This window comes from Salmonella sp. SAL04213, assembly GCF_046550535.1.
Classification (GTDB): domain Bacteria; phylum Pseudomonadota; class Gammaproteobacteria; order Enterobacterales; family Enterobacteriaceae; genus Salmonella; species Salmonella enterica.
Map to the genome: position 1 here is coordinate 113,938 of NZ_JBGDXS010000007.1, position 57,671 is coordinate 171,608.

The following is a 57,671-nucleotide window of genomic DNA, read 5'->3' on the forward strand; positions in this document are numbered from 1 at the left end:
CGGTTTAGCAACATTCGTTAATTGATCATTCTGCACGCCAGTATCATTAAGCAATACGATATTGTTAATGGTTGTCGTGGTATCAATACGCACCTCTAACGGTGCAGATTCTTTTACATTCCCCGCCAGATCTTCCACCACAACGGCTAACTGATATGAGCCATCAGCCCAGCTCGCAGAAGGCGTAAAGCGCCATTGACCATTGGTGAATACCGCCGCTTCCTCGTGCGTTTTACCGTTGTAAGTTACTTTGACCATCACGCGCGTAACGTCAGAATCAACCTGGCGTATGTCGAACACAGGCCGATCGTGTTTGGTGAGGCGATCGCCAACAGTACCGCTATCTTCGCCGGCCGCCAGCTCAATCACCGGCGTAGTCAACGAACCGTCTATCGTCACCTTTAAAGGCGCGGATGTTTGCTGGTTGCCTGCCACATCTGTTACCGTCACGGTGAATGTGTAGCTACCGTCCGCCAAAGCAGAATCCGGTCAATAGCGCCAGCCGTCGGCTGATTCGGTGAGTACCACCGTTTTAAACGTGCCGTTATGCTCAATACTCAATTCCACGTGTCGAACATCTTTATCGATACTCCCCAACACAAATACTGGTTGAGTGACGCTGGTCAGATTATCGTTCTTATTCTGTCCGGTATCCTGATCGGGCGCCAGCTCAATGGTTGGCGTCAACAACGTGATGTCGATAGTGAAATTGAGCGTCTCCGTCATCTTATTACCCGCACCGTCAGTCACTTCCACGGTCAGGGTATGCTGTCCCTCTGGCATATCCGTCGGCCAGGTGTAATCCCAAATGCCAGCCGTCGAACTCTTGATTGCAGTAACCCAGGTCGTGCCGCCGTCAATACTCAGAAGAACCTTTTCCACATCATCCGGTACCGAGATCTGGAACTGCGGACGCACATGTTTTGTCACATTATCGCCAGGGACGCCGCTATCGTTGACTAATTCAATACGATCAATGGCTATTTGCGTATCCACTGTCACCGTCAGCGGCGTAGACGGACGCGTATTTCCCGCCCGATCCTCCACTGTCACCGTCAGCGTATAATCACCGTCGCCCCACGGCGCTGGCGGTGTAAAGCTCCATCCTCCAGCCCCCTGTGTCGCGGTAAACGAGGTTGTCGTTCCATTATGCGTGACGCTGACTGTAACGTTGATAACATCCGAATCAATATTCTGCAGAATAAAGGTCGGTCGGGTGCGATTGGTCATATCATCGCCAGGCGTACCGGTATCATCCGTGCTATCCAGCGCAATGGTCGGCGTCGACAACCGGGTGTCGATGAAAAATTCAAGCGTTTGCGTCGCCGTATTGCCCGCTCTGTCGGTGACCATGACGGTTAGGGTGTGTTTTCCATCGCCCATATCCGTTGGCCAGGTATAGCCCCAGACGCCTTCGATACCCTGCGCCGCGCTCACCCAGTTTGCGCCCCCATCAATGCTCAGTTGCACAGAATTCACATCCGCCGGCACCGTGATCTCAAACTGCGGACGGGTACTGTTAGTTAGATTGTCATCAGGCACGCCATGATCATTGACCAATGTAATATCAGTAATGCTGGTTTGCGTATCTACCGTCACTATCAGCGGCGTGGACTGGCGGACATTCCCCGCGTTATCCTGGACTTCTACCGTTAGCGTATAGCTACCGTCCGCCCAGTCAGCATCTGGCGTAAAGCGCCACTGTCCTCCAACCTGGGTTAGTGTCACTTCCTGGCTATTGCCGCCCTGTGTGATCCGCAAAATGACCGAGTGCGCATCGGCGTCAATATTGCCAATGGTAAAGCCCGGTCTTTTGACGCTCGTAATATGATCGCCAATGGCACCTGTATCGTCCCTGCTATCCATAGCGATGGTAGGCGTTGACAGCCGGGTATCAATGGTAAAATCGAGCGTCTGCGTCGTCTGGTTTCCCGCCTTATCGGTCGCTTCTACCGTCAGGGTATGTAGCCCGTCGGTCACATCTTTCGGCCAGGTGTAATCCCAGATCCCTGCCGTGCCCTGTGTTGCACGAACCCACGTATTACCGCCGTCGATACTCAGACGTACCTCGTTGACATCCCCTGGCACCGTGACGCGGAAGTGTGGACGAACGTCATTGGTCAGGTTGTCGCCGGGAATACCGTTATCATTAACCAGTTCAATATCATCAATGGCAATATGGGTATCGACCGTAACCGTCAGCGGCGCTGAGTATTTTACGTTACCCGCATCATCCTCCACCCTCACCGTCAGCGTATGACTGCCATCCGCCCACATACCGGTCGGTGTCACGCTCCAGATGCCGGTCGCGCCTTTGGTGGCCGTCAGCACCTCTTTCGTGCCGCCATGCTGTACCTCAACCGTGACATACCGTGCGTCCGCGTCAATATTGCCCAGTATAAACGTCGGCTTATTCACGCTGGTCAGGTTATCGCCTTTTGTTCCGCTGTCGTCCGTGCTGTCCAGAGCGATAGTCGGTTCTGACAGTAGGGTATCGATGATGAAGTCCAGTTTCTGCGTCGTCTGGTTTCCCGCCTTGTCGGTCGCCTCCACTGTCAGGGTATGCTTACCCTCTCCCACATCAGCCAGCCAGGTATAATCCCAGACGCCCGGCGTCGAGCTCTGGGTAGCGTTGAACCACGTCTTGCCGCCGTCAATGCTCAGGCGTACCTCGTTAACATCCGTCGGTACCTTCACCTGGAACTGCGGACGCACGTTATTAGTCAGATTATCGTCGGGAATACCGCTGTCATTGACCAGTTCAATGTTATTAATGGCGATTTGCGTGTCCACCGTCACCGTCAGCGATGCAGAATGGCTGGTGTTCCCCGCTTTATCTTCGACTGACACACTCAGGGTATAATCACCCGCCCCCCATGATGTCGGCGGCGTAAAGGTCCATCCTCCTGCGTCTTTAGTCACGTCAAATGTGGTGGTGACGCCGCCATGCTCCACGCTGACCGTAACGCGAACGGCATCATCATCAATATGTTGCAGGTTAAATGTCGGCTGGGTGCGATTGGTCATGTTATCGCCCTGGACACCGGTATCGTCCGCACTATCCAGTACAATAACCGGCGTCGACAGCGTGGTATCAATAGTGAAGTCGAGCGTCCTGGTCACCGTATTGCCTGCGTTATCAGTCGCTTTCACCGTTAACGTGTAGTCATCATCTGCCAATGTCTTTGGCCAGGTATAATTCCAGACGCCCGACGTCGAGCTTTGCATCGCCTTAACCCAGGTTACACCGCCGTCAATACTCAGACTGACTTCGTTGACATCCCCTGGCACCGTGATGCGGAAATGTGGATTGGCGTCGTTAGTTAGATTGTCGCCCTTAGTACCACTGTCATTAACCAGTTCAATATCATCAATGGTGATTTGGGTATCGACCGTAATCGTCAGCGGCACTGAGTATTTTACGTTACCCGCTTCATCCTCCACCCTCACCGTCAGCGTATGACTGCCATCCGCCCACATACCGGTCGGTGTCACGCTCCAGATGCCGGTCGCGCCTTTGGTGGCCGTCAGCACCTCTTTCGTGCCGCCATGCTGCACCTCAACCGTGACATACCGTGCGTCCGCGTCAATATTGCCCAGTATAAATGTCGGCTTATTCACGTTGGTCAGGTTATCGCCTTTTGTTCCGCTGTCGTCCGTGCTGTCCAGAGCGATAGTCGGCTCTGACAGTAGGGTATCGATGTTGAACTCCAGGTTCTGTGTTGCCTTGTTTCCCGCCGCGTCGGTCGCTTCCACCGTCAGAGTGTGAGAACCGTTAGCCACATCGGTCAGCCAGGTGTAATCCCAGACGCCCGGCGTCGCGCTCTGTGTGGCGTTAAACCACGTTTTGCCGCCGTCAATGCTCAGGCGCACCACGTTGACATCCGTCGGTACCGTCACCTGGAACTGCGGGCGCACGTTGTTGGTCAGATTGTCATTGGGGATACCACTGTCGTTAACCAGTTCAATATTGTCGATGCCGATTTGGGTATCGACAGTGACCTTCAGCGGCGCTGAGTGGCGAATATTACCCGCCTCATCTTTCACCGTTACCGTCAGCGTATAGTCGCCATCAGTCCACGCGCTGCCGGGTACAAAACGCCACTGCCCGTTAGTCTGCGTCAGCTCCACCTCCTCGCTGTGACCATCGCGCATCACCTGCACGACGACCTGAGTCACGTCAGAATCAATACCGCCGATAATAAAACCCGGCGTTTTAACGTTAGTCTTATTATCGTTGGCGGTGCCGCTATCATCTGCGCTATCCAGCGTGATGGTCGGTGTCGACAATGTGGTATCAATGATAAAATTGAGCGTTTCCGTCGCCGTGTTGCCTGCAACATCGGTTGCTTTCACTGTCAGGGTATACGTATTTTCGACCAGATCTGTCGGCCATATATACTCCCAAACGCCGTCAGACGTCAGCGTTGCGTTAACCCAGTTGATGCCGCCATCAAGACTCAGTTGCACAGAGTTCACGTCCGTCGGTACCGTAATATGAAACTGTGGACGTGCTTCATTGGTCAGGTTATCCCCGACAATACCCGTGTCATTAAGAAGCTCAATGCGATCAATAGACGTTTGCGTATCGATAGTCACCGTCAGCGGCGCAGAATAATTTGTATTACCCGCCTTATCTTCTACCTTTACCGTCAACGTATAGTCGCCATCGGTCCAGGCTGCGCCCGGCGTAAAGCGCCACACACCGCCGTTCTTAATCAACTCTATCTGTTGGTTCTTACCATCATGCGCCACCGTCACCACCACTTTGGTCACGTCGGCGTCGATATTACCGAGGGTAAAGCCTGGCATCTTAACGTTGGTGATGTTATCGCCAGCGGCGCTATCATCCGCACTGTCCAGGATAATCGTCGGTTCTGACAGCAGGGTATCGATGATGAAGTCCAGTTTCTGCGTCGTTTTGTTTCCCGCCTTGTCGGACGCTTCCACCATCAGGGTGTGAGGGCCGTTAGCCACATTCGTCAGCCAGGTATAATCCCAGACGCCCGACGTCGCGCTCTGCGTGGCGTCAAACCACGTTTTGCCGCCATCAATACTCAGTCTTACACCGTTAACATCCGCCGGTACTGTCACCTGAAAGTGCGGGCGCGCTTCATTGGTCAGATTATCGCCGGGGATACCGCTGTCGTTAACCAGTTCAATACGGTCAATGGCGATATGCGTGTCCACTGTCACCGTCAACGGCGCGGACTGCTTCACATTTCCGGCCCTATCTTCTACCTTCACCGTCAGGATATAGTCGCCGTCCCCCCAGTCGCTGGTCGGCGCAAAGCGCCACTGTCCGCCGGTCTGAACCAGTGGTACCTCCTGTTTAATACCATTGTGCATTACCTCCACTATCACCCTGCTGACATCGGTATCAATATTGTTGAGGGTAAAGCCCGGCGTTTTAACATTGGTGATATTATCGCCCGCGATGCCGCTGTCATCTGCGCTGTCCAGCGAGAGGGTCGGCACAGACAGAGTGGTATCGATGGTGAAATCAAGTTCCTGCGTCGTCTGGTTTCCCGCCTTGTCGGTCGCTTCTACCGTCAGGGTATAGCCTCCGTCGGCCACATCATCCGGCCAGATATAATCCCAGGCGCCCGGCGTCGCGCCCTGAGTAGCGTTGAACCACGTCTTGCCGCCGTCAATGCTCAGGCGCACCACGTTGACATCCGTCGGTACCGTCACCTGGAACTGCGGACGCACGTTATTAGTCAGATTATCGTTGGGAATACCGCTGTCATTGACCAGTTCAATGTTATTAATGGCGATTTGCGTGTCCACCGTCACCGTCAGCGATGCAGAATGGCTGGTGTTCCCCGCTTTATCTTCGACTGACACACTCAGGGTATAATCACCATCCGCCCATAATGCCGGCGGCGTAAAGGTCCATCCGCCTGTGCCTTTCGTGGCGTCAAATGTAGTGGTAACGCCGCCATGCTCCACGCTGACCGTAACGCGAACGGCATCATCATCAATATGCTGCAGGGCAAATGTCGGCTGGGTGCTATTCGTCATGTTATCGCCCTGGACACCGGTATCGTCCGCGCTATTCAGTACGATGACCGGCACTGACAGCGTGGTATCCACCGCGAAATCGATGGTCTTCGTCACTGTATTGCCTGCTTTATCAGTCGCTTCCACCGTTAGCGTGTATTGACCATCTGCCAGGTCTGTCGGCCAGATATACTCCCAGCTTCCTGCCACGCCCGGAGTTGCCTGAACCCACGAATTACCACCGTCAATGCTCAGACGGACTTCATTGACATCCGTAGGTACCGTCACACGAAAGTGGGGACGGTCGTCGTTGGTCATATTATCGCCTTTCACGCCGCTATCGTTGACCAGTTCCACCCCATCAATGGCGATTTGGGTATCGATAACGACCGTCAGCGGCGCTGAGTAGTTGGTATTTCCTGCCTTATCTTCTACTTTCACCGTTAACGTGTAGCTGCCATCCGCCCACGTATTCCCTGGTGTAAATAACCAACTACCATTGAGGTGAGAAAGTTCGATCTCTTCGCTCACGCCATTGTGCATCACCTGTACGACGACCCGATGCGCATCGGCATCAACACCGGAAATAGCAAAACCTGGCTTATTGATGTTGGTCAGGTTATCGCCTGTCACCCCCGTATCATCCTTAGAAAGCAGGGAAATCACCGGCGTTGATACTGTGGTATCGATAGTAAAATCGAATACCGCGCTGTTCGCTTTATTACCCGCAATGTCCTCAACCTTGACATAAACCTGATGCAAGCCTTCCGTTAAATCTGAAGTAAAGGTATAGGCCCATGAACCATCAGGTTGTTGCGTGGCAACACCGATCTGCGTATCAGACGCGGCATCCCATACCTGAACACTGATAATGTCCGGATCAATATCTTTTAGGTGCAAGGTAGGTTTAACGATATTCGTTAAATTATCATCTGCAATTCCCGAATCTGAATCCGGGCTCAATGAAACTATCGGTATTGAAATAGCAGTATCGACGCTAATTAAGAAAGGATCCGAATGGGCAATGTTGCCAGCGATATCTTCAACTGAAGCGGTTATTCTATGATCGCCATCAACCAAACCTTGATCGGCTTTCAGGGTATACTCCCATCTGCCATCTTTATTTGTTCTGACCTCAGCGATCAGTGCGCCATCAACATAGAGTTTAACCGTTGAATAGGGTGCAGCGGTCCCTGTCAGTGCAGGATTCTTTTCATTAATAATATGGTCTGTATTATCAACCCCCGTATCGTTGACCAACTCTATTGTTGGTTTTTGCGTTTGCGTTACGATTTGGAAATTATACGCTGATGAGGAGGCAGTATTACCGGCAATATCTTCTACCTTTACCGTTACGTCATGCGAGCCATCGGATAACGCTGTGGTAAATTGAAAATTCCATACACCATCATCGCCAGCAATAGCCTCGCCACTTAACACACCGTCAACATAGATGGAAACCTTAGCATTAGCTTCAGCCATCCCGGTAAACAACGGCGTATTAATTTTAGTAATCATATCGCCTTTAACGCCAGAGTCAGCGCTATCATGCAACATAACAGTAGGGATCGGCGTAAAGCTATCAATGGTAAGCTGATAATCTACAGATGACGTTCTTCCTAAAGGATCGATGGATTCAACCGTAATCTTATAAACATTGTCAGACAGATTTCGGGAAATATCAAAATTCCAGTTACCGTCTGCATCCGCAGTCGTCACGCCTATCGTTTTACCATCGATAAGGATATTTACGGTAGCAAACCTATCCGCTGTTCCCAGTAATGTCAGAGCATTATGTTTATTGGTAATCCAGTCGCCTTTTGCACCGGAATCATCACTGGCATCGAGTTCCGCTTTTGGAGGTACAACTTCAGTTTGAATAGTAAAAGAATATTTAACAGTAGAGGATTTATTGCCGGCGGCATCCTGAGAAATGATTTCAATATCATAGGCGCCCTGAAGAAATTTATTACTAAACTGATAATTCCAGGTCCCGTTTGAATCAACCTCAATGCTGTCATATAATTTACCATCTCGCATCAATAAGATGGTAGACTTTGGCTCTGCCGTACCGACTAAAGCCGGTAAATCATTCCCTGATAAAATTATACCATTCGGCAAAACAACATAATCTTCCAAAGAAACCGTCGGAGGTAGAGGGGCAATAGTATCAATAACGTAACTAAAGGAAAAATCCTTTTTGTTGCCAGCGACATCTTCAACAGTGAACGTAAGATTGTTAATCCCTTCCACTGAGTCTGAAGTGAAATTGAACGTCCATTCACCCTGGTCATTCGCTTTAAAAACAACCTCTTCGCCAGTCTCACTATTTATGACACTGATAATAGCATTTGGCTCAGTTTTACCTGTAAAGGTTGGGCGAGTATTGTTAGTAACGTTATCACCGACAATACCGCTATCATCAGTCGTTTCAATCTCAGCGCTGAAATAGCTGATACGTGTATCAATAGTAAAAGGCAGATTTGCCGTCGCTGAGGTATGCCCGGCAATATCAGTAGCAGTTGCTGTTATATTGTATTCGCCATCCTTGAGCGGCGTAGTAAGCGTATAGCTCCATGTCCCATCTTTAGCAACAATGACCTCACCAAGATGTTTAAGTCCAAGATAAATAGAGACTGTAGAACCGGGTTCCGCCACACCAATAAATGTTGGCAGGGTGCTATTTGTAATGTTGTCATTTTTAATGCCGGAATCACTACTATCATCCAGCTCAATCGTCGGCTTTTCCGGAGGAATGGTGTCGGTTATGATACTATCCGTCGTTTCGTTTTTATTACCTGCTTTATCTACAGCAACGACTTTTATACTATTTTCGCCCTCAGATAATTCATTATCCTTAAATTCATAACTCCAGTTTCCATCTTTATCGACATCAACGCTGGCAACCAGTTTATTATCTACATAAATGTCAACCTTAGCATTCTCTTCCGCCGTACCAACAATTGAAGGCGTCAAGGTCGGCGTTAAGCCCTTATGACCGGACACACTACTTTCAGGCGAAAGTTCAAATGTTGGCTTATCGGTAACGGAATCGATAGTAATGACAAGTTTGGCGCTACCGCTCCCATCAGCAGTCTTGGCCTCTGCCTCCAGATTGTATGTTCCATCAGTCAATGTTTCAGGCGCAGTGAAGGTGAAGTTACCCAAACTATCCGCTACAGCCTGGCCGACAGCAATACCATTAATTTTAATAATGACCGTGGCATTGGGAGCAGTGCTACCTACAAACTGAGGTTTGGTAAAATTAGTTATACTATCATCTTTGCTACCGCTGTTACTTTCGGCCGCAAGCGCTAATGTGACTTTAAGCGGCTCTTTAACAGACTCGGCATCGAGCTTATTTTCCTCATTTTTACTGCTATTACTTTTGCCAGTGCTGGTATTTTTATTAATAGGTTGAGGAAGAACTTTTTCAGCATCGTTCTGTTTAGAAGCCTGCGTTGCTTTAGCCTGTGTATTTTGCTGGGAAGCATCGCTTTGCTGAGCCAGATTGTCTTTTGCTACATTGTCAGCCAAAAATTCCTGCAGCATTTCTTCCATTTGCTTTGACGAGTTCTGTACTTCAAACGCTTCATTGAGCGCTTTTTCTGCAGCCTCCTTAGCTTTCTCTGCTTCTTCCTTCGCCTTATCAGCTTCTTTCTTTGCGTTTTCAGCATCGTCAAGCTGCTTTTTTAATTCCTCTTCTTCCTTCTTATTTCGTCGTTTGCCATTACCTTTCTTTTCTACCTGAGCAGAATCAACCAATGAGCTGTCAATTCTCTCCAGTTGAATATCTTTTAAATCTACGCTGCCCAGAATTTTAGCGCCGGTAATAGTCTTATCTTTAAATTTAACAGCGAGGTTATTGCCTTTGATACTTGAATAAAGAGCGCCATTGACAATGATCACTGAACCACGCGGCGTGGTAATGTTCATGTCTGGCCCGGAAAGAGAAACTTTTGCGCCTTTGGCATTACCCAAAGAAGATAAATCAATTACAGAATTTTGATCGGCAAAAAACTTTTGTATGCTTTTATTTCCCATAATATTATATTCACTCTCAAGGTGTATCTAATCGTTTAGTATTAACTGGTTCTGAAAAGGCTTTGTCCACGCCTTTCATCAAGGGAGATAACAGGTATTCCATAATGCTGTGTTTTCCGGTAATTACACTAGCGTCAACAGTCATACCTGGTTTTAACCACCGTAAATCATCTTCATTAACATCGAATGCAATAATTACTTTATAATAACGCTGAATTGTTCCTCCGGTATTTTCCTCATAGGAATCAGGGCTAATATTATCGATAGTCGCATTATACGATTTTATCTTTGGTTGGATAATTGACTGCACATCCAGTTTAACGGCTTCATCTACATATATTTGGTCACGGTATTTGGGTAATATTTTCACATCGGCCAGCATAGTCCTTACTTTTGGTTTTATTTCAAAAAGTAAGTCTGCCGCCTGAATCACACCACCATGAGTAGTGGCACTTTTATTGATTTTATAAATTACACCGTCAACCGGTGAATAGATATCCTCCTCATTTATCTGCTTCTCTATTACTTTTAATGTAGAGTTAACAACCTCAAGTTCCTGAAGATTTTTAGATATTATTTTAGATAAAGATAAGCGCAATTCATTATTAAGCGCCTCAATATCATTAACAACCAGCTCAATATCATCTTTTTTTAAAGTGATGCTACTTTCAATATCATTAATTTCAGACTTAACTTTTATATACGCCTGTTTCTTGTTAAGAAAATTGGTATATGGGCTAATTCCTTTTTTTACCAGTGGAGAAAGAATATTTATTTCTTCGGCAAGCAATGCAAGTTCTTTTTCTTTCGAACTCAGCTTCTCTTGTAATCCGCTAATCTCAGAATCAAGAGAGGTTTTTTTTAAGTCTTTAGCTCTTATCTGACTATGCACTAATTCAATATTCGCTTTTACCTCTTTATTGCTTAAAGAACGGGTGCCATCCAGGGTAATCAATCCACTCTCATTTTCTTTATCAAGAATGAAAGATATTTCGTTAACATCTTTATCCAGATACCCTTTTTGAGTTCTATACCTTTGATATTCTTTTTGCAGATCAAGGTTAACGACCTTTGCAAGGAGTTCTCCTTTTTTTACAGTATCACCCTCGGCCACATAAATATCTTGTATCGTCCCTCCTTTAGAAAGAGATATTAACTGAGCATTATCTTTAGTGGTGATAACGCCCTGACCATGAACCACTGAATTAATTTCTATAAAGTAGGTAAGGATAATAATTAAGATCGTCAAAGAAATAATTATCATCATGAGATGATCGCTTTGTCTTCTATTCATTTCATTACATTTAACTCACTTTCAGTATTTCCTTTTAAATAATCCATTAAATGAAAAATCAATGAGAGTTGCTGTAACTTTAAAATATACAGGCTATATTTGCTGTCGATCATGCTTACATATGCCTGAAATGCTTCATTACGGCTTGAAATTAAATCAAGCAAACTTTTTTGCCCTAACTGAAACTCCTGCTCATATAATTCAGTAAGCTGTAACGCGTTTGTATGTGAACGTTCCGCCACTGAGTAAGTCTCTTTTGCAGCGGCGTATCTTGAAAGTTGTGAATCAATGTTATAACGCGTTTTAATCAAAAAATCGTCAATTTGCAGCTTAGCCTGCGAGTAACTTGCCACCATTTTTCTTTCCTGGGCTGAATTTCTGAACCCATTAAAAATGTTGAAACTGACATTGATACCTGTTTTAAATTCATCTTCATAATCACTTTTTTTGGCACTACCGCTTGGATTATTCTGTACATAGCTGGACACGAGATCTACAGTCGGAAAATAGGATGATTTTGCGGCATTAATATCTTCGGTCGCGGCTTTTCGGGTATTGACAAGCATCTTATAGTCATCGTTGTATTTCATCACCATGTCCATAAGTTTTTCAGGACTTTCGACAAAGATATATTTTTTGAAGAGGTTGAATTTTTCATCGCTTTGAATCTGATCTGGTGACAAATTCAGACCAGTCATATTCTGCATTTTATACATTTCATCATCCAACATCGACTGATACATAATGCTTCTGGTATTTAATGCATCGATAGATACTTGTACTTTACGCATATCAGATTGCATAGCTACACCGGAAGATACCAGCAGCGAAAAAGTTTCCAGCATCTTTTTATAAAACTCTTTCTCCAGATTTACGCCATCAATCATTTCACGATATTTACTGATGTTGTAATAGGTTGTCACAACCTCCTGAGACACTATATTCTTTGTTTTTTCATAGTCAGTTTTACTATTATCTCTTTCATATTCAGATTTCCTGATATTAGCCCCCCTCACTCCAAAATCCGTTATTCGGTATGATAAGGACACCTTATTTTCAACGTTTCTCTCGGTACCTGACGACTCCTTCCTGTTATTATTAAGGCCAGATGTTAGATCCAGGGTAGGATAAAGTGCTGCCCGTGAAAGATCTAAGTCACTGTTTTTCTTTTCAGTCTCATAATATGAAACAGCAACAGAGGGCTGATGCGTTAATGCGGCATTAACTAAATCTCTTAGAGGAATGACCGGAAGCTCGCTGGCGTATGTACTTTGTGTAATAAAAGCAGTCGTCAGAAAAAACATCTTAATCTTCATTTTTTTCCTCCTTGTTTAACAAACGTTGCTTTACTATTTCCTGATGCATAGATGTTATTTTTTCCATTAATGGCATATAGGTATCACGGTAGCTAACCATTTCAGCACTAATCTCTTTAGTATTGGTAATAATCTTTTTATCAGTAGCCGATAGATCGGATAGCGCTAAATGAACATTGTTCATATCCTCATCCATTTCTTTTCTCAGCCCATCGAGAGTATGAGAAATATCGGCACTGCCAGCGGCAATATCGTTTATGGTCTTACCATGTGAAAGAGATTCCTGATAACATTTATCAACTGATGTCATTATTGAATCATTCTTTTTATCTATAATATTTTGTATTGTACTCATTGCCTCCAGTCGTGCATTATTATCAGCAAGCAGGATATTACCTTCAGATAAACGAGAGGTAATTGTTATTACACCGTCAGATAATTTTTTGAGATTTTCGTTACTGCTTACCAGATAACCATCAATCAGCGTAGAAATTTGTTCCAGTTTTGCTGAGTTATCCAATAGTCGGTTTTGCAAAGTGACAAAGCTATCTGATAGCATCTCTCGTTTCTTTTCTTCATCCTGCGTCCGTAAGTTTTCAACTGTCAGGTAGTTATCAAAAAACGCTTTAAACAACTCTTTAAATTCTACAAGCGTCTCTGATTCAACCCGCAGGCTTCGCTGTTTATTATTGGATCTGTTGCTTATGATTTTTAATTTTTTGATTTCCGTAGAAACAAGGGAATAGGAGCTGCGAACAAAAACACTTTGTGAGGTCAGGAGTATGGCGCAAACAACACCATAGATAGAAGATACAAATGCGGTATTCATCCCTTTCAATGGTTCAGAAAGCGACGCTACCATTGTCACGATCATATTGAGTGTATTACTTGCATTATCACCGCCAACATCTGATGGCGAGCTCAATAAGTTCCCGATTGAACCAATCGTAATAGACAGACCCGCAAACGTCCCCAACAGGCCAACAAGCGTCGACACATTGCTACAGCTCATAATAAATGACAATCGTTGGTTACGGGCGGTAGACACATTGTCATCTAATTCCATCAGTAAATTGAAATCACACTGTTTGGGCTCCCCGGCAAACAAAACCTGATTGAGGTTAGAAAGAATGCTATTTTTTCTACTGGCGTCCTGAGCTATTAATATGTCTTTTGCTGAAATATTTTTAAGAATAGTGAATAATGCACACAAAGAACCTGTAATATAAATGGCAATAATGACTCCATTGTAAATTGCAGAAACCATGAAGTTATCAAAAACATACTCTCTTATACCGGGAAAAGATAAAGCGAAAAAAGGGAGGATGGCAAGGAAAAAACAGACAAACAAATAGCGGTAATGATTTATATATTTCACTCTGACACCTTTTTATTAATAGTCGTGATAATAGCTTTACTCGTTGTACTTGATGCTGCGGAGTTAACACTCATGTCAATAACTACATCAGGATATATTTTCTTAATCTCTTTCATCAAAATAATTCCCCGTTCATATCCCAGTCGTAGAGAGTCAGAGAAAGAGATGTCTGCCTGAGGAATAACCATTTCTATCAATAAATTACTATTGATTTTGTCTTCTAACCAAGCCTTTATTTTATGAGTGTCCTCTTCTGAAAAGCTTCTCAGCCTGCCATGATACGTAATAACAAGCTCATTTTTTGTAGACGTTATATCAGTTTTCTGACCATCGGCGATATCGTATACTCCAACCTCCTTACCTGACATTGTAGTCATTCCGTCCGACATATCTTGGGTATTCACTTCCTTATTAATTATTTCATTAGCATTTGAATTGTCATTGGCTCCGCTATTTTGAGCAGTAGATTTAGTCTTACTCTCTATATTTGCTTTATAAACTTTAATTGAGTTGTCATACATAATAATCATATTATTAAGTGCAAACACCAACATAAGAAATATAAAAATGCACAATACCGTAGAGAATGTATCAACAAAACTAGGCCACGGATTACTTTCGTCTTCCATGTTGTCTCCTGATATTACATTGTGAATAAAATGTTTTTGTGGATTAGAAAGGATAATGGATGCTCAACTTATTCAGAAAGTGAACGCTACCGCCCTTGGCTTCCTGCTACCAATACGCTTTATAGAGTTCAGTTTTCTTACATCTCGTAATCAGAAAAATAAAAACAACGACGCCATTTTTATGCGCCCACAACAAAGATGAGTGCTTTAATTAAAAACACTCTTCATTTTTTAATTAGGTAGACATCAATTATTGCACTAACTATATCTTCCCCAATAATAGGTATCGCATAAGCTCTCAACTCATAAATAAAAAATAGTCATCAGCAAATTAAAACCACCCGCCGATAAATAGATTTGTTAGCTAATCATTGAAACTCTAAATCATTTTAAGGACATATTTCTTTTTAATACGCGTTATAACCATACGTATTTAATAAATTTGCCTCCAGAGGATAAAATGAATTTTCACAATTAAAACATAGGGTCATAGGGACTTCAATATAACTTAAATCATTAAAAATATAATAAGTGGGGAGTAAAAAATCAGAATTGCGTAAAAAAATACATAAATAAAACCATTTTTTATATAAAGCCAGCTATAAGTAACAAGTTTATCTTCAGCAATTAAAAATAAAGCAAGATGAACATATCATATTTGACCTCATCACAAGCTAAAGCAAACATTTAATTAACTATTGATAATACCGACCATTCTCTAACGTTATTTTATAATATCTTTTTGTTGTCAAAAAATGGCTATAAATTATATATTTTGCAGATGAGTTTTCTCTTTCATATTTAAGACAATCCGGGTTATTGCAGTACATTTATGAACTTCGGCTGGATAATGATGTGCCGAGGCGAGTCGGCCAGAGGCGATAAGCGACATTTTTCCGTAAGATATGCGCTTCTCTTTTTTGAAAGGGATACAAAGACAATAATACCAGGTAAGAAAATGCCTGGTTTACACCAGGCATTTCAGCAGACGAGAACTATAGCGAAAATGCAAATAACGCTTTGAGTTTTTTACCAAAAATCAGAACGGAATGTCGTCGTCAAAATCCATTGGCGGTTCGTTAGACGGCGCTGGCGCGGATTGCTGTGGACGCGACTGCGCGCCGCCGCTGAACTGGTTGCCGCCCTGCGGCTGCTGAGGTTGTTGCGGCTGACCCCAACCCCCCTGCTGCTGACCGCCTGCCGGTGCGCCGCCGCCCTGGCGACCACCCAGCATCTGCATCACGCCGCCGATCTGCGGAACGTTAATTTCAGTCGTATAGCGTTCCTGGCCACTCTGATCGGTCCACTTGCGGGTACGCAATTGACCTTCGATATACACCTGAGAACCTTTACGCAGATATTCGCCGGCCACTTCCGCCAGTTTGCCGAACATCACCACCCGGTGCCATTCAGTCTGCTCTTTCATTTCGCCGGTCTGCTTATCGCGCCAGGATTCAGAAGTAGCCAGCGTTAAGTTGGCGACAGCGCCGCCACTCGGCATATAGCGTACTTCCGGGTCCTGGCCCAGATTACCAACGAGAATCACCTTGTTTACGCCTCTGCTGGCCATAATTGAGTCTCCTGAATACGTTTCATAAATAGTGTAAACGCGTGAGTGTACCATTTCCACGTAGCATTTTAATAGCTGCGATGCAGGTTCCAGGTCACTCGCGCGAACCTCATATTGTTGCATACTTTAGCTGAAGATGCATTCCAATACTGTATATTCAAACAGGTTAAATTGTGTCATAATTAGCCGTTTCTGCCGTTTGTCCTTCAAACAAACCAGGCATCCGAGTCTCTACCGGGAAAGGTGAATGGATAAGATCGAAGTTCGGGGCGCCCGCACCCATAATCTCAAAAATATTAACCTCGTCATCCCCCGCGACAAACTGATTGTCGTGACCGGGCTTTCGGGTTCAGGCAAATCCTCACTGGCTTTCGACACTCTGTATGCCGAAGGGCAGCGTCGTTACGTTGAATCGCTCTCCGCTTACGCGCGGCAGTTTTTGTCGCTCATGGAAAAACCGGATGTCGACCATATTGAGGGGTTATCGCCCGCGATCTCAATTGAACAGAAATCGACATCGCACAACCCGCGCTCTACGGTGGGTACTATTACCGAGATCCACGACTACCTGCGCCTGCTGTTTGCCCGCGTGGGCGAGCCGCGTTGTCCGGACCATGACGTGCCGCTGGCGGCGCAAACCGTTAGCCAGATGGTCGATAACGTGCTGTCACAGCCGGAAGGCAAACGTCTGATGCTGCTGGCGCCGATTATTAAAGAGCGTAAAGGCGAACACACCAAAACGCTGGAAAATCTGGCAAGCCAGGGTTACATTCGCGCCCGTATTGACGGCGAAGTCTGCGATCTCTCCGATCCGCCGAAGCTGGAGCTGCAAAAGAAACATACCATTGAGGTGGTGATCGATCGCTTCAAAGTTCGCAACGATCTTTCCCAACGCCTGGCGGAGTCGTTCGAAACGGCGCTGGAATTATCCGGCGGCACGGCGGTTGTTGCCGATATGGACGATGAGAAAGCGGAGGAGCTTCTGTTCTCCGCCAATTTTGCCTGTCCGATTTGCGGCTACAGTATGCGCGAGCTGGAACCGCGTCTGTTCTCGTTCAACAACCCGGCAGGCGCCTGCCCGACCTGTGACGGCCTCGGCGTTCAGCAATATTTCGATCCGGACCGCGTGATCCAGAATCCCGACCTGTCGCTGGCAGGCGGCGCGATTCGTGGTTGGGATCGTCGCAATTTTTACTACTTTCAAATGCTCAAGTCGCTGGCGGAACACTATAAGTTCGACGTAGATGCGCCGTGGGCAAGCCTCAGCGCCAACGTACATAAAGTCGTGCTGTACGGTTCCGGCAAAGAGAACATTGAATTTAAATATATGAACGATCGCGGCGATACCTCCGTGCGCCGCCATCCGTTCGAAGGCGTGCTGCATAATATGGAGCGCCGTTATAAAGAGACGGAATCCAGCGCGGTGCGCGAAGAGCTGGCGAAGTTCATCAGTAATCGCCCCTGCGCCAGCTGTGAAGGAACGCGACTGAATCGCGAAGCGCGCCATGTATTTGTGGAAAATACGCCGCTGCCTGCTATTTCCGATATGAGCATTGGCCATGCGATGGATTTTTTCACTAATCTCAAGCTTTCCGGGCAACGGGCGAAAATCGCCGAAAAAGTGCTAAAAGAGATCGGCGATCGTCTCAAGTTTCTGGTGAACGTCGGCCTGAACTATCTCACGCTCTCCCGCTCGGCAGAGACGCTTTCCGGCGGCGAAGCCCAGCGTATTCGTCTGGCGAGCCAGATAGGCGCCGGGTTAGTCGGCGTGATGTATGTGCTGGATGAACCTTCCATCGGTCTGCACCAGCGTGATAACGAACGGCTGCTGGGTACGCTGATTCATCTGCGCAATCTTGGCAATACCGTGATTGTGGTGGAACACGATGAAGACGCCATCCGCGCCGCCGACCATGTGATTGATATTGGCCCCGGCGCGGGCGTTCACGGCGGCGAGGTGGTGGCGGAAGGCCCGCTGGAAGCCATTATGGCGGTACCGGAATCGCTGACCGGCCAGTACATGAGCGGTAAACGCAAAATTGAAGTGCCGAAACAACGCGTGCCGGCAAATCCAGAAAAAGTGCTCAAACTCACCGGCGCGCGCGGCAACAACCTGAAAGATGTGACCCTTACGCTACCGGTAGGGCTGTTTACCTGTATCACCGGCGTCTCGGGTTCCGGTAAATCGACGCTGATTAACGACACGCTGTTCCCCATCGCCCAGCGTCAGCTAAACGGGGCGACTATCGCCGAACCGGCGCCGTATCGGGATATTCAGGGGCTGGAACATTTCGATAAAGTGATCGATATCGACCAGAGCCCGATCGGGCGCACCCCGCGTTCCAACCCGGCGACCTATACGGGCGTCTTTACCCCGGTTCGCGAACTTTTTGCTGGCGTGCCGGAATCTCGCTCGCGCGGCTATACGCCAGGGCGATTCAGCTTCAACGTGCGCGGCGGTCGCTGCGAAGCGTGCCAGGGCGATGGCGTCATTAAAGTCGAAATGCACTTTCTGCCGGATATTTACGTGCCGTGCGACCAGTGCAAAGGCAAGCGCTATAACCGGGAAACGCTGGAGATTAAGTACAAAGGCAAGACCATCCACGAAGTGCTGGATATGACCATTGAAGAAGCGCGTGAGTTCTTTGATGCGGTTCCGGCGCTGGCGCGTAAGCTGCAGACGCTGATGGACGTGGGGCTGACCTATATCCGTCTTGGTCAGTCGGCGACGACGCTTTCCGGCGGCGAGGCCCAGCGCGTGAAGCTGGCACGCGAACTGTCGAAGCGCGGCACCGGGCAGACGCTGTATATTCTCGACGAGCCGACCACCGGCCTGCACTTTGCCGATATTCAGCAGTTGCTTGACGTTCTGCATCAGTTGCGCGATCAGGGCAACACCATCGTGGTGATCGAACACAACCTGGACGTCATTAAAACGGCGGACTGGATTGTCGACCTCGGCCCGGAAGGCGGCAGCGGCGGCGGCGAAATTCTCGTCTCCGGTACGCCGGAAACCGTGGCGGAGTGCGAGGCGTCGCATACCGCCCGCTTCCTTAAACCTATGCTCAAATAACCTTCACGCCGCTTTCCGATTCGCCGGGAAGCGGCATCATTTTTCCTCATCCCACCTCATTGTCTCCGTGTTGAGCATTTGTGATTTGCGTGCCGCCTCGCTCTGACATGTGATAGCGCAAACGGTCTGTTATGGAAAACACCATGAAGTTGCCCTACGCAATCACACTACTGCTGTGCCTGTTTTTAGCCGCCTGTACGCTGCCTGACCGCTTTAGCGCCGTGGCTTTTCAACAACTGACGCTATTACAAACGCGCTCAACCCGCTTCCTGCAGGACGCGGCGCGAATACCGTGGCAAAAAGAGACACTGCTCAAGGATGACCGCGATATCCGCCAGACATTTTTTCAGGCTGAGCGGGTCGCCCGTCAAGGTGGGGATAAACACCGACTCGATAATCTGGCGCTGCTGAAAAATCACTATTTGCGTCTTTATGCGCGGGTTATGCAACGTAAGCAACCACTTACTCACATCCAGGCAGAGAGATACCAACAGCAAAATAATCAGGTCTGGAAATTAGCTATACAGGGTGAGTGTCTGCATTGGGGCGCCCACTGCACTCAGGGAGATGAAAATGGCGTCTATTAACGAAATACATAACCTGATGACCACCGCCCGGGCCGAACACCCTGTAGCGTCCTCGGCGATTGCCGAGTTTATCCAGACGTATAAGCAGGCAAGAGAAGACAGCGACGACGCTATCCGCGAGTCCGCCGCGTTTATCGCCCGCGCGCTTCAGGAACATGCTCGCGGCTGGCTGGACGACGACGATATGATTATTCTGCTGGAAGGACAGCGGGACCTCGCCAGGCTACGCGCCAATAATGCGCAAATCGCCCTCGGCAGCCGTATCCGGTCTACGGTCATCCGCCTCATTGATATCGCCCTGGCGTTGTTGGTCGGCGCGCTATAATCAGGACTGCGGCAACTGCTTGCGTTTATCTTCCGGCAGCGCATTTACCGCCTGTTGATAAGAGGCATCGACCAGATAATAGAGTTGTGAATCCGGCAGCGATCCGTCCAGATAGACCGTGCTCCAGTGCGCTTTATTAAGGTGCCGACTCGGTCGTACATCGCTGTGCTGCTGGCGTAACAACTCTGCCAGTTCCGGGCTGGTTTTGAGAGAGGCTGCCGGGCGTCCTTCAACTTCTTTTACCATCGCGAAAAGTACATCTTCCACTTTAATTTGCGTCGCTTTCCAGTCGCTGTGGACGCTCTGCTCTGCGCCAGGTTTTGCCATGCAGTATTGCAGTAATTCCGAAATGGTCATTATCATTCCCCTTGTAGTGTCGCGATAATTTTACGTGGACCGCCGTGAATACGGTGCTCTCCCAACCAGATACCTTGCCATGTTCCTAACTGTAAACGCCCCTGGCGTACAGGCAGCAGCAACGAGACGCCCAATACTGACGACTTAATATGCGAAGGCATGTCATCCGCGCCTTCGTAATCATGTTCATACGCCGCATTATCGGGAACGGTTTTCAGGAAATGGCGCTCCATATCAGCGCGCACGGTGGGATCGCAGTTTTCGTTTAGCGTCAGCGAGGCCGAGGTATGTAGCAACAACAGATGCAGCAAACCCGTTTCGACAGGCGGTAAGCCAGACAATTTATCGATAATTTCATCTGTTATCAGATGAAACCCGCGCGGCTTCTCGCTCAGTGTAATGGTGCGCTGATACCACATAGGCTGCTCCTTCCTAAAAACAAACGTCTCCTGAATAGTGTGCAGCAAGTCTGGAAAAGGTAAAAGCCAGCGGGGCAAGTTTGTGCAAAAATCATGCAAAAAAGGAGAGCCTGACGCTCTCCTGATTTTTAGTACTCCGAGTTGACAATGACTTCCTCGCCAAACGCTCCTGCCTGCGGCAGCGGTTTGTAGGTGGAGTTAGCCGCGCGCAGGATGCGAATACCGCGGATACCACAATCACGAGCTGCGGTAATATCGTTATCCGAATCGCCGTAGAAGATACGCATGTTCTTCTCCTGCAGCCACTGTACTTTCGTATTTTGTTCCGGTTTATCGCCGGCGAAAATCACCGGATTCATATTCGCCGCCGGAATATGGAAGTTATCCGCCAGCGTTTTCGACACGGTTTCCGTTTTCGTCTGACTACGACCAGTGACAAAGTAAATACTGTCGCCACGGCGAACATGCATATCAATGAGCTGTCGGGCCACTTCTTTTGGAATACTGAACTCATCCCAGCCGTTGTTCATTTTTTCCCAAAAGGCCGGATTTTTCAGATAATCGTCGCTGTCCGGGGAGTAGGTTTTCTTTCCGCGCCAGAATCCGGGGCTGGAAAATAACACGGTGTCGTCAATATCAAAGCCGACCGCCATCGGCGGGCGTCCGGTGAGGCTGTTTTCAATCTGGGCGACAGAGACCCAATGGACAGGCGCTTGTTCCGCGAGTTTTGCAACATTAGTGCCCGGATTGAGCGTCGAAGGGGAAGATACTAACGCATTCGCGGAATGGTTTAGCGTAAACAACAAACAGACGGCACTCAGCGCCAGGGTTATTTTTTTCATGGTTTTCCCTTAAAATTCAAAATATTATAATTATTAAGATGAGTCTTTGCTCAAAAAACTATCTGACCATAACGCCAGTAACGGTCAAAAGGAAGGATTATCTGCGGTTTTGTTACGAAAAAAGAGGATGATCACAACAGCTATTGTCAGGCCGGAGGGCACTGTTATCGCCGTCCGGCCTGAATATTACATGACAGCGGCAAATGCCTTCGCCACGCGGTGTACATTTGAATCATTAAGCCCGGCGACACACATGCGGCCACTGGCAATCAGGTAAACGCCAAACTCATCGCGCAACCGCTCGACCTGCTCCTCGCTTAACCCGGTATAGCTGAACATACCGCGCTGCTGTAACAAGTAATCAAAGTTGCGGTCAGGCATCTCCGCCTTCAGCTCCTTCACCAGCGTCTGGCGCATCGATATAATGCGGTTACGCATCGCGTCGACTTCCGCCAGCCAGCCCGCTTTTAACGCCTCATCGCCCAGGACCGTAGCGACCACCTGAGCGCCGAAACACGGCGGACTGGAGTAAATTCGGCGCACCGTCGCTTTTAGCTGTCCCAGAACCCGCGCGGCAATTTCAGCATCTTCACACACCACGGACAGGCCGCCGACGCGCTCGCCGTACAGCGAGAAAATCTTCGAAAAAGAATTACTGACTAACGCAGGTAACCCGGCGCTGGCAATGGCGCGAATAGCGTAAGCATCCTCGTCCATGCCTGCGCCAAACCCCTGATAGGCAATATCAAGGAACGGAATCAGATCGCGCGCTTTCACTATTTCAATCACCGCATCCCATTGCGAAGGCGTTAAATCCGCCCCGGTCGGGTTGTGACAACAGGGGTGCAGCAACACGATACTGCGCGCAGGTAACGTATTCAGCGTGGCCAGCAGATCGTTAAAACGGATGCCGTTAGTCGCGTCGTCATACCAGGGGTAAGTACTCACTTCGAATCCTGCCCCGGCAAATATCGCAATATGGTTTTCCCAGGTGGGGTCGCTCACCCATACGCCTGCGTCGGGGAAATAACGCTTCAGGAAATCCGCGCCCACTTTCAGCGCGCCGGAACCGCCTAATGTCTGGATAGTGGCCACGCGCTGTTGCTGAAGAACCGGGTGATCGGCGCCAAAGAGCAAAGGCGCGATAGTATGGCGATAAGTATTGAGTCCTTCCATCGGCAGGTACAGCGAAGCGCCATGCGGCTGCGCGTTAAGCCGGGCTTCGGCTTCGGCCACCGTTTTAAGCTGTGGGATAATCCCGTCTTCGTTGTAATACAGGCCAATGCTCAGATTTACTTTGTCGTGACGGGAGTCGTCTTTAAAACGCTCCATCAGTGAAAGAATCGGATCGCCGGCATAGGCGTCAACTTTTTGAAACACGCGATGGTTCTCCAGGTTTACAGAGGGCAGGAAATAACACAATAAACCGGAAGGACGAGAAGATCGAGAGGATGTTGTGGTGGATGCGCATATTACCGGATAGCGGCATGAACGTTTTATCCGGCCTACAGCCAATGCGCGATACAAGCCGGATAAGCGCAAGCGCCACCCGGCCTGCCGCGTATTTAATCAATATACTTCATCGCCACCCTTGAGGTCAGGCGCGTGATAAGTTCGTAAGCACTTACTTTTGTCATTTCAGCGATACGTTCAACCGGCAGACCTTCACCCCATAAGACCACCGGATCGCCCGCGTTATCCTGCGCGTTTGGCCCCAAATCTACGCAAATCATATCCATCGCCACCCGCCCGACAATCGGGACTTCACGACCATTGACCAGCACTGGCGTACCGGAAGGCGCCGCTCGTGGGTAGCCATCGCCATAACCCATCGCCACCACGCCCAGGCGCGTGTCGCGCTCACTCACCCATGTCCCGCCGTAACCCACCGGTTCGCCCGCTTTGTGGTCACGCACCGCGATCAAACTGGAGGTTAAGGACATCACCGGCTGAAAACCAAAATCAGGCCCCCAGGGTTTGTGTTCCAGCGGCGATACGCCATACAAAATGATGCCCGGACGCGCCCAGTCAAAGTGAGACTGCGGCCACAGCAGAATACCGCCAGACGCGGCAATAGAGCGCTGACCGGGTTTACCCTGACAGAAGGCATTAAAAATGTCGAGCTGATGTTCGGTAGCGCCGCATTCCGGCTCATCCGCACGGGCAAAATGGCTGACGATATTCACCGGCTGGCGTACATTTTTACAGTGCGTCAGACGCTGGTAGAACGCCTCCGCCTCTTCGGGACGCACGCCGAGACGATGCATACCGGTATCCAGTTTCATCCAGACCGTTACCGGCTCCGCCAGCTCCACCGCCTCCAGGGCGGCAAGCTGCTCCTGATTATGTACGGCGGTATGCAGACATTGCGCGGAAATGGTCGGCAGATCGGCGGCGTCGAAAAAACCCTCCAGCAGCAGGATAGGCTGCGTGATCCCGCCCGCTCGCAGACGTAGAGCCTCTTCAAGACGCGCCACGCCAAAAGCGTCAGCATCAGGGAGCGTTCGCGCGGTCTCCAGAAGACCGTGTCCATAAGCGTTCGCTTTCACCACCGCAACCAGCTTACTGGCAGGCGCCAGTTCACGCAGACGTTGCAGGTTGTGTCGCAGAGCGCGGCGGTTAATGACGACTGTTGCCGCTTGCATTTGAATTCCTTGTTAACAGAATGACGGAGAGTTACTCATCATCGTATTGCGGTCCCGCATAGTTATCGAAGCGCGACCACTGACCATTGAACGTCAGACGAACCGTACCGATAGGACCGTTACGTTGCTTACCAATAATAATTTCAGCAATGCCTTTTAAGTCGCTGTTCTCGTGATAAACCTCATCACGGTAGATAAACATAATTAAGTCGGCATCCTGTTCAATAGAGCCGGATTCACGCAGGTCGGAGTTCACCGGACGTTTATCCGCGCGTTGTTCCAGGGAGCGGTTAAGCTGCGATAGCGCCACGACTGGCACCTGAAGCTCCTTCGCCAGCGCTTTCAACGAGCGGGAAATTTCGGCGATTTCCAGAGTACGGTTATCAGAAAGCGACGGCACGCGCATCAATTGCAGGTAGTCGATCATAATCAGACTTAACCCGCCATGTTCGCGGAAAATACGCCGCGCGCGCGAACGGACTTCTGTCGGCGTAAGACCTGAGGAGTCGTCAATATACATATTGCGTTTCTCCAGCAGAATGCCCATCGTGCCGGAGATTCGCGCCCAGTCTTCATCATCAAGTTGACCGGTACGAATACGTGTCTGATCGACGCGGGACAGCGAGGCCAGCATACGCATCATGATCTGTTCGCCGGGCATCTCCAGGCTGAAGATCAGTACCGGTTTATCCTGCAACATCGCCGCATTTTCGCAGAGGTTCATCGCAAAAGTGGTTTTACCCATGGAGGGGCGCGCCGCGACGATAATCAAATCCGAACGCTGTAACCCTGCCGTCTTTTTATTGAGATCCTGATAGCCGGTATCCACGCCTGTAACGCCATCGTGCGGTTGCTGGAACAACTGCTCAATACGCGCCACGGTAGCGTCGAGGATCTGGTCGATGCTTTTCGGACCTTCGTCTTTGTTGGCCCGGTTTTCCGCGATCTGGAAGACGCGCGACTCCGCCAGATCCAGCAGTTCGTCGCTATTGCGCCCCTGTGGATCGTAACCGGCGTCCGCAATTTCATGCGCCACCGCGATCATATCGCGGACCACGGCGCGTTCGCGCACAATGTCCGCATAAGCACTGATGTTCGCCGCGCTTGGCGTGTTTTTAGACAACTCCGCCAGATAGGCGAAGCCGCCGACGCTGTCCAGTTGGCCCTGCCGCTCCAGCGATTCCGCGAGCGTAATCAGGTCGATAGGACTGCCGCTTTCCTGCAAGCGCCCCATCTCTGTAAAGATATGGCGATGCGGGCGGGTATAGAAATCTTCCGCCACCACGCGCTCGGCCACATCGTCCCAGCGCTCGTTATCCAGCATTAAACCGCCCAACACCGACTGTTCCGCTTCAATCGAGTGCGGCGGCACTTTTATCCCGGCAACCTGCGGATCGCGGTCGCGGGCATCAGTCTGTGGTTTGTTGAAGGGTTTATTTCCTGCCATAGTGAATGGAGTTACCGAGATAGTGATTGGGTCGAAAGATTACCACATTTCTTTTGGAGGAAGCATGGCAACGCGTATTGAATTTCACAAACATGGTGGTCCGGAAGTGCTTCAGACCGTGGAGTTTACGCCAACGGAACCGGCGGAACACGAAATCCAGGTTGAGAACAAAGCCATTGGTATCAATTTCATCGACACCTATATCCGTAGCGGACTCTATCCGCCCCCGTCGTTGCCTGCGGGCCTGGGAACCGAAGCTGCGGGTGTGGTCAGTAAAGTCGGCAACGGCGTGGAGCATATTCGCGTGGGCGATCGCGTCGTCTACGCGCAGTCAACGCTCGGCGCTTACAGTTCTGTCCATAACGTCCCCGCAGATAAAGCCGCGATTTTACCTGACGCCATTTCCTTCGAACAGGCGGCAGCCTCTTTTCTCAAGGGGTTGACCGTTTTTTACCTGTTGCGCAAAACCTATGAAGTGAAACCCGACGAACCCTTCCTGTTTCATGCCGCTGCGGGCGGCGTAGGTCTGATCGCCTGCCAGTGGGCGAAAGCGCTGGGCGCGAAGCTTATCGGTACCGTCGGTAGCGCGCAAAAAGCGCAGCGGGCGCTGGACGCCGGCGCCTGGCAGGTAATTAATTACCGTGAGGAGAGCATTGTCGAACGGGTAAAAGAGATCACCGGCGGCAAAAAAGTCCGCGTGGTCTATGACTCCGTGGGGAGAGATACCTGGGAAGCCTCACTGGACTGTCTGCAACGTCGGGGACTGATGGTCAGTTTCGGCAATGCGTCCGGCCCCGTCACTGGCGTGAATTTAGGTATTCTGAATCAGAAAGGTTCCCTGTATGCCACGCGACCTTCACTACAGGGGTATATTACGACACGTGAAGAACTGACCGAAGCCAGCAATGAATTGTTCTCATTGATCGCCAGCGGCGTGATTAAAGTTGATGTGGCTGAAAATCAACGCTATGCGTTAAAAGATGCCCGTCGCGCACATGAGGTGCTGGAAAGCCGGGCCACACAGGGCTCAAGCCTGCTGATTCCGTAATAGCTCTGCAAAGAAATTGGGCTTCCACCCGGGAAGCCCTTTCTTTTTTTGTTCGGCTGTATGTAGGGTACAGCGCGATGAATTCGTTACCTGCGCAATCATGACAGATTTAATAATCGATTCCTATTTGCTTGTGAGGGCAAAGTTCCAGGTTGTGACGAACCGCTCAATACCTTAGTAAAACCGACGGTTATTGCGCTGATACTGTGGGATTTTTGGCGTTTTTACTGCTTTGATCACCCACACCACAGCCACCGCCAGCAGTAGCCACGGTAACAGCTTGATCATCAGGGCGAACATTCCACCCAGGAACATGACGGCAGTCGCTACAACCAGCGCGGCCAGAATGCCCAGCAAGGAGACGCCCGTCACCATTAACATCAGAAAAAAGCCAAGCACAAAAAGTAGTTCCAGCATAGTCGCTCCCCATAAAGATGGCATTGCCCGGCGGCACGGCGCTTACCGGGTCTGGTCAGGTAAGCTATTACAAAAATCATGCCAATATTTATGTTTTTGATATATAAAGAAAACGCCCTGCAAGACTGCACAGAGCGTGGTGAGATTGACTAATTTTTGGCGAACTTTTAACGCTTGTCTGCCACCAGTTTTAGCGCCTGCTCCAGTACAGCAACATCCGCGCCAGCTTTATGGGCGTTTTCGCTCAGATAGCGACGCCACTGTCGCGCGCCGGGGATGCCCTGGAACAACCCCAGCATATGGCGAGTGATATGCCCCAGATACGCTCCCTGGCTCAATTCACGCTCAATATAGGGATACATCGCGCGAACCACCGCAACCGGGTCGGCATCGGTGGTATCGGCGCCAAAGATCTCCCGATCCACCGCGGCCAGTATACCCGGATTCTGATAAGCTTCGCGGCCAACCATGACGCCATCCATATGGCGTAGGTGCTCCTTCGCCTCTTCCAGCGATTTGATGCCGCCGTTAATGGACATGGTCAGGTGCGGAAAATCCCGCTTTAGCTGATAGACGCGCGGGTAATCCAGCGGCGGGATCTCACGATTTTCTTTCGGGCTTAAGCCAGAAAGCCAGGCTTTGCGCGCATGGATAATAAACATCTCGCATTCGCCCCGACCGGAAACCGTATCGATGAAATCACACAGAAACGCATAACTGTCCTGATCGTCAATACCAATGCGGGTTTTTACCGTTACCGGAATCGAGACGACATCACGCATGGCTTTAACACAATCGGCGACCAGTTGCGCATTGCCCATCAAACAGGCGCCAAACATACCATTTTGCACGCGATCGGAAGGGCACCCCACGTTGAGGTTAATTTCATCGTAGCCACGCGCTTCCGCCAGCTTTGCACAATGCGCAAGCTGAGCCGGATCGCTTCCACCAAGCTGTAGAGCGACCGGATGCTCTTCTTCGCTATAAGCCAGATAGTCACCCTTACCGTGAATAATCGCGCCCGTGGTCACCATTTCGGTGTAGAGCAGCGTCTGGCGAGACAGCAAACGCAGGAAATAGCGGCAATGTCTGTCCGTCCAGTCGAGCATAGGCGCGATGGAGAAGCGATAAGCAGGTAAAGCGGAGGACTGGGTTTCAGGCTGCATGGCGAATAAATAAGCATCCGGTTAAAAAAGGGGCGTTACTATAGCATAACGCTAAACCGGAGGCGTAGCGCCTCCGGTGAAAGCACCTCAGAATGTCATTGTAAGCTGCGCGCCTGCCCCCCAGGTTTCATCTTCGCCGTACAGTCCCATTAAATCGAGATGCACACGGTTAAAGGGCGCAAAGCCAAGACCGCCGGTAACCACATTGCTATCGTTATTTTTCACATCCGCACGATACCCTGCGCGCACCGCCAGCCATGACAACGGTCGAACTTCAGCGCCGACGCCAACGTACTGTGAATTGTCTTCGCTCTTAAAGCCTTTCGTTTCCGTCAGATCGCCATCGGCGCTTACGGTCAGCAAATCGTTATGCCATGCGACGCCCGCGGTAACCAGGGGGCGGATTTGGTATGTATCTTTGTAGTTGGTGGTTTCTCCCGTCATACCATTAGTGATGTAAATATCTTTCGTATCGATATCGCGAGATACCAGATTTTGCCCGCTCAGCCCCAACGTCCAGTTTTCACCGATATCGGCAGCAAGCCCCGCATCAATGTTAAAACCCGTATCGTCATTGCGATAACGGCTGCTATTCCAGTCGCTACTGTCGTAGTTATAAATTGAGGTGGTGTAGTTATAGAGCCAGGTTTTTTGCAGTTTTGGCGTAACGCCAATGGAAACAGGCACCTCACCCACCACAAACTGCTTCGCCAGCGCAATACCGTAGTCAGATACAATCGCTACCCGCCCCGACGCGGTAGAGTTTAAATGCTTTGTAATTTCGTCAGACCCCAGCAAAGCAGCGCGTCCTGCTTCACGAAGCGCGACACGTTCATCATGCTGGATATCGCGCAGATACTGAATATCGTTCTGATCAATGGACGAACTCACGCGCCCATGCGCATAACCTTTGGCGATAAACGCCACGGAAAGCGTTTGCCCTGGAATACTTACCGCCAACCCAGCGCCGGCATTGGCGCGGGCGGTTTTTCCGTTGAGATATTCCAGCTCATCGGCCAGGTCGCGCGCGGCGCCCTGAAATTGATTCAGCACGCCTCGCGGATTGAGCAGAATTTGCCCCAGCGTAAGGTTATCGACGACCTCATCGTAGTAATCCACTTTATCGCTGATATCGTCAATTTCATCCTGGAGATTGTCTTTATCCGTAATCTGGACGCCGACCGCAGGAAGGACAACAGTGATATTGTCTTCCGGTTTGGCTTTTGCCAGTAACGCCGGATTTAACAGTACTCCGCTGCCATAATTCGCGGACGCGACGCCCGTCCCGCCCATTGCGTCATTACGCGCTTCCGTCCAGGTATTGGCGGCGCTCGCCTGCTTTGCCATAAAAAGCGAGACCGCGATAGCAATCAGTGAAAGTTTGACGTTTTTGTTCACAGTTAGCCCATCTTATTATCAGGTGAAGTAATTCCTCCGCCACGCTTTACCGGACAGAGGCGAACTATTGCTGTGAAATAGTGATGTTAAATCCTGTTGTTATAATATCGACCCTCATTAGGTATAGATGAGAATACTGGCGCGGAAAAGCTTAGCAGGCGATATATTGTCGCGGGGTAATTTCAGAGTTTTAAGCAGCTCGTGGTAAAGTAACGGATTAGACTTTCATGCCATTCGAGGTGCTACATGGAAAAGACCACAACGCAAGAGTTACTGGCGCAAGCTGAAAAACTCTGCGCGCAGCGCAACGTGCGCCTGACGCCTCAGCGCCTCGAAGTGCTGCGCCTGATGAGTCTGCAACAGGGTGCCATCAGCGCATACGATTTGCTCGATTTGCTGCGCGAAACGGAACCACAGGCCAAACCGCCCACAATCTACCGCGCGCTGGATTTTTTGCTCGAACAGGGTTTTGTCCATAAAGTGGAATCCACCAATAGTTATGTGGTTTGCCACCTGTTCGACCAGCCGACGCACAGCTCGGCCATGTTTATCTGCGATCGTTGTGGCGTGGTGAAGGAAGAGTGTGCCGAGGGCGTGGAAGACATCATGCATACGCTGGCGGCTAAAATGGGCTTTGCGCTACGACATAACGTTATTGAGGCGCACGGTCTGTGCCCTGCGTGCGTAGAAGTGGAAGCGTGTCGCCATCCGGGCGACTGTGGTCACGATCACTCGGTGCTGGTGAAGAAAAAACCGCGTTAGCCTGAACGGAAAACGGGCGGCAGTAGAGAGGGGCACGCCCGCATTCATAAGCAAACAGTGGGAAGCACATCCATGTACTCCTGGTAGGGGAAAACATATTACCAGCGATAGTTGTTACGGGTTTCCCAGTCAACAACCTCTTTTTCCGCCTGATCTTTCTGGTAACCGTAACGCTCCTGGATTTTACCTACCAGTTGGTCGCGTTTACCTTCGATAACGGTCATATCGTCATCGGTCAGTTTGCCCCATTGTTCTTTCATTTTACCTTTAAACTGTTTCCAGTTACCGCCGGCTTCGTCTTTATTCATCATCTTGTCCTCATCATTCGGTTAGGAATAGCAGGTGTTATTCGCCCAAATGCTCTGCAATTTCTGCTGGACGTGATAATAATTGTAGGCAGGAATTCGGCCTTCGGTTTTATATTCAGAATTTTTAACCGTCACGATCTGGCAAACCATGTACCCTCGCGCCAGTGACGACGCCAGATAAGGCTCAACGACAGACCGCGAAGCGCCAGGAACACGGTTAATGCCAGCCATAAACCATGATTTCCTAATACCGGCAGGGCGAAGAGCGTCAGCGCGAATCCTCCCGCGGCGACTGCCATGCTATTGCGCATTTCGGCAGCGCGCGTCGCGCCAATAAACATACCGTCGAGCAGATAGCACCATACGCCCACCAGCGGTAATACCACCTGCCAGATAAGATACCGATCCGCCAGTAGCTGTATTTGCGGCAATGAGGTCAGTAACGCGACAATATGTTCGCCTGCCAGGGCATAGACTGTGGAAAACAACAAGGCCACAATTCCTGACTGACGACACGCCGCTCGCCAGACGTCCAGTAGCTTGCTACCGTCACGCGCGCCGTAAGCCTGACCGGAGTGCGCCTCCACCGCATAAGCAAAACCGTCCAGCGCATAGGCCGTAAAGGTGAGTAAGGTCATCAGGACTGCATTTACCGCGATAATATCGCTGCCCAGCCGCGCGCCTGACACCGTGATTGCGCCAAAACAAAGCTGAAGGAGCAATGAGCGCAGCATAATATCGCGATTGAGCGCCAAAAGGCGGCGCACGTTGCCGCGCCAGGCCTGTTTTAGCATATCCAGCGACACACCGCGGAGATGGAGAACTTTACGTACCATCATGAGGCCGATCAGTAACGTGGCATATTCTGCGATGACCGTCGCCAGGGCGGCGCCCTGCACGTTCATATGAAGTCCCATCACCAGCCACAGGTCGAGCGCGATGTTGAGGATATTGCCCACGACCAACAAGATAACCGGCGCCCGCGCATACTGAACGCCTAACAGCCACCCGAGCAGCACCAGATTCGCCAGTGACGCGGGAGCGCTTAGCCAACGGATTTCAAGGAAGCGTCTCGCTTGCACCAGGACAGCGTCGTTCCCGCCGACAATATGTAAAGCCAGCTCGATAAGCGGCGTGCGAAATAGCACAATCATCACGCCTGCGCCCAGCGCCAACAATAACGGTTGAATGAGCGCCCGGGCTAACGCCTGCGGATTTTTGGCGCCAAATGCCTGCGCCGTTAGGCCGGTGGTGCTCATACGTAGAAATAGCAGCAGCATGAAAAGAAAGCTGGTGGCAGTCGCGCCCACCGCCACGCCGCCCAGGAAAACCGGGCTGTCCAGATGACCAATCACCGCCGTATCGACCAGCCCCAGTAAGGGGACGGTGATGTTAGAAAAAATCATCGGCAGCGCGAGACGCCAGAGAGCTTTATCAGAGGAGGTAAAAAGCGGCATGGAGAAAAGCCTGACAAGGAGTTAAACGAAACGAGCGCATTGCCGGATGGCGACGTAACGCCTTATCCGGCCTACAAATTAATCATCTCAGGAACTGCATTCCCGTAGGCCTGATAAGCGCAGCGCCATCAGGCTGCACGATTGCCGGATGACGGCTTACAAGGAGATTAAAAAGAGATTACAACCATTCCCCGTTGCGAATGACGCCTACCGCCAGCCCTTCAATCGTAAAGCTTTGTTCGCGCAGATCCACCACTATCGGTGTAAACTCGCTGTTTTCCGGCAGCAGCTCCACTTTATTGCCCTGCTTTTTCAGGCGTTTTACTGTCACTTCATCGTCAATGCGAGCAACAACCACCTGGCCATTACGGACGTCCTGCGTTTTATGTACCGCCAGCAAATCCCCATCCATAATACCGATGTCTTTCATCGACATACCGCTTACGCGCAGCAGGAAATCGGCGCTGGGTTTGAACAGTGAAGGATCGACCTGGTAATGGCCTTCAATATGCTGCTGCGCCAGAAGCGGTTCACCCGCCGCGACACGCCCGACAAGCGGTAATCCGTCCTCTTCTTCCTGTAACAGACGGATACCTCGCGATGCGCCGGAAACGATTTCAAGCACCCCTTTGCGCGCCAGCGCCTTAAGGTGTTCTTCCGCCGCGTTTGGGGAACGGAACCCCAAACGCTGCGCGATTTCCGCACGCGTCGGTGGCATACCTGTCTGGCTGATGTGATCCCGGATGAGATCAAACACCTCTTGTTGCCTGGCCGTTAACGCTTTCATTCCGCCCCCTGGGTGTATATACAGTCATGCTGTGAGTATATACAGTTAAAGGTGATTTTGGAACCACAAACGGCGCAAAAAACAAGAGATTTATAAAATTTGGAACCTTTATCGAAAATGTGACCATAACAGGATGCCCCAGGTCATCAGGGCAACGAAAATAGACAGTAGCACCGCAGCCGATCCCATATCTTTCGCACGGCCGGAAAGCTCATGGTATTCAGAACCGATGCGGTCCACGACCGCTTCAATAGCGCTGTTGAGGATTTCAACAATCATGATAAGTAAAACGGAACCTATCAATAACACACGGGTAATCGCATCCACATCCAGCCAGCAGGCGATGATGACGCCCAGCAATACCGCGATACTTTCCTGGCGAAACGCCGCTTCGTGAGTCCATGCGGCGCGAAATCCTTTCCAGGAATATCCTGCCGCTTTGATAATTCTGGTGAATCCAGTGGTATTATTGGCCATCAAAAGAACCTTTTTACATTATTAACGTCAATGACATTATACGGTTGCCCTGCACGATTCGGACTGCCGTAACGCAGCGCGAAGTATGACGGGATACAACAGAAATTCGCTAAACTTTCTGATATCCTTGCACCGCATTTGCATTATTAACCAGAGGCTTTACATCGTTTATGTCCGGCTGGCCACGAATTTACTACAAATTACTGAATTTACCATTAAGCATACTGGTAAAAAGCAAGTCTATTCCGGCGGAACCCGCCCAGGAATTGGGGCTCGATACTTCTCGCCCCATTATGTATGTCTTGCCATACAACTCAAAAGCGGACTTACTGACGCTGCGGGCTCAATGTCTGGCGCACGATCTCCCGGATCCGCTGGAGCCGCTGGAGATCGACGGCGCGCTGCTGCCACGCTATGTATTTATTCACGGCGGACCGCGTGTCTTTACCTATTACACGCCAAAAGAAGAGTCGGTGAAACTTTTTCACGATTATCTCGATCTGCATCGGAGTAATCCGGCTTTGGACGTGCAGATGGTGCCCGTTTCCGTGATGTTTGGCCGCGCGCCGGGTCGTGAAAAGGGAGAAGATAACCCGCCTTTACGTATGCTGAACGGCGTACAGAAATTCTTTGCCATCTCCTGGCTGGGTCGCGATAGCTTTGTCCGATTCTCGCCGTCCGTCTCATTGCGTCGTATGGCTGATGAACACGGCACCGATAAAATCATCGCGCAGAAGCTGGCTCGCGTGGCGCGTATGCACTTTGCTCGCCAGCGCCTGGCGGCGGTTGGCCCACGCCTGCCCGCCCGTCAGGATCTGTTTAACAAACTGCTGGCCTCGAAAGCGATCGCCCGCGCGGTAGAAGACGAAGCGCGCAGTAAAAAAATCTCTCATGAAAAAGCGCAGCAAAACGCCATTGCGCTGATGGAAGAGATCGCGGCGAACTTCTCTTACGAGATGATTCGTTTGACCGACAGGATTTTGGGGTTTACCTGGAACCGACTGTACCAGGGGATTAACGTGCATAACGCCGAGCGCGTACGCCAACTGGCGCACGACGGGCATGAAATCGTCTATGTACCCTGTCACCGCAGCCATATGGACTACTTGCTCCTTTCTTATGTGCTGTACCATCAGGGACTGGTTCCGCCGCACATTGCCGCCGGTATTAACCTTAATTTCTGGCCCGCTGGCCCGATTTTCCGTCGTCTGGGCGCGTTCTTTATTCGTCGCACCTTTAAGGGGAATAAACTCTATTCCACCGTCTTTCGCGAATACCTGGGCGAGCTGTTCAGCCGCGGTTACTCGGTTGAGTATTTTGTCGAAGGAGGACGTTCGCGTACCGGACGTTTGTTAGACCCGAAAACCGGCACCCTGTCGATGACTATCCAGGCGATGCTGCGCGGCGGTACCCGTCCAATTACGTTAGTGCCTATTTACATCGGCTATGAGCACGTCATGGAAGTGGGCACCTATGCGAAAGAACTGCGCGGCGCGACAAAAGAGAAAGAGAGCCTGCCGCAGATGCTGAAAGGCTTGAGCAAGCTGCGCAATCTGGGTCAGGGCTACGTTAACTTTGGCGAACCGATGCCGCTCATGACGTACCTGAACCAGCATGTGCCGGAGTGGCGCGAATCTATCGACCCTATAGAGGCCATACGCCCAGCCTGGCTGACGCCGACGGTAAATAGTATCGCCGCCGATCTGATGGTGCGTATTAACAACGCTGGCGCGGCAAACGCGATGAACCTGTGTTGTACCGCGCTGTTAGCGTCGCGTCAGCGCTCGCTCACCCGCGAGCAGCTCACCGAGCAGCTTGATTGCTATCTCGATCTGATGCGCAATGTCCCTTATTCCACAGACTCAACCGTTCCTGCCGCCAACGCTGGTGAGCTCATCGCTCACGCGCTGCAGATGAATAAGTTTGAGGTCGAGAAAGACACCATTGGCGATATCATCATTCTGCCGCGCGAGCAGGCGGTGTTGATGACCTATTATCGTAACAATATCGCGCATATGTTGATTATGCCTTCGCTGATGGCGGCGATTATCACCCAGCATCGTCGCATTTCGCGTGATGCGTTGCAGCAGCATGTTGAAGCGCTCTATCCGATGTTAAAAGCGGAGCTGTTCCTGCGCTGGGAGCGCGAGGAGTTAGCCTCGGTCATTGACGCGCTGGCCAGTGAAATGCAGCGTCAGGGGCTAATTACCCTGCAGGATGATGAACTGCATATCAACCCGGCGCATTCCCGTACGCTGCAACTGCTGGCGGCAGGCGCGCGCGAAACGCTACAGCGTTATGCCATTACGTTCTGGCTGTTGAGCGCCAATCCGTCCATCAACCGCAGTACGCTGGAGAAAGAAAGCCGTACCGTGGCGCAACGTCTGTCTGTCCTGCACGGTATTAACGCGCCGGAGTTTTTCGACAAAGCGGTGTTCAGTTCACTCGTGTTGACGCTACGGGATGAGGGTTATATCAGTGATACGGGCGATGCCGAACCGGCAGAAACGATGAAGATATATCAGATGCTTGCCGATCTGATTACCTCTGATGTCCGTCTGACGATTGAAAGCGCGACGCAGGGCGAGTAAGCCAGTGCCTGAAATGCCCGATGGCGTAAGCTCATCGGGCAACTGATATGACGTATTGAAAATTTTGGCTTTGCAGGCCGGGTTCGCCCGGCATGACATCAGAAGTGCCAGTAACTCATCGCCAGCCCTAAAAATAGCACCAGGCCAACGTAGTTATTGTTCATAAAGGCTTTAAAGCAGGCTTCACGTTCACGGTTCGCAATCAGTTTTTGCTGGTAGACAAACAGCGCGCCCGCCACCAGCACAGCCCAGTAATATCCCCATCCCAGACCATTCAACCAGCCGATCAGCGCCATTAACGCCATGACGCCAAACTGCAGAATCCCGATAATCAATGTGTCATAACGACCAAACAGGATCGCCGTCGATTTAATGCCTATCTTGATATCATCATCTCTGTCGACCATCGCATATTGCGTATCGTAAGCCACCGCCCAGAGAATATTGGCGAGGAACATCAGCCAGCAGCTCAACGGCAGGGATTCGCTCACCGCGGCGAACGCCATGGGGATTGACCAGCCGAAAGCGGCCCCCAGCACGACCTGCGGCAGGTGGGTGTAGCGTTTCATAAAGGGATAAACCCAGGCCAACGCCAACGCCGCCACGGAAAGCAGAATCGTCATGGCGTTCAGCGTCAGCACCAACAGAAACGCCAGCAGCACCAGCACCACAAACAGGTTGCGCGCTTCTTTCTCTGTCACGGCGCCGCTGGGTAAAGGCCGGTTGACCGTACGTTTTACATGTCCGTCAAATTTACGATCGGCATAATCATTCACCACGCAGCCCGCCGCGCGCATTAACCACACGCCAGCGACAAAAACCGCCAAAATCCACAGCTGAGGCATACCCGGCGTCGCCACCCATAGCGCCCAAAGCGTCGGCCAGAGCAGCAGCAACGCGCCAATAGGCTTATCTGTACGCATCAAACGGTGAAACGCCAGCAGCTTACTCTGCGTCAGACTCCACTCCATCTTTATCTTCCTCTCAGTACAGCGGCGATGCAGGTAAAAAAAGCTCGGTAAGCAACAGCGGTTTTCCGCTCAACCGCAGTCGAGAGCGGCGCCCCCACAGCGTTGCATCGCGTCCAATTTCAATAAAATCGCGGGTCAGTGTCGATGATGTAAATAGATAACGTCCAAGCGGGGTTTTACCCAGATGTTGTAAGACCTGTTCAGGTCCGCACAGCGTGGATTCCGGTACCACGGTACGTCCGGCAAGCCAGGGCTCGCCGTCAGCGCAAAGCAGTATCTCACGTAACCAGTAGCGGGATTCGGATGGCAGTAAACCTGATGCTTCCTCGACCTCACTTTGGCCGACAAACGCTTCCCGAATCAGCGTCACGCTTACCCGCTTTCCCTGCTGCTCAAAACGTTTAGTCATAGAATCTTCCAGCAACAGCCAGTCCAGCAAATGGGGTTCAAGCGCAGGAATCGCATCAAAATAGCGCAGCGCACGCAGTTGCGTTAACGCAGGGTGTGACATGCCTTACTCTCCGATTCATAACCTAAAGTCATTGTATCTCAGAAAAGACATTACGGGGGGCGTAATCACAATTAAGTGATCTGTTGCGCAACAAAAAAATAACAATTCGCATGAAATGATAAAAAAAGGTGCGCCAGGAGACGCACCAGTTGCTGCAAAATCAGCACTGTGGGGAAACAATTACCCCTTGCCTTTTACACTGCTGATAAAGGTGGAACGGGCAGATGTCGATCCCAGACGTTCGGCCTCATCAAGCAGTTTCAGCGCTTTATCGACGTCGCCTTTCGCTACGGCATCCTTAATCGCTTTATTAAAGTAGCTTTCCGTATCGTTCAACATCGGTTCGCTTTTCTTCGGCGCGACTGGCGCTGGCGCAGCGACCGGCGCGGCGGTATTGCCTACCGTTACCGGCCCGGTACCGGACGAGCCAAACAACGGCCCGACCAATACGCTGGAGCTGCTGTTGGTTTTCACCTTCAGTTTCACCACACCGTCAGTGGTATGGCGAGCAACTGGATCGGGAATATCCGGGATAGAGTTACCGACGCCTTTGGCATAGGCTTTTGCCGGATCGAGCAGCGTAGTGGTTTGCTGAAGATCTTTTTCGGTCGTAAACACCAGAACATAGAGTTTCTGCTGCCCCAACGCAGGCGTCAGGCGCATCACGCCTTCCAGCCGGTCTGCGCTCATGACGCCCGGCTGCTGATAAGTAAAGTAACTGCTGGGGAAGAACGCCGAAGGCGTCATATTTTGGTCAAGAATCAACACGTTTGGCGCAAAAACGCTGGCTTGCTTATTGACCTCGCTGGTCAGAGTTAATGTCAGCTCGCCGATATTCGCCGGAACGCTATAAGCGGCGACCGGGCCGGTAATGCCGGCGACGTCAAGGCGCTGGCCGCCAGTCGCCAGTTGGGTAGACTGCGTTTTTGACTGATCTACAGGCGTCCAGGTTAATTGCTGTAGCGCAGCAGCAGGAATAGCGGGCGCGGCGCTGGTATTTTGCGGTACATAGTTCACTTCCGCCAGGCTGATACCCGGCACGCTGGCGAACAGCCCTGCGGTTAAACAGAGGGCGACGAGACTTTTCTTCATTTTCATTATTCTCACCTCAATAAGGCGGGTTCAGCGGTAGCCAGGCAATAGCGCGCCAACCCAAACATATCGCCGAATGGCGGCTGGCGCCTTATTCGGCTTACAAGCATCATCAGACCTGATGTTTCAGAGGGGCTTGCGCCCCTCGTTACGTCAGATGACCATCGTATTACCACCAGATTTCCATCTGGGCGCCGAAGGTCCACTCATCGCTATCGCCACGGCTGTTGGTGGAAATGCCGGAGTTAGTCGCTGCGGCATAACGGGAAATGTTATCGCCGTCTTTGATATAGCCCCATTTCTCATCCCATTTCGCGTAGGTGGCAAAAATACGGATAGCCGGACGCGACCAGATGCTGTCGCCCGCCTGCCACTGTTGCGCCAGGGTGATTTTATATTGATTGTTACGATCGCCGGTCTGCTGAGATTTCACGTTGTCGTAGCCGACTTCCAGCAGGGTGCTCATGATTGGCGTCCACTTGTACATTGGACGTACGCCCACGGTCCACCACTCAGTACCCAGGTTATTATCCCAATCGATATTCTGGTACATACCGACGTACATCAAATCCCATTTATCACCAAGCGAGATGGCGCCATGATCCAAAATACGCCACATATCGCCATTATTGTTGATGACCTTATTGGCATAATTAATTTTGGTTCCATCAGGCAATTCTTCAGTGAAAGATGAAGAACCGTCGGAACCGCGCGCCTGGCCTTTACCCTGCGTGGTCATGGCATCGGTGGCATATTGCACGACAAACTTGTTATAGCCTTTCAACATGCTTTGCGTGTGTTCGGCGGTGAACATCCAGCCGTCTTTCGATGCCCCATCCGCCAGCTTATAACCATCGGTCGTATTGGCGCGGCCGTAATCAACGCCCAGCTCCAGTACGCCGTCCGGGTTCGTTTGCAGACCAGCCAGACGTACGTCAAAGACGTCGTTAGCGGTATCTTTTACTTCATCATAAATATTCTGGCTGCTGAAGGTGTAAGAGCCGCCCGCTTCAGTAGACCGGGTCGCCGCCAGCGAAAGCTTACCGAAGCCCAGATCGATATTTTCGATACCTGCGCCAGGACCTGAAATATCCCAGTAGTAGAAGTCGATCATGTGTACGTCATGACGCTGATAGAAGCGCTTACCGGCCCAGATGGTAGAGCCCGGCAGCCATTCAATCAGGTTTTTACCCTGCACGTTCGCTTCGCGGAAGGCGGGATCGGTCGATTCCCAGTCGTTCTGCTGGTTAACCGAATAGGCGACGTTGGTGTCGAAATAGAAGCTCTTATCGCCCTCTTTCCACACTTCCTGGCCCAGTTTCAGTTCCGCATAGGTTTCACATTCGTTACCGAGACGGTATTTACTTTGGGCACCTGTTGCCTGGAAACATTGTTGTTCGCCGCCGCTTCCCGTCCAGCCAATACCAGAACGGGCGTAACCGTGGAAATCGACAGCCATTGCCTGAGCGGACATGACGCCCGCTGCGACAGCAACCGCCAGTGGGAGTTTGCGCAGAGTAATCATCATTCTATCTCCTGAGATCATTGCTTTTCTTTAAACGCTGCCACCTTCTAAAACTGCGAATGGTTTTGCGTTTCGTTTTTTTATGGAGGCCTTAAACACCCGGCTCTTGATGCAGACGACGACATGCGCTGCCATCCTCGCGGAACAGATGACAGCGCTCTGGCGGCAGGCCGATAGCGAATGTGGCGCCCTCTTCTACCAACACCACGTCATTCTGGCGATAAACCAGGTTTTGACGGATGGCGGGGATCTGGATATGAATTTGTGTTTCGTGCCCTAACTGCTCGACCACCTGGACTTCGCCTTCCAGGGTGACATCGGCGATATCGCTCGGCAGCAGGTGTTCCGGCCGAATGCCTAAAGACATATTGGCGCCGACCTGCACGCCGCGACTTTCGACCGGCAGCCAGATTTGCTGGCGATTCGGCAGTTCGACCTGGACTTGTTCAATCGCGGTGGCGGTCACTTTCACCGGCAGGAAGTTCATCTTCGGCGAGCCGATAAAGCCCGCGACAAAGCGGTCCGCCGGATAGTGGTACAGCTCCAGCGGCTTACCGACCTGCGCGACGCGACCGGCGTCCAGCACCACGATTTTGTCGGCCAGCGTCATCGCCTCGACCTGATCGTGGGTGACGTAAATCATCGTGCGGCCCAGACGTTTATGCAGGCGAGAAATTTCAATGCGCATCTGCACGCGCAGCGCGGCATCCAGGTTAGAGAGCGGTTCATCCAACAAAAACACACGCGGCTCCGCCACCAGCGTGCGGCCAATCGCTACGCGCTGACGCTGACCGCCGGAAAGCGCTTTTGGCTTACGTTCCAGCAGATGCGCCAGTTGCAGCACTTCCGCCACCTGGTTGACGCGTTGATTCATTACCTCTTTTTTGGCGCCCGCCAGCTTGAGGCCGAAAGACATGTTTTCTGCAACGGAGAGATGGGGATAGAGCGCATAAGACTGGAATACCATGCCCACGCCGCGCTCGGCAGGCGGAATATCATTCATACGGGTTTCCCCGATAAACAGGTCGCCACTGGTGATGGTTTCAAGCCCGGCGATCATACGCAGCAAGGTCGATTTACCACAGCCTGACGGTCCGACAAACACCACGAACTCCCCGTCATGGATATCGAGGTTAATATCTTTCGATACCACCACGTCACCCCAGGCTTTCGTTACATTTCGTAGCTGTACGCTCGCCATGCCTTTCTCCCTTCGTTACAACCTGTCATTGACAGCAACATTCATGATGGCCTGACTATGCGCGATCCCTGACTGGGGTAAATCCTCCACCCCCCGGCTTTTTTATGGGGGAGGAGGCGGGAGGATGAGGACACAGCGCCTGAGACCACGGGTGCGGGCAGAAAAGGAATTTCGTGATGCCGCCCGCAAAAATCGGCGTGTTTTTATGTGCGCCAGCACGCATTACTCACATTTATGTAACACAGATCACATAAAGCCGGGGTGGGGCGTAGGGGCGGGGAGGATGGAAAGAGGTTGTCGTATAAAGAAACTAGAGACCGTTAAACCACCTCTGTGTACATCACCAAAAAGGATGGGAGATATGAAGATTAAAACTGGCGTAGGCATCCTCGCATTATCCGCACTTACGACGATGATGATTTCCGCCCCGGCTCTCGCCAAAATTGAAGAAGGTAAACTGGTTATCTGGATCAACGGCGACAAGGGCTATAACGGTCTGGCCGAGGTCGGTAAAAAATTTGAGCAAGACACCGGCATTAAAGTGACCGTTGAGCACCCGGATAAGCTGGAAGAGAAATTCCCGCAGGTGGCAGCCACCGGCGACGGTCCTGACATTATCTTCTGGGCGCACGACCGTTTTGGCGGCTACGCGCAGTCTGGTCTGCTGGCGGAGGTCACTCCGGATAAAGCGTTTCAGGACAAACTCTATCCGTTCACCTGGGATGCGGTACGCTATAACGGCAAGCTGATCGCCTACCCCATCGCCGTTGAAGCCCTCTCCCTGATTTATAACAAAGACCTCGTCCCGAACCCGCCGAAAACCTGGGAAGAGATCCCGGCGCTGGATAAAGAGCTAAAAGCGAAAGGGAAGTCGGCGATAATGTTCAACCTGCAAGAGCCGTATTTCACCTGGCCTTTGATCGCCGCTGACGGCGGTTACGCGTTCAAATTTGAAAACGGCAAGTATGACGTGAAAGACGTTGGCGTCGACAACGCCGGCGCGAAAGCGGGCCTGACTTTCCTGATCGATATGATCAAGAACAAAAATATGAGCGCCGATACCGATTACTCCATCGCCGAAGCAGCCTTCAATAAAGGCGAAACGGCAATGACCATCAACGGCCCGTGGGCATGGTCGAACATCGACAAGAGCAAAGTCAACTACGGTGTCACCCTGCTGCCGACCTTCAAAGGCAAACCCTCGAAACCGTTCGTCGGCGTGCTGAGCGCGGGGATTAACGCTGCCAGCCCGAATAAAGAGCTGGCGAAAGAGTTCCTCGAAAACTACCTGCTGACCGATCAGGGTCTGGAAGCGGTGAACAAAGATAAACCGCTGGGCGCCGTGGCGCTGAAATCTTTCCAGGAGCAGTTAGCGAAAGACCCCCGTATCGCCGCCACCATGGATAACGCCCAGAAAGGCGAGATCATGCCGAATATTCCGCAGATGTCCGCCTTCTGGTATGCGGTACGTACGGCTGTGATCAACGCCGCCAGCGGCCGTCAAACCGTGGATGCCGCGCTGAAAGATGCACAAAGCCGTATCACTAAGTAATGCCGCGAGCCTGTGCCGGATGGCGGCATAAATGCCTTATCCGGCCTACAACACACCGTAGGCCTGATAAGCGCAGCGCCATCAGGCACATCTCCGGCCAGGAAGTTTCAACGCTGTAGAGGAAAACCCCCATGGATGTCATTAAAAAGAAACACTGGTGGCAAAGCGACCCGCTTAAATGGTCAGTAATTGGTCTGCTGGGCCTGCTGGTGGGTTACCTTGTAGTTTTAATGTACGTACAAGGGGAGTATCTGTTCGCCATCATGACGCTGATTTTAAGCTCTGCTGGCCTGTATATTTTCGCAAATCGTAAAACCTACGCCTGGCGCTACGTTTACCCTGGCCTCGCCGGCATGGGGCTGTTTGTGCTATTCCCGCTGGTGTGCACCATCGCCATCGCCTTTACTAACTACAGCAGCACCAACCAGCTCACCTTTGAACGCGCCCAGCAAGTGCTGATGGACCGTTCTTATCAGGCGGGAAAAACCTATAACTTCGGTCTTTACCCGGCCGGCGACGAGTGGCAACTGGCCCTCACCGACGGAGAAACGGGCAAACATTACCTGTCTGACGCATTTTCCTTCGGCGGCGAACAAAAATTACAGCTGAAAGAGACCGATGCCCTACCGGGCGGCGAACGCGCCAATCTGCGGATAATCACCCAGAACCGTCTGGCGCTGAACCAGATAACCGCCGTCCTGCCGGATGAAAGTAAAGTGATTATGAGCTCGCTGCGTCAGTTTTCCGGTACCCGTCCGCTGTACACACTGGCTGATGACGGCCTGCTGACCAATAACCAGAGCGGCGTAAAATACCGGCCAAACAACGATAGCGGTTATTATCAGTCGATCAACGCCGACGGAAGCTGGGGTGATGAAAAACTCAGTCCTGGTTATACCGTTACTATCGGCGCGAAAAACTTTACGCGCGTCTTTACCGACGAAGGGATCCAGAAGCCCTTTTTCGCTATCTTCGTCTGGACCGTGGTCTTTTCGGTCCTCACTGTGGTGTTAACCGTGGCGGTTGGGATGGTATTGGCCTGCCTCGTACAGTGGGAAGCGCTGAAAGGTAAAGCTATCTACCGCGTCCTGCTGATTCTGCCCTACGCCGTACCGTCGTTTATTTCAATTTTGATTTTCAAAGGGTTATTCAACCAAAGCTTTGGCGAAATCAATATGATGCTGAGCGCGCTGTTTGGCATTAAACCTGCCTGGTTCAGCGACCCCAACACCGCGCGGGCAATGGTGATTATCGTGAATACCTGGCTGGGCTATCCCTACATGATGATCCTGTGCATGGGACTGCTGAAAGCGATTCCGGATGACCTGTACGAAGCCTCCGCAATGGACGGCGCCGGTCCGTTTCAGAATTTCTTTAAGATCACCTTACCGCTGCTGATTAAGCCGCTAACGCCGCTGATGATCGCCAGCTTCGCCTTTAACTTTAATAACTTCGTGCTGATTCAACTGTTGACCAACGGCGGGCCAGACCGTCTCGGCACCACCACGCCTGCCGGTTATACCGATCTGCTCGTCAGCTACACCTACCGTATCGCCTTTGAAGGCGGCGGCGGTCAGGACTTCGGTCTGGCGGCGGCCATTGCCACGCTGATCTTCCTGCTGGTAGGCGCGCTGGCAATAGTGAACCTGAAAGCCACGCGTATGAAGTTTGATTAAGGGAGATAATAACAATGGCTATGGTCCAACCCAAATCTCAGAAACTGCGTCTCTTCATCACGCACCTGGGGCTGCTGATTTTCATCGCGGCGATCATGTTCCCGCTGCTGATGGTCATCGCTATCTCGCTACGTGAAGGGAACTTCGCCACCGGAAGCCTGATCCCGGATAAAATCTCCTGGGAACACTGGCGGCTGGCGCTGGGTTTCAGCGTGGAACATGCGGATGGTCGGGTAACGCCGCCGCCCTTCCCGGTACTGCTGTGGCTGTGGAACTCGGTGAAAATAGCCGGTATTACCGCCATCGGCATCGTGGCGCTCTCCACCACCTGCGCCTACGCTTTTGCACGAATGCGTTTTCCAGGTAAAGCAACACTGCTTAAAGGGATGCTGATTTTCCAGATGTTTCCGGCGGTTTTGTCTCTGGTGGCGCTGTATGCGTTATTTGACCGCCTGGGACAATACATTCCATTTATCGGTCTGAATACGCATGGCGGCGTGATCTTCGCCTATCTCGGCGGCATTGCGCTGCATGTCTGGACGATTAAAGGCTACTTCGAAACTATCGACAGCTCGCTGGAAGAGGCCGCCGCGCTGGATGGCGCAACCCCGTGGCAGGCATTTCGCCTGGTGCTGCTGCCGCTTTCCGTACCGATTCTGGCGGTGGTGTTTATTCTGTCGTTCATCGCGGCGATTACCGAAGTTCCGGTCGCCTCGTTGTTACTGCGCGATGTGGACAGCTATACGCTGGCCGTGGGTATGCAGCAATATCTCAACCCGCAAAACTATTTGTGGGGCGACTTTGCCGCCGCCGCCGTCCTTTCCGCTATTCCTATCACCCTGGTGTTCCTGTTGGCGCAACGTTGGCTGGTCAACGGCCTGACGGCAGGGGGTGTGAAAGGTTAAGTTTTATCGAAGTACCTGCCCGGCAACGGGCAATGCCACTGCCCTCAACTTATGTTATCCCCACTTATGGTCGTATTTTGGCGCTCTTCGGAGCGCTTTTTTTATGCGTTATAGACAGCGGCTGATTTATTGCCACGCCATACGTCCGTTACGGTGTGGCGACGCCTATTCTCGCCGTAGTCGGTTCGAATTACATAACCACAACGTGATAACCAACAGGAGGATCGCCGCCGAATAGAGTAATACATCCATTGGCGTTTTATGATCGACAATGATCAGGCGCACAATCGCCGTGATCCCAATGTACACGAAATAGCGCAGCGGAAAGTGAAGGCCAGACTTAAAGTACTTCACAATCAGCGCAATAAATTCGAAATAAAGAAAGTAGATCACCAGCCCTTCCACCAGTTCATATTTGCTGGCTTGCTCAGGCACGAATAATGCGTCCGCCAGATGCACCGTCTCTTTACCGAGAAAAACGACCAGGATCAGACCGAGGGTAAGCAGCCCCAAATTTAGTACGTTTTGTAAAATCGTGGCGATAAACTCAAGACGTGAGCGCGATAATGGCATCATAACAGCCCCCTCTTTCTCTACGGCGAGGTTTCTGTATAACGCACAAATGTGACGGGCATCTATATTTTTTATTTATGTTTATATTTTGTTCAATAAGATAATTTGCCGGATAGCGCCGTGAACGCCTGATCCGGCCTGAGTATTAACGGAAATTTACGCTCCTGTCACTGGTCATATCATACAGGCCAAACTTACGGCCAAGCTGTTGACCACCGTCACGCGTCAGCGGCGTCCAGCCAATTGCCGCACGACTTCGGGTTGGGCCGGACGAGAAGAGATCCAGCGGCACGGAAACATATACGCCTTTGGTAAAATCCCCTTCTCCATATTCATCCGGCGACGCATCGGTAATCGTCGCGTAACCGCCGACAACGACGCCGCTATCGAAGCGTTTGGCGATCTCCAGCGTACCGCCTTTATCGCCCGCCAGATACTGACCAACGCTGGCTTTCACCAGCACATCCTGGGCGAACGACGGCGTCCAGTATGCGGTCAAATGTCCGGTCTTCACGCTGTAATCGGTAAACTTCATCATATCCTGCGCGCTACGCCAGTCACGCTGTTTCACGTAGTTGGCATCCAGACCAAACGCCCAATTGCTGTCTACCGGGCGATACAGGACTTCCGCCCCGGCACCACCAAACATGGTCTCCAGATAACCGCCATAGACCTGCCCATAGAAACCATTGCCAAAATACTGGAAGTAGTTGGCCTGTAGGTTATTCACATAAACATCGTTCTGCACATACTCACGGACATGCGTACGCACCCGCGGCAGATGCGAATCCTTCGGCGGATTGGTGTAGTTAAATTTGTCGTAGTTGTTGGCGATATTGGCAAACACGCTGCCCGTGGTGAGCAGATGATCCGTGACCCACAGATCCGCAGTTCCCATTACGCCCAACTGATACATATAGAAGTTTTCCGGGCCGCCTACCGACTGATTCAGCACGGGATCAAGATGAAAATCAACGCGCGACTTGTCGATATACCAACCCTGTTCAGTACTCTCTGGCACGATCGGCTCCACGCGTTTTTGCGCCAGCGGGGTTTCATGTCCCAGCGGTTCGCCTTCCAGATGGCGTTTCAGGCTGGCGACATCGGTTTCAGTGGTGACCTGCGGCAGATTAAGGCGGTTTTCCGTCACGCGGATCGTGCGGATCCCCTCCGGCAGATCGTTCATGACGATCCGGTTAGCGCGCACGATCCCTTCACGGGAGTCGCGGTACTTCACCTGTTCACCGGTAACGTACAGCGTATCGCCTTTGACCTGGATTTTCGGGTCCGCCAGACCGGCATTATATTTCAATAACGTTAATTGATTAGCCACTACCGAATGTTGCAGGATGGCATCCTGCGGCTGTGGTCGGTATTGCGGGCGTGAATTGTCATGATACGCGGGACGTAAATCGTTGAAATTGGTGCGCAGCGTGACGCCAAACATAAAGGTGTTGCCGCGCTCGTAGCTGAGGTTAACGTCGGCCCAATCGGTGACGCGGTAAATGGCGCCGACGTTAAACTTGCTCTTCTGTTCCAGTTTCCCCGCAAAATCCTGCTGATAGTTATTGCCTTCATACTCCAGCTTCAGGCGTAGCGGTTGCCACGGGGTCTGGTATTCCACGCCGCCAAACAGCGAGGCCGGGCCGTGAAACATATCGCTACCGTCGACGGAACCTGCCTCTTTATAGCTGTTATCACGCGAACAGAATTTATCACTATACGAACAGAAAGGATTAGACACATTGCCGCTGGTGCCAAGATAGCCCCAGCCGAGACCTAATGAAAAATCAAATGGCCCCCAGGCCTTACTCGCTACAATATATTCCGCATCAAACAGCCCCGTCCCGCCGATATCGCGCGCGCCAACCGCCACCTGCGGCATCCAGTAACTCTCTTCCCACAACCGCAGTTTCACATCAAACGCTTTATCTTTGTAAGTCTGGTCACCGGAGAATGATTCCACGCTGCTGTACTTTTTCGTACGGACATCGGTATAGCGCAACGTGGTTTCCAGCCACGGGAAAAGCTGAACCGAAGCCGAGTAGTAGCGGTACTGATCGTTATCGCGATAGTTCAGGCTCATCTCCCCTTCACGCGCCATACGCGCTGTCGGCGTTTGCAGCAGGCCCACGCCGCCAAAGTCAGATTGTGAAGGCCCAACAGGGGCTGGATATGTTTCGGCATGGCAGGCCGCGCTAATACCCAGCGCCAGCACGCTGAGCAGATGTGTTTTTTTCATTATTCCGGTATCCGCTGCGTCAGGGTATGAAGAATGTCGGCATTTATCGCCTCCGGCGTGCCGCGCCAAAGGGAATCGGCAAAACCGACAAAAATAATGCTGCCGGGCATCGGCTCGATATGACGTTTATTCCAGTAAGCCACCGGCGCTTTTTGGCTGCGTCCATCAGGGTAAACCACCCAGGCATAGCTACGATCCGCGCCGCTGAGTAAGCGCTGACCCTCGAGATAACTGGCGACGTCCCGCCCAGGGACGAACGGCTGGCTGCCCGGCTGGCTAATCAAGCCAAAGAGCGTCACCTGTGTGGGTTGCGGCCCGACCCAGAGCGTGTAGTGACCTTGCAGCGGCGGGTTACCTCGTTCGCTCACCCGCACCACGTCAGGATCAAGATTCACGAATTGTCTGCCCGTCACCTTCACCGCCTGAATCTGTCGGCGTAGTGTGTTTATTGCCGCCGCCGCATCACCATCTTCCTCAGCGCTGAGCGCCGCCAGTCGCCCGAGAAGTTCCTGCTGCTGTTGACGCGCCGTCACGGTCGCCTGTTCTTCGCCTATCACCGCCGCAGGCCACCAGCTCGTTGCCAGGCGCGGCTGTCCGACTAAATCGAGCAGACGCTCAGCGTCTGTCAGCGTTTTAGGCTCGCTATTACCTTGGGTAAAAACGGTAACAGTGCCGCTGGCAAAGGCGGATGACGCGACAAAGGCCAGCGCCAGCGCGCTTATCGTCCTTTTCATCATGATTTTGCCGCCTTAATCAGCGTGGTTTTCACCGGAAAGTAATTCGCGCCCAGATACTGTTCCGTCTGGCGAATTTGGCCTTCACTATCAACCCAGTAGCGATTACGCCAACGCGTTTGATCGGTCGTCACTTCTTCATCTAACACCCGCACGGCGGTCTCTTCACTGCCGACGCTAACGCTATCGGTCCCTCGCCATGTAAAAACGGAACGGGCGGTGGCGTAACGCACCTGGCGATGTTCGGTCCAGCCCAGGGTGCGAGTCCAGGTCGCGCCATCGATAATCTGTCCTGGTTTCGCCAGCGGGTCGGTCGCCAGATTATTCACATCGATCAGGTTGTCGCCGCTGAGCAGAGTTTTGACCAGACGGCCATGCTGCGTCACGATCGTCGCGCCATCCTGCGTCACCCATTTCTGCTGCCCGTTTTCCGAGAAAGCGAGCACCACAAACAGTTGAGGACCGCCGTTAAGCTGCATGTACTGGCTGGCATACGGCATGTTTTGAATATCGTCATCCGTTAGCTGTACGCCTGGCGTACCGAACAAACTGTCCCACAGTGAATCGCCCAGGCCTTTAGTGGTGGCCGAACACGCCTGTAATAGCAGGCAAATCAGGATAAGTGCGAGTCGCTTCACGACGCTTCTCCAGAGGGGCAAAATAACCACACCGGAGTGTGGTTATGGTTAAACGTACCGATACTACTGGGTACTGGTGGTCGTGGTGGTCGTGGTTCCGGTATTAGAACCATCGCCGCCGCCGGTTGCCGCTAACGCGACGCCCACCGCCGAACTTACGGTGCTAACGCTGGTAGCGGAGGAGCTTCCCGCCGATACCGACGTCGCTGCCGACCCTGCCGCTTCACCCACCTGAACGGGGGCTGCCGAGACAGATGTCGCCGCAAGCGCGGTTATGGCAAAAATGCCATACAGTACTTTTTTCATCATAATTTCCCTTCATTGAATGAATGGAGATTTACCCAAAAGAATTTCGGGCGCTACCGAGTATACACAACCAAAGCAGGCGGATTATGTCCGGGAGAAATAACAGCGAGGTTTTAGGATAATTAAACTTTAAAGAAACAACACATCCTCTATTTAATTAATAATTAAATTAAATCAATAAGTTATAATTACATAAAAACACAAACACATCCGTATAATCTGAAAATAACGCAGAGTGATTTTCTGGTTATTGCTTATTTTAGGATTAAGCTCAATATAAAATTGTGGGGATAAAGACGGACAAGCGGAATTATCTTATAAAAAAAGCCGATGTGAATATCGGCCTTTTTATTATCTTATTCTCTTTTTGCCGGATGGCGGCGAAACGCCTTATCCGGCCTACAGACGCTATGCATTACGTAGACCGGATAAGCGCAGCGCCATCAGGCGCGCCAGGCTTTATAACGGTTAATCAGACCGTTAGTAGAGCTATCATGGGACGAAATAGCTTTATCATCGCCCAACTCCGGCAGAATACGGTTAGCCAACTGTTTACCCAACTCAACGCCCCACTGGTCGAAAGTAAAGATGTTCAGGATGACGCCCTGCGTAAAGATTTTATGCTCATACAACGCAATCAGTGCACCCAGGCTGAACGGCGTAATTTCGCGCAGCAGGATAGAGTTGGTCGGGCGGTTGCCTTCAAACACTTTGAATGGCACAACGTGTTCAAGCTGCGCCGGATCTTTACCCTGATCGCGATATTCCTGCTCAACCACCTCGCGGGATTTACCAAACGCCAGCGCTTCGGTCTGCGCGAAGAAGTTAGACAGCAGCTTCTGATGATGATCGGATAGCGGGTTATGGGTGATAGCCGGGGCGATAAAATCACACGGCACCATTTTAGTACCCTGATGAATCAATTGATAAAACGCGTGCTGACCGTTGGTGCCTGGCTCGCCCCAGATAATTGGGCCTGTCTGGTAATCCACGGCGTTGCCGTTACGGTCAACGTATTTACCGTTGGATTCCATGTTACCCTGCTGGAAGTAGGCGGCGAAACGGTGCATATACTGGTCGTACGGCAGAATGGCTTCGGTTTCCGCGCCGAAGAAATTGTTGTACCAGATGCCAATCAACGCCAGCAGAATGGGTAGGTTTTTCTCCGCCGGAGTGGTGGAGAAATGCTTGTCCATCGCGTGCGCGCCGGAAAGCAGCTCGACAAAGTTGTCGAAACCGACGGACAGAATAATGGACAGCCCGATGGCAGACCACAGCGAGTAACGACCGCCGACCCAGTCCCAGAACTCGAACATATTGGCCGTGTCGATACCAAATTCGCCGACCGCTTTGGCGTTGGTGGAGAGCGCAGCAAAGTGTTTCGCCACGTGTTTTTCATCGCCTGCAGTTTTCAGGAACCAGTCGCGCGCGCTGTGGGCGTTGGTCATGGTTTCCTGGGTGGTGAAAGTTTTCGACGCGACCAGGAACAGCGTGGTTTCAGGGTTCACTTTCTTCAGCACTTCAGCGATGTGCGTGCCATCGACGTTAGAGACGAAGTGCATAGTCAGATGATTTTTATACGGACGCAGCGCTTCGGTCACCATGAACGGGCCGAGGTCGGAACCGCCGATACCGATGTTCACCACGTCGGTGATGGCCTTACCGGTGTAGCCTTTCCACTGACCGGAGATAATCGCTTGCGAGAAAGTTTTCATTTTCTCAAGCACGGCGTTCACTTCCGGCATCACATCTTTGCCGTCCACAATGATCGGCGTATTGCTACGGTTACGCAGCGCCACGTGCAGCACGGCGCGGTCTTCGGTGCGGTTGATCTTCTCGCCGGAGAACATGGATTTAATCGCGCCGGCCAGATCGGTCTCTTTCGCCAGATCCTGTAATTTTGCCAGCGTCTCTTCGGTGATGCGGTTTTTGGAGAAATCCACCAGCATCAGATCGTCAAACGTCGCGGAAAATTTAGCGAAACGGTCGCTATCGTTCGCGAAAAGCTCAGCGATCGTAACGTCTTTCATTTCATCGTAGTGTTTCTGGAGCGCCTGCCAGGCAGAAGTCTGCGTTGGATTGATGTTTTTCATTAGCAATACTCTTCTGATTTGAGAATTGTGACTGGGATCGATTGTAACGCCAGTCACAGAAAAGTGTGATTGTTTTAGTGCCGTTGCCCCAGGCACTGTCGAATGAGGATAAAAAGTATATACCCTAAATAATTCGAGGTGCAGAAAGGCGGCAAATGGGTATCGGGGTTATAAGCGCTGTTACTGAGCCTAAACTCAGCATAAAAAATCCGCATAATCCCAACGTTGACAGTCCAGGCCACAACTTTTATTTATAAATACGTTACTTGCATTTGCGCCTGCACCGGTTTCTGTTCTGCCCTTGTGCCATGGTCGCGTTTTTCATTTCCTGACACGAGGTTGATATGACAGAGATCGTTGTTTCCAAATTTGGCGGTACCAGCGTCGCCGATTTTGACGCCATGAACCGTAGCGCGGATATCGTACTTTCCGACGCCAATGTTCGTTTAGTCGTGCTTTCCGCGTCTGCCGGCATCACTAATCTGCTGGTGGCGCTGGCCGAAGGGATGGAGCCTGGCGAACGTTTCGCTACGCTCGACGCCATCCGTAAAATCCAGTTCGATATCCTTGATCGTCTGCGTCATCCGAATGTCATTCGCGAAGAGATTGAACGCCTGCTGGAAAACATCACTATTCTGGCGGAGGCGGCATCGCTGGCGACATCGGCAGCCCTGACCGATGAACTGGTCAGCCACGGCGAGCTGATGTCTACCCTGCTATTTGTTGAGATCCTGCGTGAACGCGACGTACAGGCCCACTGGTTCGACGTGCGCAAAGTGATGCGTACCAGCGATCGCTTTGGTCGTGCGGAACCGGACGTCGCAGCGCTTGCGGAACTGGCCGCGCAGCAGTTGCTCCCGCGCCTGAGCGAAACGTTGGTCATTACTCAGGGTTTTATCGGCAGTGAAAGCAAAGGCCGCACCACGACATTAGGCCGCGGCGGCAGCGACTATACGGCAGCGTTGCTGGCTGAAGCGCTCCATGCCGCGCGGGTTGATATCTGGACAGATGTGCCCGGTATTTACACCACCGACCCGCGCGTGGTGCCCGTCGCGCAGCGAATTGATGAAATCGACTTTGAAGAAGCGGCGGAGATGGCAACCTTCGGCGCAAAAGTACTGCATCCAGCCACCTTACTCCCGGCCGTGCGTAGCGATATCCCGGTCTTCGTTGGCTCCAGTAAAGATCCGCAAGCGGGCGGTACGCTGGTGTGCAATAAAACCCAAAACCCGCCGCTGTTCCGCGCGCTGGCGCTGCGCCGCAATCAAACGCTATTGACGCTGCACAGCCTGAATATGCTGCACTCACGAGGTTTCCTGGCAGAGGTGTTCGGCATTCTGGCGCGGCATAATATTTCGGTAGATCTGATTACCACTTCGGAGGTGAGCGTCGCGCTGACGCTGGATACTACCGGCTCCACCTCCACGGGCGATACGTTACTGACCCAATCCTTATTGATGGAGCTTTCCGCACTGTGTCGGGTCGAAGTTGAAGAAGGACTGGCGCTGGTCGCGCTGATTGGCAACAACCTGTCAAAAGCCTGCGGTGTTGGTAAAGAAGTGTTTGGCGTCCTGGAACCGTTCAACATTCGCATGATTTGTTACGGCGCCTCCAGCCACAATCTGTGCTTCCTCGTGCCGGGAGACGATGCCGAGAAAGTGGTGCAAAAGCTACATCAGAACTTATTTGAATAATCGCCCTGACACGGCAGCGGGTGAGCGCTATCAGGCAATACGCTGCCGGATGGCGACGCAAGCGCCTTATCCGGCCTGTCGCAGCTCCCGGCGTATAGCGCTTGTCGCTATACGCCATACCCGATATCGCTTACAGCATACGCCGCTGGTGCTGTTTTTCCGTGTGGACCCGCTTAACGATTTTATAGATCCACTGCAGTGTCAAATTGTACTTTTTGGCCAGCTCCGCATAATTACGCCCATCGCACTCGCTGTAAATCTGATAATCCCGTTCCGAAGCCCGACCAGAGATACCTTTGGGAAAATAAATGCTTTGCCCGCCCCAGTTGCGCATCATTCTGTCAGCAATTGCCTGACCGGCATTTTCGGCTGACGCGCTATCAATATTCATGCTTTCAATAAGTACCTGCGACGCATGAAACGCCAGATCGTTAATAATCTCCGGAAGCCGAACCATTTCTTTTGATTTCTGAATCATATTTTATCTCCATATCCAGCACCATGCTCCCCGTGACGGCACCAAAAAGGGAAGCGTAAAAAACGGTGCAATAACTACCTATCAATATATTCAAAATATATATAAATATTTACTATCAACGGCATTTAATTATAAATTAAAAGAATGTATATATTGCTTTCAATTTATAATATGTATTTATTTTATAGGTGAAGTAAGCCTTCACTGATGTCATCATTTTACACAATGCTGTATGTATATACAGTTAATTTTTGCATTTTTTTCTGCGTTCGATCAAAAAGATCGCTTTCCTCACGATCGCGTGAATTTTTAAACTGACTTTAAAAATCAATAAGATAATTTTAATCAAAGATTATTATGACGCAGCAATACCGCCATCGTAGCCTGCCGCAGACACATACTGACTCTCCGCAGGCAGCCTCTACCCCCTGCCCCGAAAGCTTTATTTATTCGTTTATTTGTTGGCATTTGACGCCATGCGCTAAACATTTTTTAAAGTTATTTATTAAAGCCCTTTTCGTTCTTCCGCTATGGGGAAAAGCGATACTTTTCTCTCAATTATCAGGAGATAGAGTATGCGAAAAATTATTGTTCCCCGACTTTCCGGCTGGCTGATTGCCTCTGTCGTACTGTTTGCGCTTATCGGCTGGACATCATCAGCGCAAATTCCGGTCGTCATCTATAAACTCAGCCTGGTTTCGTTATCAGCGGTGCTGGGTTACTGGCTCGACCGTAGTCTTTTCCCCTGGGCGCGTCCCGACTCCTTTTGCCCCTGGGAAGAATCGCTGTGCTGCGCCGCGGCGATGATTCGTCGCGCGATCATCGTTGCGGCAATTTGCCTTGCCGTCGCGCTGGGGCTGTAACGATGCGTTATCAATACGTATGCCTGGTCTGCGCTATGTCTTTCTTGTCTGCCGACGCTGCCGAACCGCCGCGCGCTTCTCTGCAATGGCGCAACGAAGTGATTCGTACCGCGCGCGAAATCTGGGGGCTTAACGCCCCCGTTGCTGATTTTGCCGGGCAACTACATCAGGAATCCGGCTGGGCGCCTGACGCGCTTTCTCCGGCTGGCGCGCAGGGTATGGCGCAATTTATGCCTGCAACGGCAAAATGGGTAAGCCAGTTGTACCCAGCGCTTCGCGAGAACAAGCCGTTTAATCCCGCCTGGGCGATACGCGCGCTGGTACAGTATGACCGCCAGTTGTGGAAAAGCGTGTTAGCAAAAAATAACTGCCAGCGGATGGCGTTTACTCTGAGCGCCTATAACGGCGGGCAAGGCTGGGTTAACAGAGATAAAAAGCTGGCCGCCGCAAAGGGGTTAGATGCGTCCATCTGGTTTGAACATGTAGAACGCGTTAACGCCGGGCGCAGTGCCGCAAACTGGCGCGAGAATCGTCACTATTCCAAAGCGATTTTATATCAACACGCTTCCCGTTATTTGCAATGGGGGCAGGCCAGTTGCATTCATTAATCAGAGGGAGTAATGAAACTCAGTATCGATTTTTGGGAAGTCATCTCCCTCTTACTTTCGTTTGTTGGATTAATGTTTGCCGCCGGTAAATTGCTGCTGGCGCAAATTGAAAAACGGCTGAATGAACGTTTTGAAGCACTGGAAGCTGCCCGGCGCGAATCAGAAGCGGGCTGGTCCAGGCTGGAGAGAGAATTTCTGGAATTTCGCGCCGATTTACCGCTGCATTATGTCCGCCGCGAGGATTATCTTCGCGGCCAGGCCGTTCTGGAAGCAAAACTGGATGCGCTATATAGCAAAATAGAACTGATTCAACGAGGTAACCATTAAACAAATCCCCGTCGTTTATACGCCGGGGGTTTTTTATTTGTTTTAACTTTTTTCTCTAAAGGAGATTAAAAGACGCCTGATGCCTGATACATCAAAATATGTCTGAACGATAACGAAGAGAGAATATTATCTCTCCCGGTAAATCAAGGAAAACCGTATATGGAAACATTATCTGTTATACATACCGTGGCGAATAGACTACGTGAATTAAACCCTGATATGGATATACATATTTCATCAACCGATGCGAAAGTATATATCCCAACAGGACAGCAGGTAACGATATTAATTCACTACTGCGGTTCGGTTTTTACCGCCCCAGAAAATACGAATGCCACGGTACAAAAACAACTAATCCGGATTTCCGCCACCGTTATTGTTCCGCAAATAAGTGACGCGATAAACGCGCTGGATCGTCTACGTCGTTCGTTGGGGGGCATTGAACTTCCAGACTGCGATCGTCCGCTCTGGCTGGAAAGCGAAAAATATATCGGCGACGCCGCAAACTTCTGCCGTTACGCCCTGGATATGACCGCCAGCACCCTGTTTATCGCGGAACAGGAAAGCAAGGACTCCCCCCTGCTTACAGTCGTTAATTATGAGGAAATTCAATGAAATATATCTACAGTGGCCCGGCAAGCGGCGTCACGCTCGCCGACGGTCAGGAAGTCTTACTGTGGCCCAATAGCGAAATCTCGCTACCGGAAGATAACGAGTGGGTAATCACCATGATTGCCCGCCGTCACCTGGCGCCAGTGGTTACGCAAGAAGTAGAAACTAATGAAGAGGAAATTGTCCATGGCAGCTAATTACCTGCACGGTGTAGAGACCATTGAGATCGAAACCGGCCCACGTCCGGTGAAGGCGGTTAAATCTGCGGTTATTGGTCTGATCGGCACCGCGCCATGCGGCCCGGTTAACCAGCCGACGCTGTGTCTTTCTGAAAGCGACGCGGCGCAGTTTGGCCCAGGCCTGGCAAATTTCACCATCCCGCAGGCGCTGAAGGCGATCTACGATCACGGCGCGGGGACGGTCGTGGTGATTAACGTGCTGAATCCGGCGGTACACAAAAGTACCATTCCCAGTGAAACCGTGAAGGTTGATGACAACGGTCAGATTCAACTCAAGCACGGGGCCGTGCAAACGATGAACATTGGCCGCAGCACGAACGCCGGAAACGCTTATATCAAAGGCACCGATTACACCATTGATATGCTGACCGGTAAAATCACCTGCATGGGAACCAACCTGAAACCCGGCGTTCAGGCCTATGTAAATTATACTTACGCGGACCCCACCAAAGTGACTGCTGCCGATATTATTGGCGCGGTAAACACCGCGG

At 51.0% G+C, this 57,671-nt stretch carries 47 protein-coding genes and 2 pseudogenes (2 of these 49 only partly in view); 16 read left to right on the forward strand and 33 right to left on the reverse strand.

Annotated elements, in window-relative coordinates; genetic code table 11:
* The 6 genes and pseudogenes from siiE to ssb1 all read right to left on the reverse strand — a co-directional run.
* A pseudogene (gene siiE, locus ACLJPQ_RS17330) lies at positions 1 to 10,047 on the reverse strand (non-fimbrial adhesin SiiE) (it extends 6,639 nt beyond the left edge of the window).
* A gap of 16 nt (positions 10,048 to 10,063) precedes the next feature.
* A complete protein-coding gene (siiD, locus tag ACLJPQ_RS17335) occupies positions 10,064 to 11,341 on the reverse strand; it encodes an SPI-4 type I secretion system protein SiiD (RefSeq protein WP_001081933.1) in 1,278 nt (425 codons plus the stop codon).
* Positions 11,338 to 12,657 carry an SPI-4 type I secretion system protein SiiC gene (gene siiC, locus ACLJPQ_RS17340; RefSeq protein WP_001670706.1) on the reverse strand — a complete coding sequence of 440 codons (1,320 nt, stop codon included), beginning with the start codon at positions 12,655 to 12,657 and terminating at the stop codon, positions 11,338 to 11,340. The genes siiD and siiC overlap by 4 nt, the downstream gene beginning before the upstream one ends.
* On the reverse strand, positions 12,647 to 14,035 hold the full coding sequence (locus ACLJPQ_RS17345; RefSeq protein ID WP_000875183.1) for a MotA/TolQ/ExbB proton channel family protein: 1,389 nt from the start codon (positions 14,033 to 14,035) through the stop codon (positions 12,647 to 12,649). The genes siiC and ACLJPQ_RS17345 overlap by 11 nt, the downstream gene beginning before the upstream one ends.
* Entirely contained in the window at positions 14,032 to 14,664 is a 633-nt protein-coding gene (siiA, locus tag ACLJPQ_RS17350) for an SPI-4 type I secretion system auxiliary protein SiiA (RefSeq protein ID WP_000389245.1), read from the reverse strand. The genes ACLJPQ_RS17345 and siiA overlap by 4 nt, the downstream gene beginning before the upstream one ends.
* A gap of 1,039 nt (positions 14,665 to 15,703) precedes the next feature.
* Positions 15,704 to 16,234 (reverse strand): single-stranded DNA-binding protein SSB1, encoded by a 531-nt coding sequence (gene ssb1, locus ACLJPQ_RS17355; protein ID WP_000168322.1) that lies wholly within the window; start codon positions 16,232 to 16,234, stop codon positions 15,704 to 15,706.
* A 247-nt stretch (positions 16,235 to 16,481) separates the two neighbouring features.
* Between ssb1 and uvrA the strand changes: the two genes are divergently transcribed.
* The 3 genes from uvrA to ACLJPQ_RS17370 all read left to right on the forward strand — a co-directional run bounded on the left by uvrA (position 16,482) and on the right by ACLJPQ_RS17370 (position 20,219).
* Positions 16,482 to 19,307: an excinuclease ABC subunit UvrA gene (gene uvrA / locus ACLJPQ_RS17360; protein ID WP_000357725.1), complete on the forward strand. Its 2,826-nt coding sequence runs from the start codon at positions 16,482 to 16,484 to the stop codon at positions 19,305 to 19,307.
* 131 nt (positions 19,308 to 19,438) lie between these two features.
* A complete protein-coding gene (locus ACLJPQ_RS17365) occupies positions 19,439 to 19,894 on the forward strand; it encodes a hypothetical protein (RefSeq protein WP_000432197.1) in 456 nt (151 codons plus the stop codon).
* Complete coding sequence (locus ACLJPQ_RS17370) at positions 19,881 to 20,219, forward strand: hypothetical protein (RefSeq protein ID WP_000146587.1); 339 nt, start codon at positions 19,881 to 19,883, stop codon at positions 20,217 to 20,219. Before ACLJPQ_RS17365 ends, ACLJPQ_RS17370 begins: the two co-directional genes overlap by 14 nt.
* On the opposite strand, the gene ACLJPQ_RS17375 is transcribed toward ACLJPQ_RS17370, so the two are convergent.
* The 6 genes from ACLJPQ_RS17375 to dnaB all read right to left on the reverse strand — a co-directional run bounded on the left by ACLJPQ_RS17375 (position 20,220) and on the right by dnaB (position 25,929).
* A complete protein-coding gene (locus ACLJPQ_RS17375; protein ID WP_000155665.1) occupies positions 20,220 to 20,576 on the reverse strand; it encodes an MmcQ/YjbR family DNA-binding protein in 357 nt (118 codons plus the stop codon). It abuts the gene before it with no gap.
* A 2-nt stretch (positions 20,577 to 20,578) separates the two neighbouring features.
* Entirely contained in the window at positions 20,579 to 20,995 is a 417-nt protein-coding gene (locus tag ACLJPQ_RS17380) for a secondary thiamine-phosphate synthase enzyme YjbQ (protein WP_000270392.1), read from the reverse strand.
* 128 nt (positions 20,996 to 21,123) lie between these two features.
* Positions 21,124 to 21,837 (reverse strand): acid phosphatase AphA, encoded by a 714-nt coding sequence (aphA, locus tag ACLJPQ_RS17385; protein ID WP_000724435.1) that lies wholly within the window; start codon positions 21,835 to 21,837, stop codon positions 21,124 to 21,126.
* Between the two features lie 186 nt (positions 21,838 to 22,023).
* A complete protein-coding gene (tyrB, locus tag ACLJPQ_RS17390; protein WP_080184860.1) occupies positions 22,024 to 23,217 on the reverse strand; it encodes an aromatic amino acid transaminase in 1,194 nt (397 codons plus the stop codon).
* A gap of 185 nt (positions 23,218 to 23,402) precedes the next feature.
* A complete protein-coding gene (alr, locus tag ACLJPQ_RS17395; RefSeq protein ID WP_001147297.1) occupies positions 23,403 to 24,482 on the reverse strand; it encodes an alanine racemase in 1,080 nt (359 codons plus the stop codon).
* Between the two features lie 31 nt (positions 24,483 to 24,513).
* On the reverse strand, positions 24,514 to 25,929 hold the full coding sequence (gene dnaB / locus ACLJPQ_RS17400) for a replicative DNA helicase (protein ID WP_000918353.1): 1,416 nt from the start codon (positions 25,927 to 25,929) through the stop codon (positions 24,514 to 24,516).
* Between the two features lie 64 nt (positions 25,930 to 25,993).
* On the opposite strand from dnaB, the gene ACLJPQ_RS17405 reads away from it, so the two are divergent.
* Positions 25,994 to 26,977: a quinone oxidoreductase gene (locus ACLJPQ_RS17405; protein WP_080184859.1), complete on the forward strand. Its 984-nt coding sequence runs from the start codon at positions 25,994 to 25,996 to the stop codon at positions 26,975 to 26,977.
* A gap of 174 nt (positions 26,978 to 27,151) precedes the next feature.
* Here the strand turns inward: ACLJPQ_RS17405 and pspG are convergent, their stop codons facing one another.
* From pspG to ACLJPQ_RS17420, 3 genes are all read right to left on the reverse strand, one after another.
* Positions 27,152 to 27,394, reverse strand: coding sequence for an envelope stress response protein PspG (gene pspG, locus ACLJPQ_RS17410; protein ID WP_000891414.1), 243 nt, complete (start codon positions 27,392 to 27,394; stop codon positions 27,152 to 27,154).
* A gap of 167 nt (positions 27,395 to 27,561) precedes the next feature.
* On the reverse strand, positions 27,562 to 28,560 hold the full coding sequence (gene dusA, locus ACLJPQ_RS17415) for a tRNA dihydrouridine(20/20a) synthase DusA (RefSeq protein WP_079830916.1): 999 nt from the start codon (positions 28,558 to 28,560) through the stop codon (positions 27,562 to 27,564).
* An 87-nt stretch (positions 28,561 to 28,647) separates the two neighbouring features.
* A complete protein-coding gene (locus ACLJPQ_RS17420; protein WP_001039337.1) occupies positions 28,648 to 29,958 on the reverse strand; it encodes a conjugal transfer protein TraF in 1,311 nt (436 codons plus the stop codon).
* Positions 29,959 to 30,204: 246 nt separating this feature from the next.
* On the opposite strand from ACLJPQ_RS17420, the gene zur reads away from it, so the two are divergent.
* Positions 30,205 to 30,720 (forward strand): zinc uptake transcriptional repressor Zur, encoded by a 516-nt coding sequence (gene zur / locus ACLJPQ_RS17425; protein WP_000416271.1) that lies wholly within the window; start codon positions 30,205 to 30,207, stop codon positions 30,718 to 30,720.
* A gap of 98 nt (positions 30,721 to 30,818) precedes the next feature.
* On the opposite strand, the gene ACLJPQ_RS17430 is transcribed toward zur, so the two are convergent.
* The 5 genes from ACLJPQ_RS17430 to ACLJPQ_RS17450 all read right to left on the reverse strand — a co-directional run bounded on the left by ACLJPQ_RS17430 (position 30,819) and on the right by ACLJPQ_RS17450 (position 33,749).
* On the reverse strand, positions 30,819 to 31,028 hold the full coding sequence (locus tag ACLJPQ_RS17430; protein WP_001030592.1) for a CsbD family protein: 210 nt from the start codon (positions 31,026 to 31,028) through the stop codon (positions 30,819 to 30,821).
* A gap of 21 nt (positions 31,029 to 31,049) precedes the next feature.
* Positions 31,050 to 31,163, reverse strand: coding sequence for a hypothetical protein (locus ACLJPQ_RS17435; protein WP_010989093.1), 114 nt, complete (start codon positions 31,161 to 31,163; stop codon positions 31,050 to 31,052).
* Positions 31,160 to 32,485, reverse strand: coding sequence for an MATE family efflux transporter DinF (gene dinF / locus ACLJPQ_RS17440; protein WP_001128113.1), 1,326 nt, complete (start codon positions 32,483 to 32,485; stop codon positions 31,160 to 31,162). The genes ACLJPQ_RS17435 and dinF overlap by 4 nt, the downstream gene beginning before the upstream one ends.
* Before the next feature lie 178 nt (positions 32,486 to 32,663).
* Entirely contained in the window at positions 32,664 to 33,272 is a 609-nt protein-coding gene (gene lexA / locus ACLJPQ_RS17445) for a transcriptional repressor LexA (RefSeq protein WP_000646079.1), read from the reverse strand.
* Between the two features lie 108 nt (positions 33,273 to 33,380).
* Positions 33,381 to 33,749 (reverse strand): diacylglycerol kinase, encoded by a 369-nt coding sequence (locus ACLJPQ_RS17450; RefSeq protein ID WP_000002900.1) that lies wholly within the window; start codon positions 33,747 to 33,749, stop codon positions 33,381 to 33,383.
* A 170-nt stretch (positions 33,750 to 33,919) separates the two neighbouring features.
* Between ACLJPQ_RS17450 and plsB the strand changes: the two genes are divergently transcribed.
* Positions 33,920 to 36,340, forward strand: a complete 2,421-nt coding sequence (gene plsB / locus ACLJPQ_RS17455) for a glycerol-3-phosphate 1-O-acyltransferase PlsB (protein WP_001631823.1) — start codon at positions 33,920 to 33,922, stop codon at positions 36,338 to 36,340.
* A 98-nt stretch (positions 36,341 to 36,438) separates the two neighbouring features.
* Here plsB and ubiA read toward each other — a convergent pair whose 3' ends face one another.
* The 5 genes from ubiA to malK all read right to left on the reverse strand — a co-directional run bounded on the left by ubiA (position 36,439) and on the right by malK (position 41,640).
* Positions 36,439 to 37,311 (reverse strand): 4-hydroxybenzoate octaprenyltransferase, encoded by an 873-nt coding sequence (ubiA, locus tag ACLJPQ_RS17460; RefSeq protein WP_000455247.1) that lies wholly within the window; start codon positions 37,309 to 37,311, stop codon positions 36,439 to 36,441.
* Positions 37,312 to 37,324: 13 nt separating this feature from the next.
* Entirely contained in the window at positions 37,325 to 37,822 is a 498-nt protein-coding gene (gene ubiC, locus ACLJPQ_RS17465) for a chorismate lyase (protein ID WP_000019219.1), read from the reverse strand.
* Positions 37,823 to 38,002: 180 nt separating this feature from the next.
* On the reverse strand, positions 38,003 to 38,920 hold the full coding sequence (gene malM, locus ACLJPQ_RS17470; RefSeq protein ID WP_000782497.1) for a maltose operon protein MalM: 918 nt from the start codon (positions 38,918 to 38,920) through the stop codon (positions 38,003 to 38,005).
* A gap of 163 nt (positions 38,921 to 39,083) precedes the next feature.
* A complete protein-coding gene (locus ACLJPQ_RS17475) occupies positions 39,084 to 40,442 on the reverse strand; it encodes a maltoporin (protein ID WP_000973642.1) in 1,359 nt (452 codons plus the stop codon).
* Positions 40,443 to 40,530: 88 nt separating this feature from the next.
* Entirely contained in the window at positions 40,531 to 41,640 is a 1,110-nt protein-coding gene (malK, locus tag ACLJPQ_RS17480; protein ID WP_000179176.1) for a maltose/maltodextrin ABC transporter ATP-binding protein MalK, read from the reverse strand.
* A gap of 361 nt (positions 41,641 to 42,001) precedes the next feature.
* Here malK and malE point away from each other — a divergent pair, with 361 nt between their 5' ends.
* Complete coding sequence (gene malE, locus ACLJPQ_RS17485; RefSeq protein WP_000695415.1) at positions 42,002 to 43,192, forward strand: maltose/maltodextrin ABC transporter substrate-binding protein MalE; 1,191 nt, start codon at positions 42,002 to 42,004, stop codon at positions 43,190 to 43,192.
* On the opposite strand, the pseudogene ACLJPQ_RS17490 reads toward malE, so the two are convergent.
* Positions 43,141 to 43,281, reverse strand: a pseudogene (locus ACLJPQ_RS17490) (hypothetical protein); the annotation flags it as partial. The gene malE and the pseudogene ACLJPQ_RS17490 sit on opposite strands and share 52 nt — an antisense overlap.
* A 42-nt stretch (positions 43,282 to 43,323) precedes the next feature.
* Between ACLJPQ_RS17490 and malF the strand changes: the two are divergent.
* Positions 43,324 to 44,868 (forward strand): maltose ABC transporter permease MalF, encoded by a 1,545-nt coding sequence (gene malF / locus ACLJPQ_RS17495; protein WP_021001019.1) that lies wholly within the window; start codon positions 43,324 to 43,326, stop codon positions 44,866 to 44,868.
* Between the two features lie 14 nt (positions 44,869 to 44,882).
* Positions 44,883 to 45,773, forward strand: a complete 891-nt coding sequence (malG, locus tag ACLJPQ_RS17500) for a maltose ABC transporter permease MalG (protein WP_001252081.1) — start codon at positions 44,883 to 44,885, stop codon at positions 45,771 to 45,773.
* A gap of 165 nt (positions 45,774 to 45,938) precedes the next feature.
* Here malG and psiE read toward each other — a convergent pair whose 3' ends face one another.
* From psiE to pgi, 6 genes are all read right to left on the reverse strand, one after another.
* Positions 45,939 to 46,349: a phosphate-starvation-inducible protein PsiE gene (gene psiE / locus ACLJPQ_RS17505; RefSeq protein WP_000982752.1), complete on the reverse strand. Its 411-nt coding sequence runs from the start codon at positions 46,347 to 46,349 to the stop codon at positions 45,939 to 45,941.
* Between the two features lie 142 nt (positions 46,350 to 46,491).
* On the reverse strand, positions 46,492 to 48,588 hold the full coding sequence (locus ACLJPQ_RS17510) for a YjbH domain-containing protein (protein ID WP_000750805.1): 2,097 nt from the start codon (positions 48,586 to 48,588) through the stop codon (positions 46,492 to 46,494).
* Positions 48,588 to 49,325 (reverse strand): capsule biosynthesis GfcC family protein, encoded by a 738-nt coding sequence (locus ACLJPQ_RS17515; protein ID WP_000977974.1) that lies wholly within the window; start codon positions 49,323 to 49,325, stop codon positions 48,588 to 48,590. Before ACLJPQ_RS17515 ends, ACLJPQ_RS17510 begins: the two co-directional genes overlap by 1 nt.
* On the reverse strand, positions 49,322 to 49,960 hold the full coding sequence (locus tag ACLJPQ_RS17520) for a YjbF family lipoprotein (protein ID WP_001749154.1): 639 nt from the start codon (positions 49,958 to 49,960) through the stop codon (positions 49,322 to 49,324). The genes ACLJPQ_RS17515 and ACLJPQ_RS17520 overlap by 4 nt, the downstream gene beginning before the upstream one ends.
* A 63-nt stretch (positions 49,961 to 50,023) precedes the next feature.
* Positions 50,024 to 50,266, reverse strand: coding sequence for an exopolysaccharide production protein YjbE (gene yjbE / locus ACLJPQ_RS17525; protein WP_001541297.1), 243 nt, complete (start codon positions 50,264 to 50,266; stop codon positions 50,024 to 50,026).
* Between the two features lie 443 nt (positions 50,267 to 50,709).
* Complete coding sequence (gene pgi / locus ACLJPQ_RS17530) at positions 50,710 to 52,359, reverse strand: glucose-6-phosphate isomerase (RefSeq protein ID WP_000790037.1); 1,650 nt, start codon at positions 52,357 to 52,359, stop codon at positions 50,710 to 50,712.
* Between the two features lie 344 nt (positions 52,360 to 52,703).
* Here pgi and lysC point away from each other — a divergent pair, with 344 nt between their 5' ends.
* Positions 52,704 to 54,053: a lysine-sensitive aspartokinase 3 gene (lysC, locus tag ACLJPQ_RS17535; protein ID WP_000136394.1), complete on the forward strand. Its 1,350-nt coding sequence runs from the start codon at positions 52,704 to 52,706 to the stop codon at positions 54,051 to 54,053.
* A gap of 130 nt (positions 54,054 to 54,183) precedes the next feature.
* On the opposite strand, the gene ACLJPQ_RS17540 is transcribed toward lysC, so the two are convergent.
* Entirely contained in the window at positions 54,184 to 54,531 is a 348-nt protein-coding gene (locus tag ACLJPQ_RS17540) for a Mor transcription activator family protein (RefSeq protein WP_000615248.1), read from the reverse strand.
* Between the two features lie 575 nt (positions 54,532 to 55,106).
* Here ACLJPQ_RS17540 and ACLJPQ_RS17545 point away from each other — a divergent pair.
* The 6 genes from ACLJPQ_RS17545 to ACLJPQ_RS17570 all read left to right on the forward strand — a co-directional run.
* Positions 55,107 to 55,394, forward strand: coding sequence for a putative holin (locus ACLJPQ_RS17545; RefSeq protein WP_001226439.1), 288 nt, complete (start codon positions 55,107 to 55,109; stop codon positions 55,392 to 55,394).
* A 2-nt stretch (positions 55,395 to 55,396) separates the two neighbouring features.
* On the forward strand, positions 55,397 to 56,002 hold the full coding sequence (locus tag ACLJPQ_RS17550; protein WP_080184858.1) for a lytic transglycosylase domain-containing protein: 606 nt from the start codon (positions 55,397 to 55,399) through the stop codon (positions 56,000 to 56,002).
* Between the two features lie 12 nt (positions 56,003 to 56,014).
* Complete coding sequence (locus tag ACLJPQ_RS17555; RefSeq protein WP_000777266.1) at positions 56,015 to 56,329, forward strand: membrane protein; 315 nt, start codon at positions 56,015 to 56,017, stop codon at positions 56,327 to 56,329.
* Between the two features lie 159 nt (positions 56,330 to 56,488).
* Entirely contained in the window at positions 56,489 to 56,944 is a 456-nt protein-coding gene (locus tag ACLJPQ_RS17560) for a Gp37 family protein (protein WP_080184857.1), read from the forward strand.
* A complete protein-coding gene (locus ACLJPQ_RS17565) occupies positions 56,941 to 57,138 on the forward strand; it encodes a hypothetical protein (protein WP_000875313.1) in 198 nt (65 codons plus the stop codon). The genes ACLJPQ_RS17560 and ACLJPQ_RS17565 overlap by 4 nt, the downstream gene beginning before the upstream one ends.
* On the forward strand, positions 57,128 to 57,671 hold the start of the coding sequence (locus ACLJPQ_RS17570; RefSeq protein ID WP_000729848.1) for a phage tail sheath family protein. It continues 884 nt past the right edge of the window; 544 of the gene's 1,428 nt are visible here — the first part of the coding sequence; the start codon lies at positions 57,128 to 57,130; its stop codon lies off the right edge, out of view. Before ACLJPQ_RS17565 ends, ACLJPQ_RS17570 begins: the two co-directional genes overlap by 11 nt.

Coding starts and splice junctions, on each gene's coding strand:
- siiD (WP_001081933.1), bottom strand. CDS start 11,341: ATGAATAGAAGACAAAGCGATCATCTCATGATGATAATTATTTCTTTG.
- siiC (WP_001670706.1), bottom strand. CDS start 12,657: ATGAAGATTAAGATGTTTTTTCTGACGACTGCTTTTATTACACAAAGT.
- siiA (WP_000389245.1), bottom strand. CDS start 14,664: ATGGAAGACGAAAGTAATCCGTGGCCTAGTTTTGTTGATACATTCTCT.
- ssb1 (WP_000168322.1), bottom strand. CDS start 16,234: ATGGCCAGCAGAGGCGTAAACAAGGTGATTCTCGTTGGTAATCTGGGC.
- uvrA (WP_000357725.1), top strand. CDS start 16,482: ATGGATAAGATCGAAGTTCGGGGCGCCCGCACCCATAATCTCAAAAAT.
- ACLJPQ_RS17365 (WP_000432197.1), top strand. CDS start 19,439: ATGGAAAACACCATGAAGTTGCCCTACGCAATCACACTACTGCTGTGC.
- ACLJPQ_RS17370 (WP_000146587.1), top strand. CDS start 19,881: ATGGCGTCTATTAACGAAATACATAACCTGATGACCACCGCCCGGGCC.
- ACLJPQ_RS17375 (WP_000155665.1), bottom strand. CDS start 20,576: ATGACCATTTCGGAATTACTGCAATACTGCATGGCAAAACCTGGCGCA.
- ACLJPQ_RS17380 (WP_000270392.1), bottom strand. CDS start 20,995: ATGTGGTATCAGCGCACCATTACACTGAGCGAGAAGCCGCGCGGGTTT.
- aphA (WP_000724435.1), bottom strand. CDS start 21,837: ATGAAAAAAATAACCCTGGCGCTGAGTGCCGTCTGTTTGTTGTTTACG.
- alr (WP_001147297.1), bottom strand. CDS start 24,482: ATGCAAGCGGCAACAGTCGTCATTAACCGCCGCGCTCTGCGACACAAC.
- dnaB (WP_000918353.1), bottom strand. CDS start 25,929: ATGGCAGGAAATAAACCCTTCAACAAACCACAGACTGATGCCCGCGAC.
- ACLJPQ_RS17405 (WP_080184859.1), top strand. CDS start 25,994: ATGGCAACGCGTATTGAATTTCACAAACATGGTGGTCCGGAAGTGCTT.
- pspG (WP_000891414.1), bottom strand. CDS start 27,394: ATGCTGGAACTACTTTTTGTGCTTGGCTTTTTTCTGATGTTAATGGTG.
- dusA (WP_079830916.1), bottom strand. CDS start 28,560: ATGCAGCCTGAAACCCAGTCCTCCGCTTTACCTGCTTATCGCTTCTCC.
- zur (WP_000416271.1), top strand. CDS start 30,205: ATGGAAAAGACCACAACGCAAGAGTTACTGGCGCAAGCTGAAAAACTC.
- ACLJPQ_RS17430 (WP_001030592.1), bottom strand. CDS start 31,028: ATGAATAAAGACGAAGCCGGCGGTAACTGGAAACAGTTTAAAGGTAAA.
- dinF (WP_001128113.1), bottom strand. CDS start 32,485: ATGCCGCTTTTTACCTCCTCTGATAAAGCTCTCTGGCGTCTCGCGCTG.
- lexA (WP_000646079.1), bottom strand. CDS start 33,272: ATGAAAGCGTTAACGGCCAGGCAACAAGAGGTGTTTGATCTCATCCGG.
- ACLJPQ_RS17450 (WP_000002900.1), bottom strand. CDS start 33,749: ATGGCCAATAATACCACTGGATTCACCAGAATTATCAAAGCGGCAGGA.
- plsB (WP_001631823.1), top strand. CDS start 33,920: ATGTCCGGCTGGCCACGAATTTACTACAAATTACTGAATTTACCATTA.
- ubiA (WP_000455247.1), bottom strand. CDS start 37,311: ATGGAGTGGAGTCTGACGCAGAGTAAGCTGCTGGCGTTTCACCGTTTG.
- ubiC (WP_000019219.1), bottom strand. CDS start 37,822: ATGTCACACCCTGCGTTAACGCAACTGCGTGCGCTGCGCTATTTTGAT.
- malM (WP_000782497.1), bottom strand. CDS start 38,920: ATGAAAATGAAGAAAAGTCTCGTCGCCCTCTGTTTAACCGCAGGGCTG.
- ACLJPQ_RS17475 (WP_000973642.1), bottom strand. CDS start 40,442: ATGATGATTACTCTGCGCAAACTCCCACTGGCGGTTGCTGTCGCAGCG.
- malK (WP_000179176.1), bottom strand. CDS start 41,640: ATGGCGAGCGTACAGCTACGAAATGTAACGAAAGCCTGGGGTGACGTG.
- malE (WP_000695415.1), top strand. CDS start 42,002: ATGAAGATTAAAACTGGCGTAGGCATCCTCGCATTATCCGCACTTACG.
- malF (WP_021001019.1), top strand. CDS start 43,324: ATGGATGTCATTAAAAAGAAACACTGGTGGCAAAGCGACCCGCTTAAA.
- malG (WP_001252081.1), top strand. CDS start 44,883: ATGGCTATGGTCCAACCCAAATCTCAGAAACTGCGTCTCTTCATCACG.
- psiE (WP_000982752.1), bottom strand. CDS start 46,349: ATGATGCCATTATCGCGCTCACGTCTTGAGTTTATCGCCACGATTTTA.
- ACLJPQ_RS17510 (WP_000750805.1), bottom strand. CDS start 48,588: ATGAAAAAAACACATCTGCTCAGCGTGCTGGCGCTGGGTATTAGCGCG.
- ACLJPQ_RS17515 (WP_000977974.1), bottom strand. CDS start 49,325: ATGATGAAAAGGACGATAAGCGCGCTGGCGCTGGCCTTTGTCGCGTCA.
- yjbE (WP_001541297.1), bottom strand. CDS start 50,266: ATGAAAAAAGTACTGTATGGCATTTTTGCCATAACCGCGCTTGCGGCG.
- pgi (WP_000790037.1), bottom strand. CDS start 52,359: ATGAAAAACATCAATCCAACGCAGACTTCTGCCTGGCAGGCGCTCCAG.
- lysC (WP_000136394.1), top strand. CDS start 52,704: ATGACAGAGATCGTTGTTTCCAAATTTGGCGGTACCAGCGTCGCCGAT.
- ACLJPQ_RS17540 (WP_000615248.1), bottom strand. CDS start 54,531: ATGATTCAGAAATCAAAAGAAATGGTTCGGCTTCCGGAGATTATTAAC.
- ACLJPQ_RS17545 (WP_001226439.1), top strand. CDS start 55,107: ATGCGAAAAATTATTGTTCCCCGACTTTCCGGCTGGCTGATTGCCTCT.
- ACLJPQ_RS17550 (WP_080184858.1), top strand. CDS start 55,397: ATGCGTTATCAATACGTATGCCTGGTCTGCGCTATGTCTTTCTTGTCT.
- ACLJPQ_RS17555 (WP_000777266.1), top strand. CDS start 56,015: ATGAAACTCAGTATCGATTTTTGGGAAGTCATCTCCCTCTTACTTTCG.
- ACLJPQ_RS17560 (WP_080184857.1), top strand. CDS start 56,489: ATGGAAACATTATCTGTTATACATACCGTGGCGAATAGACTACGTGAA.
- ACLJPQ_RS17565 (WP_000875313.1), top strand. CDS start 56,941: ATGAAATATATCTACAGTGGCCCGGCAAGCGGCGTCACGCTCGCCGAC.